This window comes from Mesorhizobium sp. M8A.F.Ca.ET.208.01.1.1 (assembly GCF_004791315.1).
Lineage (GTDB): Bacteria > Pseudomonadota > Alphaproteobacteria > Rhizobiales > Rhizobiaceae > Mesorhizobium.
Genome location: NZ_SRUT01000001.1, coordinates 460,165 through 516,990, shown reverse-complemented (window position 1 = coordinate 516,990; position 56,826 = coordinate 460,165). Strand labels below are relative to the sequence as shown.

53 protein-coding genes and 2 tRNA genes (2 of these 55 cut by a window edge) are annotated in these 56,826 nt (G+C 63.9%); 33 read left to right on the top strand and 22 right to left on the bottom strand.

What is annotated here, in order from left to right; genetic code table 11:
- Positions 1–1,221, top strand: the 3' portion of a protein-coding gene (locus EN851_RS02500) for a hybrid sensor histidine kinase/response regulator (RefSeq protein ID WP_135915751.1). It extends 120 nt beyond the left edge of the window; only the last 1,221 of its 1,341 coding nucleotides appear in the window; the start codon falls outside the window, past its left edge; the stop codon is at positions 1,219–1,221.
- A 15-nt stretch (positions 1,222–1,236) separates the two neighbouring features.
- On the opposite strand, the gene EN851_RS02495 is transcribed toward EN851_RS02500, so the two are convergent.
- The gene (locus EN851_RS02495) at positions 1,237–1,920 is read right to left on the bottom strand and encodes a response regulator transcription factor (protein WP_135928465.1); all 684 of its coding nucleotides are present in this window, start codon (positions 1,918–1,920) and stop codon (positions 1,237–1,239) included.
- Between the two features lie 221 nt (positions 1,921–2,141).
- Here EN851_RS02495 and EN851_RS02490 point away from each other — a divergent pair, with 221 nt between their 5' ends.
- Positions 2,142–2,840: a fumarylacetoacetate hydrolase family protein gene (locus tag EN851_RS02490; protein WP_135880557.1), complete on the top strand. Its 699-nt coding sequence runs from the start codon at positions 2,142–2,144 to the stop codon at positions 2,838–2,840.
- Between the two features lie 10 nt (positions 2,841–2,850).
- On the top strand, positions 2,851–3,501 hold the full coding sequence (gene maiA, locus EN851_RS02485; RefSeq protein ID WP_135928464.1) for a maleylacetoacetate isomerase: 651 nt from the start codon (positions 2,851–2,853) through the stop codon (positions 3,499–3,501).
- 2 nt (positions 3,502–3,503) lie between these two features.
- On the opposite strand, the gene EN851_RS02480 is transcribed toward maiA, so the two are convergent.
- Positions 3,504–4,748: an MFS transporter gene (locus EN851_RS02480; RefSeq protein WP_135928463.1), complete on the bottom strand. Its 1,245-nt coding sequence runs from the start codon at positions 4,746–4,748 to the stop codon at positions 3,504–3,506.
- Positions 4,749–4,847: 99 nt separating this feature from the next.
- Between EN851_RS02480 and EN851_RS02475 the strand changes: the two genes are divergently transcribed.
- Both EN851_RS02475 and EN851_RS02470 read left to right on the top strand, forming a co-directional pair.
- Complete coding sequence (locus tag EN851_RS02475; RefSeq protein ID WP_135928462.1) at positions 4,848–5,309, top strand: helix-turn-helix domain-containing protein; 462 nt, start codon at positions 4,848–4,850, stop codon at positions 5,307–5,309.
- A 116-nt stretch (positions 5,310–5,425) separates the two neighbouring features.
- Complete coding sequence (locus EN851_RS02470; RefSeq protein ID WP_135866787.1) at positions 5,426–6,466, top strand: zinc-dependent alcohol dehydrogenase family protein; 1,041 nt, start codon at positions 5,426–5,428, stop codon at positions 6,464–6,466.
- 18 nt (positions 6,467–6,484) lie between these two features.
- Here the strand turns inward: EN851_RS02470 and EN851_RS02465 are convergent, their stop codons facing one another.
- The gene (locus EN851_RS02465) at positions 6,485–7,375 is read right to left on the bottom strand and encodes a DMT family transporter (protein ID WP_135928461.1); all 891 of its coding nucleotides are present in this window, start codon (positions 7,373–7,375) and stop codon (positions 6,485–6,487) included.
- A 106-nt stretch (positions 7,376–7,481) separates the two neighbouring features.
- Here EN851_RS02465 and EN851_RS02460 point away from each other — a divergent pair, with 106 nt between their 5' ends.
- Positions 7,482–8,885 (top strand): PLP-dependent aminotransferase family protein, encoded by a 1,404-nt coding sequence (locus EN851_RS02460; protein WP_135928460.1) that lies wholly within the window; start codon positions 7,482–7,484, stop codon positions 8,883–8,885.
- 4 nt (positions 8,886–8,889) lie between these two features.
- Here the strand turns inward: EN851_RS02460 and EN851_RS02455 are convergent, their stop codons facing one another.
- The gene (locus EN851_RS02455) at positions 8,890–9,780 is read right to left on the bottom strand and encodes a LysR family transcriptional regulator (protein ID WP_135928459.1); all 891 of its coding nucleotides are present in this window, start codon (positions 9,778–9,780) and stop codon (positions 8,890–8,892) included.
- Between the two features lie 131 nt (positions 9,781–9,911).
- On the opposite strand from EN851_RS02455, the gene EN851_RS02450 reads away from it, so the two are divergent.
- Positions 9,912–11,369: an MFS transporter gene (locus EN851_RS02450; RefSeq protein WP_135928458.1), complete on the top strand. Its 1,458-nt coding sequence runs from the start codon at positions 9,912–9,914 to the stop codon at positions 11,367–11,369.
- Positions 11,370–11,510: 141 nt separating this feature from the next.
- Here the strand turns inward: EN851_RS02450 and EN851_RS02440 are convergent, their stop codons facing one another.
- From EN851_RS02440 to EN851_RS02430, 3 genes are all read right to left on the bottom strand, one after another.
- The gene (locus EN851_RS02440) at positions 11,511–12,008 is read right to left on the bottom strand and encodes a MaoC family dehydratase (protein ID WP_127280148.1); all 498 of its coding nucleotides are present in this window, start codon (positions 12,006–12,008) and stop codon (positions 11,511–11,513) included.
- A 257-nt stretch (positions 12,009–12,265) separates the two neighbouring features.
- Positions 12,266–12,694 (bottom strand): phasin family protein, encoded by a 429-nt coding sequence (locus EN851_RS02435; RefSeq protein WP_135866783.1) that lies wholly within the window; start codon positions 12,692–12,694, stop codon positions 12,266–12,268.
- A 104-nt stretch (positions 12,695–12,798) separates the two neighbouring features.
- Positions 12,799–14,094, bottom strand: a complete 1,296-nt coding sequence (locus EN851_RS02430; RefSeq protein ID WP_135928456.1) for a DUF445 domain-containing protein — start codon at positions 14,092–14,094, stop codon at positions 12,799–12,801.
- Between the two features lie 271 nt (positions 14,095–14,365).
- Between EN851_RS02430 and rirA the strand changes: the two genes are divergently transcribed.
- Positions 14,366–14,830 (top strand): iron-responsive transcriptional regulator RirA, encoded by a 465-nt coding sequence (gene rirA, locus EN851_RS02425; RefSeq protein WP_127278767.1) that lies wholly within the window; start codon positions 14,366–14,368, stop codon positions 14,828–14,830.
- Positions 14,831–14,861: 31 nt separating this feature from the next.
- Here the strand turns inward: rirA and EN851_RS02420 are convergent, their stop codons facing one another.
- Genes EN851_RS02420 through hemP form a run of 5 tightly spaced genes read right to left on the bottom strand, consistent with a single transcriptional unit; the run spans position 14,862 to position 18,993 of the window.
- Positions 14,862–15,650 (bottom strand): heme ABC transporter ATP-binding protein, encoded by a 789-nt coding sequence (locus EN851_RS02420; RefSeq protein ID WP_135928455.1) that lies wholly within the window; start codon positions 15,648–15,650, stop codon positions 14,862–14,864.
- A gap of 26 nt (positions 15,651–15,676) precedes the next feature.
- Positions 15,677–16,777, bottom strand: coding sequence for an iron ABC transporter permease (locus EN851_RS02415; RefSeq protein WP_135928454.1), 1,101 nt, complete (start codon positions 16,775–16,777; stop codon positions 15,677–15,679).
- Positions 16,778–16,782: 5 nt separating this feature from the next.
- Positions 16,783–17,691, bottom strand: coding sequence for a hemin ABC transporter substrate-binding protein (locus EN851_RS02410; RefSeq protein WP_135928453.1), 909 nt, complete (start codon positions 17,689–17,691; stop codon positions 16,783–16,785).
- 10 nt (positions 17,692–17,701) lie between these two features.
- Entirely contained in the window at positions 17,702–18,763 is a 1,062-nt protein-coding gene (locus EN851_RS02405) for a hemin-degrading factor (protein ID WP_135928452.1), read from the bottom strand.
- Positions 18,764–18,786: 23 nt separating this feature from the next.
- Entirely contained in the window at positions 18,787–18,993 is a 207-nt protein-coding gene (hemP, locus tag EN851_RS02400; protein WP_027051401.1) for a hemin uptake protein HemP, read from the bottom strand.
- Positions 18,994–19,193: 200 nt separating this feature from the next.
- On the opposite strand from hemP, the gene EN851_RS02395 reads away from it, so the two are divergent.
- From EN851_RS02395 to EN851_RS02380, 4 genes are all read left to right on the top strand, one after another.
- A complete protein-coding gene (locus tag EN851_RS02395; RefSeq protein WP_135928451.1) occupies positions 19,194–21,383 on the top strand; it encodes a TonB-dependent hemoglobin/transferrin/lactoferrin family receptor in 2,190 nt (729 codons plus the stop codon).
- A 6-nt stretch (positions 21,384–21,389) separates the two neighbouring features.
- On the top strand, positions 21,390–21,827 hold the full coding sequence (locus EN851_RS02390) for a hypothetical protein (protein ID WP_135928450.1): 438 nt from the start codon (positions 21,390–21,392) through the stop codon (positions 21,825–21,827).
- A 98-nt stretch (positions 21,828–21,925) separates the two neighbouring features.
- Positions 21,926–22,975, top strand: coding sequence for a TonB family protein (locus EN851_RS02385; protein ID WP_245520676.1), 1,050 nt, complete (start codon positions 21,926–21,928; stop codon positions 22,973–22,975).
- Between the two features lie 59 nt (positions 22,976–23,034).
- Positions 23,035–23,349 carry an antibiotic biosynthesis monooxygenase gene (locus tag EN851_RS02380; RefSeq protein ID WP_127872698.1) on the top strand — a complete coding sequence of 105 codons (315 nt, stop codon included), beginning with the start codon at positions 23,035–23,037 and terminating at the stop codon, positions 23,347–23,349.
- 12 nt (positions 23,350–23,361) lie between these two features.
- Here the strand turns inward: EN851_RS02380 and putA are convergent, their stop codons facing one another.
- Positions 23,362–26,970: a bifunctional proline dehydrogenase/L-glutamate gamma-semialdehyde dehydrogenase PutA gene (gene putA / locus EN851_RS02375; RefSeq protein WP_135929136.1), complete on the bottom strand. Its 3,609-nt coding sequence runs from the start codon at positions 26,968–26,970 to the stop codon at positions 23,362–23,364.
- 162 nt (positions 26,971–27,132) lie between these two features.
- Between putA and EN851_RS02370 the strand changes: the two genes are divergently transcribed.
- Positions 27,133–27,585 (top strand): Lrp/AsnC ligand binding domain-containing protein, encoded by a 453-nt coding sequence (locus tag EN851_RS02370; protein WP_135915734.1) that lies wholly within the window; start codon positions 27,133–27,135, stop codon positions 27,583–27,585.
- A 57-nt stretch (positions 27,586–27,642) separates the two neighbouring features.
- Here the strand turns inward: EN851_RS02370 and EN851_RS02365 are convergent, their stop codons facing one another.
- Both EN851_RS02365 and EN851_RS02360 read right to left on the bottom strand, forming a co-directional pair.
- Positions 27,643–28,842, bottom strand: coding sequence for a cytochrome c peroxidase (locus tag EN851_RS02365; RefSeq protein ID WP_135866760.1), 1,200 nt, complete (start codon positions 28,840–28,842; stop codon positions 27,643–27,645).
- A gap of 7 nt (positions 28,843–28,849) precedes the next feature.
- Positions 28,850–29,299: a FixH family protein gene (locus EN851_RS02360; protein WP_127280325.1), complete on the bottom strand. Its 450-nt coding sequence runs from the start codon at positions 29,297–29,299 to the stop codon at positions 28,850–28,852.
- A 151-nt stretch (positions 29,300–29,450) separates the two neighbouring features.
- On the opposite strand from EN851_RS02360, the gene EN851_RS02355 reads away from it, so the two are divergent.
- Positions 29,451–30,374 (top strand): sugar kinase, encoded by a 924-nt coding sequence (locus EN851_RS02355; protein ID WP_135928449.1) that lies wholly within the window; start codon positions 29,451–29,453, stop codon positions 30,372–30,374.
- A 5-nt stretch (positions 30,375–30,379) separates the two neighbouring features.
- Here the strand turns inward: EN851_RS02355 and EN851_RS02350 are convergent, their stop codons facing one another.
- The 3 genes from EN851_RS02350 to EN851_RS02340 all read right to left on the bottom strand — a co-directional run bounded on the left by EN851_RS02350 (position 30,380) and on the right by EN851_RS02340 (position 34,079).
- Complete coding sequence (locus EN851_RS02350) at positions 30,380–31,402, bottom strand: aldose epimerase family protein (RefSeq protein ID WP_127872702.1); 1,023 nt, start codon at positions 31,400–31,402, stop codon at positions 30,380–30,382.
- Positions 31,403–31,488: 86 nt separating this feature from the next.
- Positions 31,489–32,946: an NAD-dependent succinate-semialdehyde dehydrogenase gene (locus tag EN851_RS02345; RefSeq protein WP_127280496.1), complete on the bottom strand. Its 1,458-nt coding sequence runs from the start codon at positions 32,944–32,946 to the stop codon at positions 31,489–31,491.
- 182 nt (positions 32,947–33,128) lie between these two features.
- Entirely contained in the window at positions 33,129–34,079 is a 951-nt protein-coding gene (locus EN851_RS02340; protein ID WP_135928448.1) for an AEC family transporter, read from the bottom strand.
- Between the two features lie 106 nt (positions 34,080–34,185).
- Between EN851_RS02340 and EN851_RS02335 the strand changes: the two genes are divergently transcribed.
- From EN851_RS02335 to EN851_RS02290, 10 genes are all read left to right on the top strand, one after another.
- The gene (locus EN851_RS02335; protein ID WP_135928447.1) at positions 34,186–37,206 is read left to right on the top strand and encodes a caspase family protein; all 3,021 of its coding nucleotides are present in this window, start codon (positions 34,186–34,188) and stop codon (positions 37,204–37,206) included.
- Positions 37,207–37,306: 100 nt separating this feature from the next.
- Positions 37,307–37,855: a histidine phosphatase family protein gene (locus EN851_RS02330; RefSeq protein WP_127872704.1), complete on the top strand. Its 549-nt coding sequence runs from the start codon at positions 37,307–37,309 to the stop codon at positions 37,853–37,855.
- Positions 37,856–38,085: 230 nt separating this feature from the next.
- Positions 38,086–38,159: transfer RNA gene (locus tag EN851_RS02325), tRNA-OTHER, on the top strand.
- A 2-nt stretch (positions 38,160–38,161) separates the two neighbouring features.
- Positions 38,162–38,230: transfer RNA gene (locus EN851_RS02320), tRNA-Leu, on the top strand.
- A 358-nt stretch (positions 38,231–38,588) separates the two neighbouring features.
- Positions 38,589–39,731, top strand: coding sequence for a slipin family protein (locus EN851_RS02315; protein ID WP_189521749.1), 1,143 nt, complete (start codon positions 38,589–38,591; stop codon positions 39,729–39,731).
- A 230-nt stretch (positions 39,732–39,961) separates the two neighbouring features.
- Positions 39,962–40,255 carry an acyl carrier protein gene (locus EN851_RS02310; RefSeq protein ID WP_027029416.1) on the top strand — a complete coding sequence of 98 codons (294 nt, stop codon included), beginning with the start codon at positions 39,962–39,964 and terminating at the stop codon, positions 40,253–40,255.
- 55 nt (positions 40,256–40,310) lie between these two features.
- Positions 40,311–41,501, top strand: a complete 1,191-nt coding sequence (locus EN851_RS02305) for a beta-ketoacyl-ACP synthase (protein ID WP_135915729.1) — start codon at positions 40,311–40,313, stop codon at positions 41,499–41,501.
- 50 nt (positions 41,502–41,551) lie between these two features.
- Positions 41,552–42,829, top strand: a complete 1,278-nt coding sequence (locus EN851_RS02300) for a beta-ketoacyl-ACP synthase (protein WP_135928446.1) — start codon at positions 41,552–41,554, stop codon at positions 42,827–42,829.
- 36 nt (positions 42,830–42,865) lie between these two features.
- Complete coding sequence (locus EN851_RS02295; protein ID WP_135928445.1) at positions 42,866–43,894, top strand: zinc-binding dehydrogenase; 1,029 nt, start codon at positions 42,866–42,868, stop codon at positions 43,892–43,894.
- Positions 43,895–43,907: 13 nt separating this feature from the next.
- Positions 43,908–44,891, top strand: coding sequence for a lipid A biosynthesis lauroyl acyltransferase (locus EN851_RS02290; RefSeq protein ID WP_189521748.1), 984 nt, complete (start codon positions 43,908–43,910; stop codon positions 44,889–44,891).
- A 70-nt stretch (positions 44,892–44,961) separates the two neighbouring features.
- On the opposite strand, the gene EN851_RS02285 is transcribed toward EN851_RS02290, so the two are convergent.
- Positions 44,962–45,390, bottom strand: coding sequence for a L,D-transpeptidase (locus EN851_RS02285; protein ID WP_127278311.1), 429 nt, complete (start codon positions 45,388–45,390; stop codon positions 44,962–44,964).
- Positions 45,391–45,607: 217 nt separating this feature from the next.
- On the opposite strand from EN851_RS02285, the gene EN851_RS02280 reads away from it, so the two are divergent.
- From EN851_RS02280 to EN851_RS02260, 5 genes are all read left to right on the top strand, one after another.
- Positions 45,608–46,888 carry an acetylornithine deacetylase/succinyl-diaminopimelate desuccinylase family protein gene (locus EN851_RS02280; RefSeq protein ID WP_135928443.1) on the top strand — a complete coding sequence of 427 codons (1,281 nt, stop codon included), beginning with the start codon at positions 45,608–45,610 and terminating at the stop codon, positions 46,886–46,888.
- 161 nt (positions 46,889–47,049) lie between these two features.
- Positions 47,050–48,528, top strand: coding sequence for an ABC transporter substrate-binding protein (locus EN851_RS02275; RefSeq protein WP_135928442.1), 1,479 nt, complete (start codon positions 47,050–47,052; stop codon positions 48,526–48,528).
- Between the two features lie 34 nt (positions 48,529–48,562).
- Entirely contained in the window at positions 48,563–49,510 is a 948-nt protein-coding gene (locus EN851_RS02270; protein ID WP_135880582.1) for an ABC transporter permease, read from the top strand.
- Positions 49,507–50,376 carry an ABC transporter permease gene (locus EN851_RS02265; protein WP_135922144.1) on the top strand — a complete coding sequence of 290 codons (870 nt, stop codon included), beginning with the start codon at positions 49,507–49,509 and terminating at the stop codon, positions 50,374–50,376. Before EN851_RS02270 ends, EN851_RS02265 begins: the two co-directional genes overlap by 4 nt.
- A complete protein-coding gene (locus tag EN851_RS02260; RefSeq protein ID WP_135928441.1) occupies positions 50,373–51,995 on the top strand; it encodes a dipeptide ABC transporter ATP-binding protein in 1,623 nt (540 codons plus the stop codon). Before EN851_RS02265 ends, EN851_RS02260 begins: the two co-directional genes overlap by 4 nt.
- Before the next feature lie 104 nt (positions 51,996–52,099).
- On the opposite strand, the gene EN851_RS02255 is transcribed toward EN851_RS02260, so the two are convergent.
- Positions 52,100–52,531 (bottom strand): TerB family tellurite resistance protein, encoded by a 432-nt coding sequence (locus EN851_RS02255; protein ID WP_135880585.1) that lies wholly within the window; start codon positions 52,529–52,531, stop codon positions 52,100–52,102.
- 119 nt (positions 52,532–52,650) lie between these two features.
- Between EN851_RS02255 and EN851_RS02250 the strand changes: the two genes are divergently transcribed.
- The 4 genes from EN851_RS02250 to EN851_RS02235 all read left to right on the top strand — a co-directional run bounded on the left by EN851_RS02250 (position 52,651) and on the right by EN851_RS02235 (position 55,084).
- Positions 52,651–53,436, top strand: coding sequence for a TSUP family transporter (locus tag EN851_RS02250; RefSeq protein ID WP_135880586.1), 786 nt, complete (start codon positions 52,651–52,653; stop codon positions 53,434–53,436).
- A 51-nt stretch (positions 53,437–53,487) separates the two neighbouring features.
- On the top strand, positions 53,488–53,658 hold the full coding sequence (locus EN851_RS02245; RefSeq protein WP_135880587.1) for a hypothetical protein: 171 nt from the start codon (positions 53,488–53,490) through the stop codon (positions 53,656–53,658).
- 103 nt (positions 53,659–53,761) lie between these two features.
- A complete protein-coding gene (locus EN851_RS02240; protein ID WP_135928440.1) occupies positions 53,762–54,592 on the top strand; it encodes an AraC family transcriptional regulator in 831 nt (276 codons plus the stop codon).
- A gap of 72 nt (positions 54,593–54,664) precedes the next feature.
- Positions 54,665–55,084 carry a VOC family protein gene (locus tag EN851_RS02235; RefSeq protein ID WP_135915723.1) on the top strand — a complete coding sequence of 140 codons (420 nt, stop codon included), beginning with the start codon at positions 54,665–54,667 and terminating at the stop codon, positions 55,082–55,084.
- Between the two features lie 3 nt (positions 55,085–55,087).
- Here EN851_RS02235 and EN851_RS02230 read toward each other — a convergent pair whose 3' ends face one another.
- Both EN851_RS02230 and EN851_RS02225 read right to left on the bottom strand, forming a co-directional pair.
- Positions 55,088–56,563: a cobyric acid synthase gene (locus EN851_RS02230; RefSeq protein WP_135928439.1), complete on the bottom strand. Its 1,476-nt coding sequence runs from the start codon at positions 56,561–56,563 to the stop codon at positions 55,088–55,090.
- Positions 56,563–56,826: the 3' portion of a dimethylsulfonioproprionate lyase family protein gene (locus EN851_RS02225; protein WP_127872714.1), read on the bottom strand. Its footprint extends 351 nt past the window's final position; only the last 264 of its 615 coding nucleotides appear in the window; its start codon lies beyond the right edge, outside the window; the stop codon is at positions 56,563–56,565. The genes EN851_RS02230 and EN851_RS02225 overlap by 1 nt, the downstream gene beginning before the upstream one ends.

The following is a 56,826-nucleotide window of genomic DNA, read 5'->3' as shown; positions in this document are numbered from 1 at the left end:
ATCTCGCTGGAAAACCGGGTGCGTACGCGCACCGAGGAACTGCATTCGACCTTGCGCAGGCTGGAGCAATCGAACATCGACCTCAGCGCCGCCAAGGAAAACGCCGAACTGGCGAACCTGTCCAAGACAAGGTTCCTCGCCGCCGCCAGCCACGACGTGCTGCAGCCGCTGAACGCCGCCCACCTCTCCGTCTCGGCGCTTGCCGAGGTGCAGACCAGCGAGGAGGGAAAAAAGCTGGTGCGGCAGGTCGAGCGCTCGCTGGAAACCATGGAAGACCTGCTGCGCACCTTGCTCGACATTTCCAAGCTCGACGCGGGCGTAGTCCAGCCCGACATTGGCGACGTCAGCCTGGAGGCGTTGTTCTCGTCGCTGCGTTCGGATTTCGAGCCTGTGGCGCAGTTGAAGGGGCTGTCGCTGAAATTCCGGCCGGTCAATGCGGTTGTTCGCTCGGACAGGACGCTGCTGCGCCGTATCCTGCAGAACATTCTCTCCAACGCGCTGGGTTATACACGCTCGGGCGGCGTCCTTGTCGGCACACGCCATCGCGGCGACACCATCCGCATCGATGTCGCCGACACCGGCTGCGGCATTCCGGAGGATCAGCGCGAAGCGGTGTTCGAGGAATTCCATCGCGGCACCTCGCCGGCCAGTGCCGAGATCGACGGCGGTGGTCTTGGGCTCGGGCTGGCCATCGTTCGCCGCATGGCCGGCGCGCTCGGCCACCCCGTGACGTTTTCCTCCAGGGTCGGCCGCGGCACCATCTTCCACATCGATGTTCCCGTCGGCATCGGCGCGCCAGCCGACGCCATCGCCAGTGCCGCCAGCCTGGAGCGGCCGCGCGGCTACGGCCTGTTCGGCACCAAGGTGCTGCTGGTCGAAAACGATGCCGAGGTGCTGGAAGCCATGACCTTCCTGCTTGAGCGCTGGCAGTGCCTGGTACGCGCCGCGACCTCGACCGACGATGCGCTTGACCTGCTTGGCGACACCGATTGGGTGCCTGATATCGTCATCGCCGACCAGCATCTCGACGGCGGCGATCTCGGCACCGCGACAATATCGGAGGTCCGCGACTATCTTGGCCGCGCCGTGCCGGCGTTGATCGTCACCGCCGACAGTTCGGAAGCTGTCGCCAAGGCCGCCCGCGCCGGCGGCATCGAGTTGATGCGCAAGCCAGTGAAGCCCGCGCAACTGCGCGCGCTGCTGGCGCATTTGCTGGCTTAGGGGACAGTTAATGGCTCAAAATCCGGCCTGATCCCGAAACAGCTCCGCATTGTCCAGTTTCGACACCTCGATCACCGCTTGCGTGCGGCTATAGACGTTTAGCTTGCGCAATATCTCCGACACATGCGCCTTCACCGTCGTCTCGCCGACCTGCAGCTCGTAGGCGATCTGCTTGTTGAGCAGGCCCTGGCGCAGCATCTGCAGCACGCGCAATTGCTGCGGCGTCAGCTTGGAAAGCCGCTGCACCATGTCGGCGCGGTCGGTTCTGTCGGGATCCGGCGGCTGGCCTTCGTAATTCTCCGGTACATAGACGGCGCCGTCCATCACCGAGCGGATGGCGGCGGCGAGATCGCTCTTGCGCGCCGATTTCGGGATGAAGCCGGCGGCACCATAGGACAAGGCCTCTGAAATGATCCTCGGCTCCTCATGACCCGATACGATCACCACAGGCAGGCGCGGATAGCGGGTCCTGAGCTGCAGGAGCCCCTCGAAGCCGTGCACGTCGGGCATGCTGAGGTCGAGAAGCGCAAGGTCGAAAGGCTTGGCGTCGGCCAACAGATCCAGCGCCTCGGCAATCGACCGTGCCTCGACCGTATCGACCTCGGGATAAGCCATCTGCACGGCACTGTGCAGCGCCTCGCGAAACAGCGGATGGTCGTCGATGATGAGGAACCGGGCACGATCGGTAGGGGCTGTCATAGGGCTCGTTCCGGTTTACCGGGCACACCATAGTCTCCTGACTGTGGCCGGATTATTGGCAAATAGTCTATCGCCTGTTGACGGGATTCATCGCTGCAAAAAATGATGGGAAGCCTGAATTCTTTATCCAGCCGCGGCAAAGCCCGTGCTTTATGAAAAACGACGCCTTGCCCGACCCCCGAAATCGGCCGAATGTGCCGTCATCAAACGCAGAGATCGCCATGACCGCCTTTGTCCTTGCCGTGCCGCCAACGCCTTCCGTCGCCATTGCCGGCTCCAGCGAACGCTTTGCCGTGCGGCGTATTTTCTGCGTTGGCCGCAACTACGCGGCGCATGCGCGCGAATTCGGCAATGACGAGCGTGATCCGCCCTTCTTCTTCACCAAACCAGCCGACGCGGTGGTCGATTCCGGCACTGAAATCCCCTACCCGCCGCTGACGCAAAACCTCCACTTCGAGATCGAACTGGTGGTGGCGATCGGTACATCAGGCTTTCGCATATCCCGCGACGAGGCACTGGATCATGTCTGGGGTTATGCCGTCGGCATCGACCTCACCCGCCGCGACCTGCAGGACGTCGCCAAGAAGGCTGCGCGGCCCTGGGACTGGTCGAAGGCATTCGACCGTTCCGCGCCTTGCGGCCCGCTGGTCCCGGCACAAAAAGCCGGGCATCCGGCGAAGGGGCGTATCTGGCTCGCCGTCGACGGCGCGGTGAAACAGGATGCCGACCTCGCCGAACTGATCTGGCCTGTGGCGGACATCGTCTCGACCTGCAGCGAGGCTGTCGAATTGCAACCGGGCGACCTGATCTTCACCGGCACGCCCGCCGGGGTCGGCGCGGTCAGGCCGGGCGAGACGATATCAGGCGGGGTCGAGGGCATCGGCACGATCGAAGTGACCATCGGCCAGCCGCGGTCATGAGTGAAAAGTCATGAGCAATATCGTCCTGCACAACTACTATCGCTCTTCCACCTCCTATCGGGTGCGGATCGCGCTGGAGATGAAGGGGCTGAGCTATGACTATGTTCCGCATCACCTGCGCCATGGCGAACATCTGGAAGCGGCCTATCTCGCGGTCAACCCTCAAGGGTTGGTCCCGGCGCTGATCTGCAAAGATGGCACGCTGCTGACGCAATCGCTGGCGATCATCGAATTCCTCGACGAGACCACGCCGGAACCGGCGCTGCTGCCGAAAGACCCGCTTGGCAGGGCGCGGGTCAGGATGCTGGCGCAGATGATCGCCTGCGACATCCACCCGGTGAACAATCTGCGCGTGCTGACCTCGCTGCGCACCCTGTTCGGCGCCGGCGACCAGGACGTCGCCAACTGGTTCCGGCATTGGGTCAATGAAGGTTTTGGCCCACTCGAGACATTGCTGACGGCTTCGCCCGAAACCGGCACATTCTGTCACGGCGACACGCCCGGGCTGGCAGACATCTGCCTGGCGGCACAGGTCACCAGCAACGCCCGTTTCGGCGTCGATATGACGCCCTACCCGACAATTTCGCGCATCAACGCCGCCTGCATGGCGCTACCCGCATTCCAGAAAGCCGCGCCACAGAACCAGATCGATTCCGAGTAGGTTCACCGGCCGACTCGCAGCGTCAGCGCCCAGAACAGCAGCGCCAGCAAGCCGATGCCAACGCCGAGCAATGAGACGCCGCTCCAGCCGGCGGCGCCATAGGCCGTGGTCGAGGCGATCGAGCCCAGCGCGCTGCCGAGCGAATAGAAGATCATGTAGCCACCGACCAGCCGGCTGCGGGCATCCGGTCGACGCGCGAAGATCAGGCTCTGGTTGGTGACGTGTGTGGCCTGGATCGCCAGATCCAGCATGACGATGCCGGCGACCAGTAGCCACAGCGACATGCCCATGAAGGCGATCGGCAACCAAGCCGCTGTCATCAGCAGCAGGCTGAGCCCGGTGACCAGTTGCCCGCGTCCCCGATCCACCAGGCCACCGGTCCATCGCGCCCCCAGCGCGCCGGCGACGCCGGCGAGCCCGAAAAGTCCGATTGCGGTGTGCGACAGCGAGAACGGTGGCGCGCTGAGCGGCAGCACCAGCGGCGCCCACAGCACGTTGAAGCTGGCGAAGATCAGCAGGGCGAGAACCGCGCGCACACGCAGCAGTGGCTCCTTCACGAACAAGAGCACCACCGAGGCCAGCAGGCGCGGATAGGATGTGCTTGGCCTCTCCGCCTCATGGCGCGGCAGGATGAGGTAGAGAAGCACCGCCATGAATAGGGTGAGCGCGGCCGAGACGACATAGACCCAGCGCCAGCCGGCGAAATCGGCGACGACGCCGGCGACGAAGCGGGCAAGCAGGATCCCTGTTATGACGCCGCTGGTGACGGTGCCGACCGCCCGCCCCCGTTGCGATGGCGCGGCGAGATCGGCCGCGTAGGCCACCAGCACCTGCACCACCACGGCAAGCAGTCCGACAACGGCGAGACTCGCCAGCAGCATCGCCGCGTTCGGCGCGACCCCGACGGCTATCAGCGCCACCGCCGAAAGCACCGCCTGCCCCGCAATCAGCTTGCGGCGATCGAACAGGTCGCCAAGCGGCACGATGAACAACAGGCCGAGCGCATAGCCGATCTGGGTGACCATCACCACGATGCCGATCGAGGCCGGCGCAATGGCGAAATCATGGGCCATGGCGTCGAGCAGCGGATGGGCGAAATAGACATTAGCGACGCTCAGGCCGCAGGCAACGGCGAAAATCAGCGTGGTCATCCCGGACAATCCCGGCGATGACGCCGGCGTCACCTGCTCGCGCTCCTCGGTTCGCTCCGCCTTCGTCGCGGCGCCGTTCATCACCTCTATATTCATGTCGCTCTCCGCAAAAGGTTTCAAATTGAAACCGCTTGCTGGATAGACAGAACAGTTTTATGTTGCAACCAAAATGACCGATCTGGACCAACCATTGCCATGGTGAAACGAACGAGCCACCAGAGTGCGGACTGCCTGATCGCACGACCGCTCGACGCGATTGGCGACTGGTGGTCGCTGCTCATCGTGCGCGACGCGTTCGACGGGTTGCGGCGCTTCGGTGAGTTCCAGAAAAGTCTCGGCGTTGCCAAGAACATCCTGTCGGCGCGCCTGCGCAATCTGGTTACGCACGGCATCCTCGAAACCGTCCCAGCGCCCAACGGCGGCGCGCATCATGAATATGTGCTGACGCAAAAAGGACGCGGCCTGTTCTACGTGCTGGTCGCCTTGCGCCAATGGGGCGAGACCTATTTCTCCGGCCCCGGCGAGCCCTACACATTCATGGTGGATACCGAGAGCGGCAGGCCGATAAAGCGCCTTGAAGTGCATGCCGAAGACGGTCGTCTGCTAGCCCCCGGCGACACCAGGCTTGCCGATTTCCGCAACCGGGAAAACAGGTAAACGTCGTTCCTTGGTTCGGCGGAGCGGCCATCCTGGTGGAATCGATTTCCGCTTGACCGGACAAGGAATCGGCTATCTTTCCGGTGACACATGCCGTCTCAAGGGTGGAGTGACCGATGAAAGCCGTCGTCTTCGAAAAATTCGGCGAAGCGCCGACGATCCAGACTGTTCCCGATCCCAAGCCGGCTGCCGATGGCGTCGTCATCAAGGTCGAGGCGACCGGGCTGTGCCGCAGCGACTGGCATGGCTGGATGGGCCATGATGACGGCATCACCCTACCGCACGTGCCGGGACATGAACTGGCCGGCGTGGTTGTGGCGGCCGGCAAACAGGTCACCCGCTGGAAGGCGGGCGAGCGCGTCACCGTGCCGTTCGCCGTCGGCTGCGGCCGCTGCTTCGAATGCAACTCCGGCAATCACCAGGTCTGCGAGCATCAGACACAGCCTGGCTTCACCGGCTGGGGCTCGTTCGCCGAATATGTCGCTATCGAGCACGCCGACACCAATCTGGTGCGCCTTCCCGACGAAATGGAATTCGCCACCGCCGCCAGCCTCGGCTGTCGTTTCGTCACCTCGTTCCGCGCCATCGTCGACCAGGGCCGGGTGACGCCGGGCGAGTGGGTGGCGGTGCATGGCTGCGGCGGCGTTGGCCTGTCGGCGATCATGATTGCCAGCTCGATGGGCGCCAATGTCATCGCCATCGACCTCACCGACGAGAAACTGGACTTCGCCAAAAAGATCGGCGCCGTGGCGACCATCAACGCGTCCACGACGCCGAACGTCGTCAAGGCCGTCAAGCAGATCACCAATGGCGGCGCCCACATGTCGATGGACGCGCTCGGTCACCCCACGACGTCCTTCAACTCGATAGCCAACCTGCGCCGGCGTGGACGTCACGTGCAGGTCGGCCTGATGCTGGGCGAGCACGCCCGCCCCCAGGTGCCGATGGACAAGGTGATCGCCTTCGAGCTCGAAATCCTCGGCAGCCACGGCATGCAGGCCTATCGCTACCCCGCGATGATGGAGATGATCCGCCACGGCAAGCTGAAGCCCGAACTGCTGGTCGGCAAGAAGATCAGCCTCGACGAGGCGCCCGCGGCCTTGATGGCGATGGGCGGTTTCGAGGGCATCGGCATTGGCGTGGTGACGAAGTTCTAGCGAGGGTCGGCATCATCACTATGCAGCCGCACGCCGCGGCAAATCCTGCTTGGCGAATCTCTTCGCGCCGAACACGCAAAGCACCACGCCGAGTGTAGCGACGATCATCAGCGGACTGACCTGTTCATGCAGCAGCGTCGCCGCCAATGCGAGCCCGAAAAACGGCTGCAGCAGCTGCAACTGGCTGACCGCCGCAATGCCGCCCTGCGCCAGGCCGCGATACCAGAAGACGAAGCCGATTAGCATGCTGAACAGCGAGACATAGCCAAGACCGATCCAGGCATTGGAGCCGACGCTGGCGAAGGACGGCGGCAGGGTCGCGAACGTCAGCACCAGCATGACCGGTAGGGACAGCACCAGCGCCCAGCAGATCACTTGCCAGCCACCGAGCCTGCGCGACAGTGCGGCACCCTCGGCGTAGCCAAGCCCGCAGACGATGATGGCCGCAAGCATCAGCCCATCGCCGACCGGCGAAGCCGTCACGCCTTGCGCAAGCGCGAAGCCCGCCACCAGCGCACTGCCAAGGCATGAGAACAGCCAAAAGGCCGGCCTTGGCCGTTCACCGCCGCGCAACACGCCGAAGATCGCGGTCGCCAGCGGCAGCAAGCCGACAAAGATGATGGAATGGGCCGAAGTGACATGCTTCAGCGCGAGCGCCGTCAGCAAGGGGAAGCCGACGACCACGCCAAGCGCAACGATGATGAGCGACAGCAAGTCATGACGCGCGGGGCGCTTCTCGCGGAACACAAGCAGCAAGGCGAGACCGAGCAGGCCGGCTATGAGCGCGCGGGCCGATGTCAGGAATATCGGATCGAGATCCATCACCGCCACGCGCGTCGCCGGCAACGAGCCGCTAAAAATCAGCACGCCGATAAATCCGTTCACCCAGCCGCTCGCCGTCTTGTCCATTGCAGGCTCCATTGCTTTCGCCCTCTATCGTGCGAACGCCCGTGGTGCGGCCAGAGACAATGGGGTACAATTCGATGAAACTGTAATGGCGAATTGAGCAGTACGGATGACAGACCTTGCTTTGGAACCCGACGGCGCACGCACCCTTGTGGAGAGTGTGATGGCGACCATCCGTCAGCGGATCGCCGCGCGCAGCCTGACACCGGGAACCCGGTTACCGTCTATCCGTGCCTTCGCGAAGTCCATGCAGGTATCCAAATCCACCGTCGTCGAAGCCTATGAGCGGCTCGCCGCCGAAGGCGCGATCCGCTCCCGGCCGGGTTCCGGTTTTTATGCCGCCGGCTCGCTGGCGCCGCTGTCTTTGGCCGAGATCGGCCCCCGGCTCGATCGTGCCGTCGATCCGCTCTGGGTTTCGCGCCAGTCGCTGGAGGCTGGCGAGGAAGTCCTGAAACCCGGCTGCGGCTGGCTGCCGGCTTCATGGATGCCACAGGCCGGGCTCCGCAGGGCATTGCGCACGGTCGCGCGTGCCGACGATGTCGCGCTTGCCGACTACGGCACGCCGCTCGGGCTGCCGCCGCTGCGGCAATTGCTGGCGCGGCGCCTGGCCGGGCATGGCATCGAAGCTTCGCCCGAACAGATCATGCTGACGGAATCGGGCACCCAGGCCATCGACCTGCTCTGCCGGTTCCTGATCGAGCCCGGCGACACCGTGCTGGTCGACGATCCCTGCTATTTCAATTTCCACGCTTTGCTGCGTGCCCATCGCGCCAAGGTCGTCAGCGTCCCCTACACGCAATCGGGGCCTGATATCGAGCTATTCGCCCAGGCGCTCGCCGAACACCGGCCGCGCCTCTACATCACCAACTCCGCCATTCACAATCCGACGGGGGCGATCCTGTCTCCGGTGACGGCCCATCGTCTGCTCAAACTGGCCGACCAGTCGGGCCTGACCATCGTCGAGGACGACATCTTCGCCGATTTCGAACATGCCCCTGCCCCCAGGCTGGCGGCGTTCGACGGCCTTAGCCGCGTTGTCCAGATCGGCAGTTTCTCCAAGACGCTGTCGGCGTCGGTCCGCTGCGGCTTCATCGCCGCCCCCCGCGACTGGATCGAGGGCCTGGCCGACCTCAAGATCGCCACGACTTTCGGCGGCGGACGGCTGGCGGCCGAACTTGTGCTGACGTTGCTGAAGGACGGCAGCTACCGCAAGCACATGGATTTGCTGCGCGCGCGCCTCTCGCGTGCCATGGGCGAGACCAGCGCCCGGCTGAAGGCGATCGGCATCACGCCGTGGATCGACCAACCGGCCGGGCTGTTCCTGTGGTGCGGCCTGCCGGACGGGGTGGACGCGGCCGACGTCGCCCGCCGCGCGCTCGCCGACAACATCGTTCTGGCACCCGGCAATGCGTTCAGCCTGTCGCAGTCAGCCAGCCGCTTCCTGCGCTTCAACGTTGCCCAATGCGCGGACGAGCGGATTTTCAAAGTGCTCGAAACGGCGATGGCGCGCTGATCGGTCAGCGACCCGCACAGACTTCCCGCACGCAGTCCCGCAGCCAGCGTTGCGCCGGGTCGGCATCGAGACGCGGATGCCAGAGCATGGAGATAGTGACGTCCACGGTAGCGACCGGCAGCGCAAAACTATGCATGCCGGCGCGCGCTCCTGCCGTATGCCGCTCGGGCACGCTGGCAATCAGATCCGAGGCCCGGGCCATGGCAAGTGCCGCCGAAAAACCTGAGACCATGCACACGACCCTCCGCTGCAAGCCAATCATGCCCAGGGCCTCGTCGATCGGTCCCTTCTCGCGGCCGCGTCGCGAGACGCTGATGTGCCGGCCAGCCGCATAACGCTCGGGCGTCACCTTGCCCTCGGCCAGGGGATGGCCGGCCCGCACGGCACCGACAAAGCGGTCGCGAAACAGGGCCTGGATGCGCACCTCGGGTCCGGTCTCGCCGGCAACGCCGATTTCCAGGTCGATCGCCGCTTCGCGCAGCGACATCGCATCCTTGTCGGACTTCGGTGCGAAACGCAGCCGCACCCCTGGCGCATCGGCCTCGGTGCGGGCGACGAGGCGAGGCCCGAACTCCTCGACGAAGCTTTCGTTGGTGCGCAATGTGAAGATCCGGTCCAGGCTCCGGGGATCAAGCAACTCGGTCGGGCGCAGGAGCACCTCCGCGTCTTGGACGACACGGCCGACCTGTCGCCGCAATTCCTCCGCACGCGGCGTCGCCACCAGGCCGCGCCCGGCGCGCACCAGCAGAGGATCGCCCGTTGCCTCGCGCAGCCGCGCCAGCGTCCGGCTCATCGCCGAGGGGCTGAGCCGCAGCCGGCGCGCCGCGCGCGCCACGCTGCCTTCGGCCAGCAGGACGTCGAGGGCAAAGAGGAGATTGAGATCGGGCGATGTCATGGATCGATCGTAGCATATGATATGGCGTCCGATGCACGAATAAGATGCAAAAGCTGCGCCTTCCGCCGCATCGGACACAAGACTAGATCTCCGACAGCTCCGGTTCCGGAGCAGACAGAAAGGAGATCGCCTTGGCAGTCGTTGAGCAAAATCGGGAACTGATATCGGTGCCGCGACAGGCCCAGTCCGCTGGCCTGGCGCTGGTGAGCCTGTCGCTCGCCACGCTGCTATCGTCACTGGGAACCAGCATTGCCAGCGTCGGCCTGCCTTCGCTGATGCAAGCCTTCGATGCATCGTTCCAGGCCGTGCAATGGGTGGTTCTCGCCTATCTGCTCGCCATCACGACGCTGATCGTCGGCGCCGGACGGCTGGCCGACATGTTCGGGCGTCGGCCTTTGCTGCTTTGTGGCATCGCGCTGTTCACGCTGGCATCGGTGGTCTGCGGACTGGCACCGACACTCTCGCTGCTGATCGGGGCGCGCGCCCTTCAGGGACTTGGCGCCGCGCTGATGATGGCGCTGACGCTGGCCTTCGTCGCGGAAACCGTAAGCAAGGAGCGAACCGGCAGCGCCATGGGCCTGCTCGGCGCCATGTCCGCGATCGGCACGACCCTCGGGCCTTCGCTTGGCGGCTTGTTGATCGCCGGCCTCGGCTGGCGGGCGATCTTTCTCGTCAATGGGCCGCTGGGTCTTCTGACCTTCGCCCTCGCCTGGCGTGGCTTGCCGGCGCGCGGCGAAACAATGGAGGCCGGTCGAGGCACATTTGACGTCACGGGCACCGCCCTGCTGGCCCTTACCTTGGGCGCCTATGCCCTGGCGTTGACGCTTGGCCGAGGCAATTTCGGCGTGCTCAATCTGGGCCTGCTGGTCGCGGCCGGTATCGGCGTCATCGTGTTCGCCATCGCTCAGGCAAAAGCGAAGGCGCCCCTCGTCCAACTCGCCCGGTTCCGCGACCCGCGGCTGAGCGCCGGCCTCGCCATGAGCCTGATCGTCGCCACGGTGATGATGGCAACCCTGGTGGTTGCTCCGTTCTACCTGTCGCGCGGGCTCGGATTGAATGCCGCGATGGTTGGAATGGCGCTTTCGACCGGGCCGCTTGTCTCGACCCTGTCGGCGCTGCTGGCCGGCCGGCTGACCGATCGCTTCGGTGCCCACCGGATGATGGTCGCCGGTCTGCTCTGCCTCGTAACGGGAACGTGCCTCCTGTCGCTCGCTGTGACCAAGCTCGGCGTTGCCAGCTACGTCGCTCCAATCACCGTCACCTGCTTCGGCTACGCCCTGTTCCAGACCGCCAACAACGCGGCCGTCATGGGCGGTGTAAGCGCAAACGAACGTGGCGTCGTTTCCGGTCTGCTCAACCTGGCGCGCAATCTTGGTCTCATCACCGGCGCATCGCTGATGGGTGCCATATTCGCGATCGCATCGAGTGATGCACAGCAAGGGATCGGACAGCAGCTCTTGAGTTCCGCGGCGGCGACCCAAGGCATGCAGATCACCTTCCGGGTGGCCACGGCCCTGGCCCTGGCCGCGCTGGTCCTTGCCATGCTCTCCGTCCGCGCCGACCGCCGAGCGGAACCCAACCGGCGTTGAACCGCAATCGTTTGACCGCTCGCCTTCGCCGCCCCTCCTTCACGACCTTCATCCTGCCCATGTGGGTGATGGCCATGGGCATCGTCTTTGCCGGAACTGTTACGGCCGATGAAATGACGCGAGGGGCCTGGCGATCGCCGTTCAGGCCCCTGCCCGTTTGCGGCGCTCGTAAAGCATGACGAGCGTTTCAGCCATCAGCGCCGGCTTTTCCTCGCCTTCGATCTCGACCGTGTTGGCTGCCTTCATCAGATATTGGCCTGGACCCCGGTCTTCCATGGAAAGCAGCGTCGTGCGCAGGCGGATGCGCGCGCCGACCCTGACCGGCGCCAGGAAACGCACCTTGTCGAAACCATAGTTGAAGGCGGCCTGCGTATTCTCGGGCACGATCCCCATTTCGAGGGCCAGCGCGCCGATGATCGACAACGTCAGATAGCCATGCGCGATCGTGGTGCGGAACGGGCTTTGCCGCCGCGCCCGTTCGGGATCGACGTGGATCCATTGATGGTCGCCGGTGCATTCGGCGAACTGGTTGATGCGGTTCTGGTCGACCGTGGTCCATTCCGAGACGCCGAGTTCCTGTCCGGACATCGTTCTCAGCTGTTCGTAGGTTGGCGGCGTTTTAGGCCGTACTTCCGTCATTCCTGCTTTCCCGATCGCTTCCAGAGCTTCCGGACCACGAACCGGCGGCCTCTGTCAATTCGTTCCGCGCAAATCCGTTCCGCCGGATTCGAGCTCACTCGTGCCACGCCTTGCCACGCAATGGCAGGCCCGAACCGGACTTTTCGACCTTCCAGCTTGCCGGGAGCTTATGCCGTGGCGCTAATGCAACTATGTGCGATAGTGCGGAATCGCCAACCGGCGTGCCGGATAGAGGGCGAAACGACAGCCGATGGGATTCACTTCTGCCCGTAGCCGGCGCGGACCTCCTCCATCGCCTCCTTGATGCGCGCGCGCAGGATGTCGATCGATTCGGTGCCTGATTTCCTGGCCAGTTCAGCCACTTCACCAGCGTTCTTGAGCGCGGCCTCGAAGGATTTTCTGGCAAACTCCGTCTGCTTGGCCATCAGTTCCTGCGGATTGCCCGGTGCGCGGTAGCTCTGCGCCATGTCGGCGACCTCCCGCAACGTGTCCTGCAGCATTTCGCGCTGTCTCGACAACAGCGAGGTCGCTCCCGCCGCACTGGTCCGCGCCGCCTTCTCCAGCGCTTCGAGGTTCTTGCGATGATGGGCAAGGATCGCCTCGACATCGACGTTGGGCACCTTCAGGTCACGGCCGAATCTGCCGAACATCTCCATGAAGGAATCGGATTCTGCTTGTCTGGCCATGACTGTCTTCTCCCCTTTGCCGCGGTTGCGGACGCCCTCGACGGGAGAATAGCACTCGAACGCCGTGTGTCCATTTCGAACGCACGCCTGGCGATCGATACGGATCAATTGACCGGGAGCAGCAACTCGATCGTATAGAGCACGATGCCAGCCAGCCCGCCGATGATCATGCCGTTGAAGCGGATATATTGCAGGTCCCTGCCGATGTTCATCTCGATCAGGCGTGTCAGTTGCGCCAGGTCCCAGCGCTTGACCTGGTCGGCGATGAATTTCGACACGCCGCTCTTCTGGCTTTCCACGAAGGAGGCCAACGCCACCACGAATCCTTGGTTCATGTCGGCTCGAATCTGGGCATCGCCGGCGAGATGGCGGCCGACTTCGACGAACATGTTGGCGAGATGCTCCCGGACCAGCGAATTCGGCGCCTTGGCATCCTGCTCGATGAACAGGCTGAGGCTCTCCCACATGTCGCCGGCCAGCGCCCTGACTTCGGGTCTGGCGAGAAAATCGCGCTTCATTTTCTCCGCTCGCTTGGCATATTGCTTGGACGTGCGCAGCCGCTCGACGAAACTTTGCGCGAAACGGTCGAATTCGGCGCGCATCGGGTGGTCGGGATCGGCACGCACTTCGTCCAGCAGGGAGCCCGCCGAGGCGACGATCTTCTTCAGGAGGTAGGCATCGGCGCGAAACAGGTTGAACAGCGACGGCAGTTCCTCGCGGATCTTGTCGCGCATCGTCGCCAGCGCCTGTTCGTCGTTGAGGAACCGGCCGATGACCTTGATGAACTCGTCGAACAATTTCTGGTGGCGGCGATCGTCGGTGAGCGCCGACAAGAGTTCGGCGGCCAGCGGCGCCAGCGGCACCTTTTCGATCTGCTCCAGCATACGGCTGGTGACGAAACCGCGCAGGCCCGATTGTTCGACGGCCGCAAGCGTACGCGGCACCAGCCGCACGACGAAGCGCGACAGGCCGGCGGCGCGTTCGGCATCGGCGAGCCAATCGGCGACGAGCGCCGAAAAATCGACCTCGGCGAGTTTTTCACGCACAGGTTCCGGCGCCAGGAAATTAACCTCGATGAAACGGCCGAGATTGTCGGCTATCCGATCCTTGTTTTCCGGGATGATGGCGGTGTGCGGGATGGGTAGCCCGAGCGGCCGTTTGAACAGCGCCACCACCGCGTACCAGTCGGCAAGGCCGCCGATGGTTGCCGCCTCGGCAAAGGCGGCGACGAAGCCGAGCCACGGGTAGCTGGCCTGGAAGGACTTGGCCAAGACAAAGACCAGCACGCAGAGTGCCAGCGCCGCCGTGGCGACGAACTTTGTCCGCCGCAGCGCCGAAAGCTTGGCGCCCGCGTCGGTGTCGAAACGGACAGGCGCCAGCGACTGGGCCGATTGAGACATATGAGCCGCTCCTCGTCGATCCCAGGCTATTTAGTGCGTCGGTCGTCAAAATGCCCGCGACAGCCAATTTTCTCAGCGTTTCGCCTAGCCACGCACATAAAGTTGACGAGAATATTCAGCTATGATGCGAAGCCAGTCTGGAATTATTCCAAGGTATAGGCCATATTCGACCGAGGCCAGCGCGGCGACTCCGAAAATCCGGGTGAAGCCGCGCTGGCAAAGTTCCAGACTCTGGCATGGTTGCACCGCGCCAGCGCTTTGTGAGGATGAAATGCGGCTTACCCGCCAAACCAACTATGCCATGCGCATCCTGATGTATTGTGCCGCCAACAATGAACGGTTGAGCCGCATCCCGGAAATCGCGACCGCCTATTCGGTGTCGGAACTGTTCCTGTTCAAGATCCTGCAGCCTTTGGTCGAGAACGGGCTGGTCGAGACTGTCCGCGGCCGGAACGGAGGGGTACGGCTCGGCCGCGCCGCCGAAGCGATAAGCCTGTTCGATGTTGTGCGCGTGACCGAGGAAAGCTTTGCCATGGCGGAGTGCTTCGAGAATGACGCGGCCGAATGCCCGCTGGTCGACAGCTGCGCATTGAACTCGGCGCTGCGCGAAGCGCTCAACGCCTTCTTCGCCGTGCTTGCCCGCTACACGATCGCCGATCTGGTGGCGGCGCGGCCGAATGTGCGCAACCTGCTCGGTATCGACATGCTGATGGAGCGCCGCGCCCCGGCAGCTTGATCCTGCGCAGGCAGGGCCGAAGACCGCAGATCTAGGCTGCGGATTGCGGCAGCACGAATGGCATGTTGCCGGCCGGCAGCACGCCGACCTTGAGCCGGCAGTCGAACACATTCTCGATCAGATCGTCACTCAGCACGTCCCGCGGCGATCCGGCCGCGGCCAGCCGGCCACGATGCATCACGAAGATGCGGTCGGCGAACATCGCCGTCAGATTGAGGTCGTGCAGGATCGCGACCACGCCGCCGCCTCTTCTGGCGAAGTCGCGGGCGATGTTCATGATGATCAGCTGATGCTTGATGTCGAGGCTGGAAACCGGTTCGTCGAGGAAGAGATAGCGCGGGCCGCCGTCAAGCACCGGCGCCCAGACCTGGCACAGCACGCGGGCAAGCTGGACACGCTGCTGCTCACCACCGGAAAGCTCCTGGTAGAAACGACCGGCAAAACCGTCGAGATCGACCCGCGCCAGCGCCCGCTCCGGCAGGCGTTCGTCCTCGCCGGGCAGCACGCCCGAGCGTCCACCGACGAGGCCAAGCCTGACGATCTCGCGCACGGTGAAGGGAAAGGACAGGGTCGTTGCCTGAGGCAGCACCGCTCGCACTGTCGCCGCCTCGACCGGCTTCATCGTCGACAGCTCGCGACCGTTGATAAGGATCCGTCCGGTATGGACGAGATCCCCCGACATCGCCTTGAGAAAGGTCGTCTTGCCCGATCCGTTGGGGCCGACGATGGCCGAGATTTCACCTGGCCTGACTTCGAAATCGACGTTGGCGACAATGCGCTTCTTGCCGATCGCCACAGAAACGTCGCGGGCTTCGATCATGAAACACTCCTACAGGGTCTCAAATCTCACAAATCGATCACGCCACGCTTGCGCAGCAGGATCCACAGGAAGAACGGTGCGCCAGCGACGGCGGTGACGATGCCGATCGGCAACTCTGCCGGCGCCACGATGGTGCGGGCGACGGCATCGGCGAGCAGCAACAGCGAGGCGCCGAGCAGCGCCGAGGCCGGCAGCAGGTAACGATTGTCCGGGCCAATCAGCAGGCGCAGCAGGTGCGGCACGACGATGCCGACGAAACCGATGCCGCCGCTGACGGCGACGGACGCCCCGACCGCCGCCGAGACACCAATGATGGCTGTGTATTTCAGCCGCTGCACCGGAATGCCGAGATGGCCGGCGGCGGCCTCGCCGAGCGCCAGCGCGTTGAGACCCCGGGCAAGGAACGGCATCGCCGCGAGTGCCAAGACGATGATGGGCCCGACGGAAGCGATCTTGGCCCATGTCGCACCACCGAGCGATCCCAGTGACCAGAAGGTCAGATCGCGCAACTGGCGATCGTCGGCCATGAAGATGAGGATTCCGGTCAGCGCCATGGCAAGTGCCGCCAGGGCGATGCCCGCGAGCAGCATGGTGGCGACAGAGGTTTGCCCGCGTCGCGTCGCGACCTGATAAAGCACCAATGTGGTGGCGAGGCCGCCGAGGAACGCCGCAAGCGGCAGCGCAAGCGTTCCGAGCAATGCGGTCACCGGTGCCAGCATGGTCCCGCCCAGCACGATGATGGCCACCGCACCGAGGCTGGAGCCAGCTGAAACGCCGATCAGTCCGGGATCGGCGAGCGGATTGCGGAACAGTCCCTGCATGACGGCTCCAGAAACCGCGAGCGCCGCACCCACCAGCATGCCGAGGATGACGCGCGGCAGCCGGATGTCATGGACGATCAGGCTGTCACGAGCGTTTAGTGCCGCATCGCCGGGGACGGTGCCAAAGAGCCAATCCCTAATGACGTTCAAGGCGGATGCGTCCGACGCCCCGGATGTGAGCGAAAACAGGACTGCGACCGCCAGGCCCAGGCACAGCATGAGGATGACGGCACGGGCGCGGCCGGAACGATCCCCTTCGGATGCACCCATCGCCTTCACCGGACCGGCGATCGACTGGTCGGCCATGATGCTCAGTCCGTGACCTGTGCGCCATAGAGCGACACGGCGAGATCGTGGATCGCGTCGGCCGTGCGCGGTCCGAAGCCCAGAAGATAGGCGCCGTCGATGCGGATCAGCTTGCGCGCTGTTCCGGCCGGCGTCGAGGCGATGGATGGATTGCCGAACAATTCGTCGTCCGAGACCGGCGGCCCGGCATTGCTCATCATCAAGATTACGTCCGGCCTGGCGGTGATGATCGCTTCGTCGGACATCTGCCTGTAGCCGGAAAAGCCTTCCACCGCATTGACCCCGCCCGCCAGCCTGACCATGCCGTCGGCCGCGGTTTCACTGCCGGCCGCCAGGATCTTGCCACCCTGTATCGAGAGAACGAACAGGACGCGCTTGCGCTCCTTGATCGAGGCTGTCTGCTTTTCGGCGGCCGTGAGTTTGGCATCGAGCGCCTTGGCCAACACCTCGGCCTTGGCCTCGACCCCGAGCGCCTTGCCGACAATGCGGACCTTCTGGAGGATGCCTTCGCGGCTGTACAGTTCGGGCACTTCGATGAAGGGAATGCTCGTCTTCTTTAGCACGTCGACGGCTTCCTTGGGGCCGCTGCCGTACAATGCCAGTATGCCTGTCGGATTGACCGACAAGACGCCTTCCGGCGACAGCTGGCGCATGTAACCGACATCAGGCAGGTCGAGCGCGGCTTTTGGAAAATTGCTGGTGGAATCGCGAGCCACCAGATGCTTTTCCTCTCCAAGCGCATAGACGATCTCGGTGATGGACCCGCCGATGGCGGCGATCTTCGAAGGATCGGCGAAGACCGAAACGCCTTCGTTGGCGCCGGCCGGCTGCATTGCGGCGAAAGCCAGGGCAAGGCCGATCGCGGAACCGATCATCGATCCGCACAGGGCGGACAGTCTCGACACAAAACTCATTACACTGTCCTCAGGCTGCCGTCGGGCTTGGAATGCGCGGCAGGTGCTCGGCCAGGAAGCGCCAGTCGTCGCGTTCGCTTTCGCCTTCGTGGCGCTTGCCGAAGAACTGGAGGATCATGTCGCCATTGGCGGCATAGATCTCGAGTGAGGTGACATGGCCGTCCTTGGTCGGCTTTCGCACCGCCCATACCTCATGGATGTGGTCGGTTCGCAGATGCAGATGAAAGGTCTCGTCCAGCACGTTGATCCACGGTCCCATCGGCTTGATCGACTTGACCGGGCCGGAATGGATCTGGATGCAGCCGCGGTTGCCCACAAAGCACATGATCGGCATCTCGCTTTCGGCGGCGTGATGGAACATGGCGCGCACCGCGTCATTGTCGAGCAGCCAGGCGTAGTCCTGGCCGACCATGCGCACCGCCTGGCGGCGGCTGAGCTTCAACGTCTTCAGCATGCCGAAGAACTGGTGCACGTCCGTCAGCCGGCTCCAGCGGTCACGCAGATCGTCCAGGCTCGCAGTCGATGTCCCGGCCTCGCTTTCCTCGTCGAGAACGGGTCCTGAAATCTCGATCGTCGGCCCCTGGTTCGGTGATTCCAGCGAGGCGACCAGCTTCTGGTAGGCATAGAGGCTGGAGGCGGGGCGCAGATGCACCTTGTGCACCGCCTCGCCGGAAGCATCGAAGAATTGCAGGCTGCGGCGGATGTCGTCGCCGTCCCGCTTTTCCAGGGCGAAGCCATGCGCCCAGATTTTCGGGAAGATGCGCAGGTCGATGTTCTCGCCAAGCACCATCGCATTGTGATTGCCGGTGACGACCTTGTCGTAAACGCCGATCTTTTCGTGCACGGCGCTTTCGTTGCGGGTCAGCGCCATCACCTCGCCAACGGCCTCTAGACCGGTCAGAAGGTCATTGACGCGCGGCTCGATGCGAATGACGCCATCACCGCAATGCGCGGCCACCAGCTCGGCCTCCGAAATGCCGAGCTGGCCGGCCAGATCACGCTCGCGCGCTTTCGGATTCTCGGTCCGTGCCCGCCGGATTTCATGCGGAGCGGGTTTTACGCACTGGTCCATGTCCTTACCCCTGATGCCTTGCCTTACTTGTTGAGAATGAGCTTGCCCTGGCGGGTGATCTTCAGCCGGTAGAGCGCCCCATGATGTTCGATGCCGATCTCGTGCTCGCCCTGGAACAGCGTGTTGCTGGACAGCGTTCGCACCGCCAGCGGAATCCGATCGAAACGGGCGGAGGCATCGTCGGAACGGCGGACGCGATAGCGAAAATCGTTGGGATTATGCGTGTTCATCTGGGTCGATCCCTTTCCTGTGCCGGGCATCTGGCTAGGCGTTGCGAAATTGCCGATTCATTTCTTGACTCGAATAATCATGTTTACTAGTCAGTGCAATACCGGACTAAATGAGTCAACATTTAAGATGCCGGATACGATCAAAAATGCCAGCAAGCCCCAGGCCAGCCAGCATGGAACCTGGGATTTGGAGTTGGGGCATGGGGTCGATGAATTGGGAACGGCGCGGCCGGGCGACGGCGAACGGCGCGGCGGCTTTACTCGCAGGCGTGGCGGCGATCGCCTTGTCCGCGCTATCGGCGCACGCCCAGCAGGCAACGCAGCCGGCGGGCAAGCAACCGGATCAATCGAAGAAGACTGACCAGGAAAAAGCAACTCCCGCGGGCGCGACGCTGCTCGACAAGATCCTGGTGCTCAGCCGCACCGGCGAAACGGCGATCGAATCGCTGGCCTCGGCCAGCCATGTCGACCAGGAACAGCTCGACCGCCGCATGGCGACGACGCCAAACGAGATGTTTTTCGGTGTGCCCGGCGTCGCCGCACAGGCGGACGCCAGGCGCGTCAGCACCAGCATCAACATCCGAGGCCTGCAGGATTTCGGCCGCGTCGCTGTCATCGTCGATGGCGCGCGCCAGAATTTCCAGCGTTCCGACCACGGCACGCAGTCGACTTTCTACATCGATCCCGAGCTCGTCAAATCCGTCGACGTGATCCGCGGCCCGGTCGCCAACACCTATGGTTCGGGCGCCATTGGCGGTGTCGTCTTCTTCGACACCAAGGATGCACAGGATTTCCTCAAGCCTGACGAGACCTGGGCCGGTTCCGTCACCGGACGCTACGAGAGCAACGGCAAGGGCTGGACATCAAGCGCATCCGGCGCTTATCGCCTCAGTGAGAACTGGGATGTGCTGGGCAACATCGTCTACCGCGACTACGACAACTACAAGGACGGCGACGGCGACGGCGTCAACGGCACTGGTTTCGACGTGCTGAGCGGCCTGCTCAAGACCACCATCCGGCCGACTGAGAACAGTGAGCTGAAGCTTGGCTGGGTCGGATCGAGCGACGGCTGGGACGAGACCAGCGGCGGCGTGCCTGTGAATGACGTCGACCTGAAGTCGAACACGTTCACGGCGCGCTACAACATCACGGACGAAGACAAGAGCTGGCTCGATTTCCACATCAACACCTCCTACAACAAGACCAATCTCGACCTGACCAGTCTTGTCCCGCAGAATCGCTTCGATCCGGTCACCGGTCTTCCCGTGGTGTTGCCGGCAGGGTCACGGTCGACATTCGATGTCGGCACGACCGGCATCGATATCTGGAACACGTCGCGGTTCGAAACGAGCGGCATCGCGCATGAACTGACCTATGGCGGCGACTGGGTCGGCGACAATGTCAAGACGGGCGGCGCGGCCGGCGGCGACAGTTTCTACACCCCTTCGGGCAAGCGGAACGTGTCGGGCGCCTACGTCCAGGACAAACTCACCTGGGACTGGCTCGAGGTCATCGCCGGACTGCGCTACGACAGCTACAGCCTGAAGAACGACACGCACGATATTTCCGGCGACAGGCTATCGCCGCGCGTCACGGTCGGTGTCTCGCCTTTCGAGAGCGCCGGCCTTGCCGGCCTGCAATTCTACGGCACCTATGCGGAAGGCTATCGCTCGCCCTCGATCACGGAGACTCTGGTCAGCGGCAACCATCCGGCAGGCGTCAGCTTCCCGTTCCTGCCCAATCCAAATCTGCGGCCTGAAACCGGCAAGACGACCGAATTCGGCGTCAACTACAAGCAGAACGACATCTTCGAGGCTGGCGACGCCTTGCGCCTGAAGGCAGCCTATTTCAACAACGATGTCGACGACTATATCGACGGCGTGACGCTGTCCCCGTTCGCCCCAGGCAGCGGCTGCCCCTTCGGCCCCGGCATCCCGATCTGCTTCCAGTATCAGAATTTCGCCAAGGCCAGGATCAACGGTGTCGAGCTGGAAGGTGTCTACGACGCGGCGTGGGGCTATGCCGGCCTCTCGGCTTCGATCACAAATGGCCACACAGTTTCCTACAAGGGCGTGGAGGCCGACCTCGCCACCATTCCCTCCTCTCAGGTCACCGCTCAGCTCGGTTTGCGTTTCCTCGAGGACAAGCTGACCGTCGGGGGCGAAGTGCAGTACAACGGCAAGCCCAAGGGCAATGCGGTGGCCACCGACTATACGCTGGTCAACGCCTTTGCCAGCTATCAGGCGACCGACGATCTGGAGGTCGATTTCCGCGCCGACAACCTGTTCGACGTCAAATACGCCAACCCGCTGAATGGCGGCACGACGGTCGCCGTCTATGAACCCGGCATCACGCTGAAACTGGCGGCAACCATGCGATTTGGAGGCTGATCCATCATGACGAGCTTGACGACATCGCTTCGTCTGCTGACCTCGGCGCTGGCGATGTCGCTTGCGATGGTTCCGGCGTGGGCTAAGCAGTCCGCGCCGGTCCTGACCCTCGAACTCAATGCAGCGCAGCCTTCCGACAAGGGCTGCCGCCTGACCTTCCTGGTCAGCAACAATCTCGGCGCCGATCTTACCAAGGCGGCGTTCGAGATCGCCCTGTTCAATGAGGCCGGTATCGTCGACCGGCTGACCGTGCTCGACTTCAAGGACCTGCCGGCCGGCAAGACCAAGGTGACGCGCTTTGACCTGGCCGGCACTGACTGCACCAAGGTCAGCCGCGTGCTGATCAACAGCGCCACGGAATGCGCCGGCACGGGCGTCGAGCCGGCCGCCTGCATGCGCAAGCTGAAGACGGACACCAAGACCGGCATCACTTTCGGCGTCTGAGGGCGGCGGTGGGGCTGGAACCCGACTTGGCGCGACATATGGTGGCCCGGCCGCTGGCCGGCCTTCCGCTGTTTGAGCCAGTCCATCTTGATTTGACAATGACGCCTGGGCCGCTGCATTTTCCGCCGCGCGACATGCAGGAAATCAGTCCCCTCCTCGACGCCGGCGACGAGTTGGCCATCGTGCCGGCCGAGCCGCTTGCCCAGACACGGCCGCCGGCCGGCAACGGCAAGTGGGCAACGGCGATCGCCATCTCCGGCCTGCTCCATGCCGCGGTAGCGGCGGCTTTTCTGGTCTCACCTGCCGGCACGCTTGTTTCCAGGGAGACGGAGCAATCGGAAGGCGGCGATCACACAGGCGACAAGGTAGCCGGCAGTGCGCTGGACAAGGACCCGACGGCAATGAATGTCACGTTGGTGCCGAGCAAGCCGCCGGCCAACCCCCCTCAGGCAAAGGCAGCCAGGCCGGCGCCGCCGACGGAACCTTCGCGGCCCGCGCCGGAAGCTGTGACACAGGATCGCGAGCCCGCCCGGGACGCCGCGAAGCAGGCTTCGGAGCCCTCGCAGGAACCGGCCAAACAGCCAATGGTGACACCCGACATACTGGTGACGGCAAAACCCCGCCCGGACGACCAGAGCGTGGCCGCCAGGAACGAAACGCAGGCGCAGCCGAGCGTCCAGGCCGAAACCGTCGAGATGCCTGTCGCCGCTCCCGATCACCCGCCGACCCCCTATGCAAGGCCGACTCCGGCGGCCGCGCCTGCGACAGCTGCAGCGGCGGATGAACGGAGCGGTACGGCCGACGGCCAGGATCGGCCGGCGCAAGCGGCCAGCATGGGCAAGAGGCAGAAAGAGGCCGGCAGCGCCGCGGAAGACAGCTACCGCGGCGACGTCTTTCGAAAGCTCGGCAGCGTCAATCGAACTCTCCCGCCTTCGCTGCAACTGGCCGCGCGAAACAATGCGGTTGTGGCATTCGCCATAGGCAAGAAGGGCAACATAGATCAGTTGCGTATTCTGGAAAGCTCGGGATCGAAGACTTTCGATGAGGCCGCGCTTGGCATCGTGCGCAAGGCTGCTCCCTTCCCTCCAATTCCGCCACAGGCCGCGAATCCGGGTTTGGAATTCGAGGTCGGGATCGGCCCGTTTTAAGATGTGAGCAGCACAAACGTTGCGGCGCCAACCATCAACATCCGCACGAAAGGGACCCCATGTATATCGCCATGAACCGCTTCAAGGTGCAGACCGGCTCCGAGGCCGATTTCGAAGCCGTGTGGAAGAACCGCGATTCCAGCCTTGCCGAGATGAAAGGCTTCCGGGAATTCCATCTGTTGCGCGGCCCGGCCAACGAGACCGAAGGCTACACGCTGTTTGCCTCGCATACGGTCTGGGCGAGCCACGCCGACTTCGTCGCCTGGACCAAATCGGAGAACTTTCGCGCCGCCCACCGCAATGTCGGCACGACAAAGGTCCATTATCTCGGCCACCCGCAATTCGAGGGTTTTTCCGTCGTCGAAGGCGCATAAGTACCGACTAATCTATGCGGCGGCCAACAGGCTGGCATTGCCGCCGGCCGCCGTGGTGTCGACGCAGACGGCCCGCTCATGCGCATAGGCCGCGGGATTGAGCACCTCGCTGACCAGCGGCACGATCGGCCCGCTGCGCTCGGCGATGACCTTGCGCACGATGCGCGCCGCCTCGGGCGTGCCTGAAAAAGCAACGACATCGACGCGCAGCGAGCGCGCCTCGACCGGATCGGGGCGGCCATCGATGGCCGCCAGCGGCAGGCCTTTGCCGGTCAGCGCCGACAGTGCCGCCGGGGCACCTGGCGCCACGGCCAGCACTGCATTGCCGGCGGCGAGCGCCTGGATGGTCTGCGCCAGCAGCGTGTCGGCGTCCGGCCCCAGGCACAGCACCCGCCCGCGCGGCGACAGCGACAGCGTGTTGGCCTCGCCGGTCGGGCCGGGCAAATCGACCTGACCGAAATCGATTGCAGCGGCAGCACCGATCGCCGCCGCGCCCTTACCGCGCAGATGCTTCCTCAGGATGGCGATCCGATCCGGCCGCGTCGACCAGCCGCCCAGCGCCGGATCGGGCAGATTGTCGGCCAGTTCGGTGGCCGTCACCTTGTGCCCGTCGGCCAGGTGCGTGCAGGCCTCCGGCCCCTTGCGGAAGCGCCTGAGGTAATGCGGGCCGCCGGCCTTCGGCCCGGTGCCGGAGAGGCCCTCGCCGCCAAACGGCTGCGAACCGACGACGGCGCCGATCTGGTTGCGGTTGACGTAGATGTTGCCGGCATGAATGCCGTCGACGAAATGCTGGACGCGGCCCTCGATGCGGGTGTGCAGGCCGAAGGTTAGGCCATAGCCCTTGCGGTTGATGGCGGCGATGACGCTGTCGATCTGGTCGGCGTCGAAACTGGCAACATGCAGCACAGGCCCGAACACCTCGCGCTCCATGTCCTCGATACCCTTGACCCGCAAGACATGCGGCGCGACGAAACGCCCATCCTTGGGGGCCTCGAGCTTGGCGATCAGCCGGCCCTCAAGACCCTTCTTCGTGCAATAGTCGCGGATCGAGGCCTGCGCCTCGTCATCGATGACCGGGCCGACATCGGTCGAGATCAGCCAGGGATCGCCAATATTGAGCGCCTCCATGGCGCCCTTCAGCATCTCCAGCATCTTCTTCTCGACGTCCTTCTGCACATAGAGCACGCGCAGCGCCGAGCAGCGCTGGCCGGCACTCTGGAAGGCCGACGCCAGGATATCGCGCACCGCCTGTTCGGGCAGCGCTGTGGAATCGACGATCATGGCGTTGAGACCACCGGTCTCGGCGATCAGCATCGCGTCCGGCGCGGCGGTCTCGGCCAGCTGTTTTTCGATCAGCTTGGCGACCTCGGTCGAGCCGGTGAAGCAGACGCCGGCAATGCGCGGATCCGCCGTCAGCGGGCCGCCCACCGATGGGCCGTCACCGGGCAGGAGCTGGATGACGTCTTCCGGCACGCCAGCGGCGCGCAGCATCTCGACGGCGCGGAATGCGATCAGCGGCGTCTGCTCGGCCGGCTTGGCAATCACGGAATTGCCGGTGACGAGTGCTGCCGCGATCTGGCCGGTGAAGATGGCGAGCGGGAAATTCCATGGCGAGATGCAGACAATGGCGCCGCGCGCTTGCGTGCCCGCCTCGGCGTTCGCCGCCTCGGCGGCGTAGTAGCGAAGAAAGTCGACGGCCTCGCGCACCTCGGCGACGCCGTCGGCCAGCGATTTGCCGGCCTCGCGCGTGGCGAGAGCGAAGAACTCGACCGCATTGGCCTCGTAAAGGTCGGCCGCGCGGTTGAGGATCGCGGCACGCTCGGCAACCGGCCGTTTTGCCCAGGCCGGCTGCGCCTCGACAGCGATGCGCACCGCGGTCGCGACCTGCTTGGCGGCGGCCTCGTGAACCGTGCCGACGACCTCGGAAGGCTTTGCCGGATTGACGATCGGGCGCTGCTTGCCGTAGCCGGCGGCGCGCGTGATCGGCTTGGCGTGCCAGCGATCCGACCCGGCAAAGGCCGCTTTGGCCTTGTCGATATCAGCCAGCGTCACCGTGTCCGTAATGTCGAATCCTTTCGAGTTGCGGCGCCCGATCCCAAAGATCTGGGATGGCTTGGCGATCGCCGGATTGGCGGCCGGCCCCTGGCTTTCGACCGTTTCCAGCGGATCACGCGCGATGTCCTCCGGCTCGACGTCCTCGTCGGTCAATTGGTGCACGAAGGAGGAATTGGCGCCGTTCTCCAGCAGGCGACGGACCAGATAGGCAAGCAGGTCCGAATGCGCGCCGACCGGAGCGTAAATGCGGCAACGCGTGCCCTCTGACCGGCGCACGGTTTCGTGCAAGGCCTCGCCCATCCCATGCAGGCGCTGGAATTCGAAGGTATCGCGGTTGTCAGCCATCGACAGGATGGCGGCGACGGTGTGGGCATTGTGGGTGGCGAATTGCGGATAGATCCGGTCGGTCATGCCAAGCAGTTTTTTCGCGCACGCAATGTAGGAAACGTCGGTGTTGGCCTTGCGCGTGAACACGGGATAGCCGGAAAGGCCGAGCGTCTGCGCCCGCTTGATCTCGGTGTCCCAATAGGCGCCCTTGACCAGCCGCACCATGATGTTGCGATTGTACTTTTTCGCCAGTGCATAGAGCCAGTCGATGGTGAAAGCCGCGCGCGGACCGTAGGCCTGCACGACGACGCCGAACCCGTTCCAGCCGGCGAGTTCCGGCTCGGCCAGCACCCGTTCGATGACGTCGAGCGACAGGTCGAGACGATCGGCCTCCTCGGCATCTATGTTGAGGCCCATGCGCGAATGCCTGGCCGCGAGTGCCAGCGACAGCAGCCGCTCGGCCATCACAGGCAGCATTTCCTCCTTCTGCGCCACCTCGTAGCGCGGATGCAACGCTGAGAGCTTGACCGAGATTCCATGGTTGAAGCGGATATCAGGGCCGTTGGAGCCGGCATCGAGCGAGGAAATGGCGTCGGCATAGGCCTTGTGATAGCGCAGCGCATCCGCCTCGGTGCGGGCCGCCTCGCCCAGCATGTCGAAGGAATAGAGATAACCCTTCTGCGTCATCGGTCGGCCGCGCTTGACGGCCTCGGCGATGGTGCGACCCAGCACGAACTGTTCGCCCATCTCGCGCATGGCGGCGGCCACCGCCTTGCGGATGACCGGCTCGCCCAGCCTGCGCACCATCGAACGCAGCGTGCCTTCGATGCCGCCCTCGCCTTCGTCGAGCACGCGGCCGGTCAGCATCAGCGCCCAGGTCGAGGCGTTGACGAAGATGGAACTCGAACCGCCCGAATGCGCCGACCAGTCGTGCGGCGCGATCTTGTCGGCGATGAGGTCGTCCATCGTCTCGGTGTCGGGCACGCGCAGCAGCGCCTCGGCCAGGCACATCAGCGCCACGCCTTCCTTGGTGGACAGACCGTAGGCGGAGAGAAAGACTTCCATCAGCCGGGGATCGGTGGAGCCCCGCACCGCCCGCACTAGGTCGGCCGCGCGGGCCGAGATTGACTTGCGGTCGCCGGCCGAAAGTCCGGTCGCCTCGGCCAACCGCCTTACCGCCTCGTCTTCGTCGGGCAAATAATTGGCGCGGATCTGCTGGCGGATGGCGTCGAGCGGCATGGCGGTCCTATGAGCAAGCATAAGGGAACGGGCCGGCGGTCACCGGACCGAATGGCGCAAGCTAGCACAGGGTGCGGATTTCAGTCGGTCCAAAGAAATCGACACCGCAGGTCATTTGATCTATCATTACGGCACAAACTCAACAGATTGACCGCATTTTCCATGATAGAAGACCAATTGGACCGCATCGACAGGAACATCCTGTCGGCGCTGGCAGGCAATGGCCGGCTTTCCATGTCGGAACTGGCGGCCAAGGTCGGTCTGTCGAAGACACCGGTGCAGGCGCGGGTGAAGCGGCTGGAGAGGGATGGTTACATCAGGGGCTACCAGGCGATCATCGACCGCGAGCGCATGGGTGAAGGCCATGTCGCCTTCGTCCAGGTGAAACTGTCGGACACTCGATCCGCGGCGCTCGATGCCTTCAACCGGTCCGTACAGGCCGTGCCGGAGATCGAGCAGTGCCACATGATGGCGTCGAGCTTCGATTATCTCCTGAAGGTCCGCACCCGCGACATCGCTGCCTACCGGCGCGTGCTCGGCGAGCGCATCTCGGCCCTGCCCCACGTCGCCCAGACCTCGACCTTCGTGGCGATGGAGACGGTGAAGGACCGATGACCATGATCCGAAAAGTGGAAGCCGGTTTTCGGACAAGATCACGGTCAACCAGAAGGGCTATTCCGACAGCGTCTTCAAAAACGCCACGAGTGCGGCGCGCTCGCGGTCCGATAGCTCCAGGGGGTGGACCTCGGATACCCCTTCGACGCTTGGTGCGGCCTTGGCATAGTGAGCCACCACCTCGTCGAGCGATGAAAACTGCCCGGCATGCATGTAGGGCGGCCGTGTCGTAGCACCGCGCAGCGACGGCGTCTTGTAGGCGCGCACCAGTTCCGGCGCATCCTTGACCATGAAGCGCAGCTCGCCGCAGGCACTGGCCTCGCCATCGCGATAAGCGCCGAAGCAGTTGAAGGGGTCGGCCTCGACCTGCGCTACCGCGTCGACGCGCCCGCGATCCGCCGGCAAGCCGGCAACAGGCGGCACACCCGTATTGTGAAAACCGTTGTCGGTGAAACGCGGGCCATTGTGGCAGGTCACGCAATTGGCCTTGCCGATGAACAGTTTCAGCCCAAGGATTTCTTCCCGCGAAAAGGCCGCATCGCCTTTCGGCTCGGCGCCTGTGGCAAGGTCCAGCGCAAAGCGGTCGAATCGCGTCGGCGTCGGCTCGATCGAGCGTTCGAAAGCGGCAATCGCCTTGCCTATATTGGCATAGACGCTGTTGATGGCGTCACGCTGCGCATCGCTCATCGCGTTCCAGGCAGCTTTTTCGGTATCGCTTCCAAGCGGGCTGGCATTCAGCGGAATGCCGGAAAAATCGGGCAATGGCCCGAAAATGCGCTCATAGCGTTCGCCGAAGCGCGCCTTCATGTAATGCGCGTAGGCGGTGCGGTTTCCCGCCTGTTCCAACGGATTTTCGAGGGGTGTCAGCGCCTGCGCCCACAGGCTGTCGCGGCGGCCATCCCAGAAGAACCAGGGGTCGCGCGCCACACCGGCCAGCGGCATGGTGCGCCGGTTGGTCCGGCCGACACCCACCGCCTGCGGCAGGTCGTCCTGGAATTGGCGGTCGATCTTGTGGCAGGTCGAGCAGGACACGGTGCCGTCGCGGCTCATCCCAACATCGAAGAACAGCGTCGAGCCGAGCGCTGCGGCGGCCGGCACATCGGCGAAGCGGTTGGTGGTGTCAGGCTTCAGCGCCGGCAGCGTATTCAGCGCGAGCGAAGCGATCGTCTTCTTCTCGGCATCGGAAAAATCCGGCTTGCCGCAACCGCCAAGGAGCACGGCCACCGTCAGCGCCAAAAAGCAGAAAAGGCGCCTCATCGACCGCTCACAGCACCACGTTGAACAGCACAGTGTCGGAGCCCGCGCCGGACGATATGGCGAAACGCAGTTGCCACCAGCCGCTCATGGTGAATTTGAGCCCCTCGATGCGGTAGCGTCCCTCGCCGAGATAGTCGGTCGCCTGCGGACTGGTCGGCAGACCGTGATTGTGCTGCGGCATGCCGCCGGAGATGGCGATCGCGGCTCGCTCCACCGAAGCCCCTGTCTTTGTCTTCAGCGTCAGCACCCAGGATTCCAGCTCGCCCTGCCGCACCACGCCGCGTTCCGGCACGAAACTCGCTACATACAATCCGTTGTCGGTTTTCTTCGTCCTCGAGACATCCGGACCGACAGGCTGTGCCGAATGCGGCGCGGTCAAATAGACGACCGCGAGAACGCCGACCAGCAAAGCAGCCAGACCAAGACCTGCCAGGAGATAACGCCATAACGATGCCAAACCGGTTCCTCTTCTGCGGATAACGTTCTGCCGGACGGATCGCATCCCGCCAGCCTGTGGGAAAACGCTGTGGCGGAAAAAAGCCTGCTTGCCAAGCATGGCGCTGCGTCCGGCAAAAAGCTACAGCACCGACATCACTGGAGGATTGCAGATGATGGGAAACGGCGTCGCCTCGATTGGCGAATGCATGCTGGAACTGTCGGGCCAGACGGGCCCGAACTGGCGCATGGGTTTTGCCGGCGACACGTTCAACACGCTGTGGGCGTTGCATGCGCTGAGCGCTGAACTGCCGGCAACCTATGTCTCGGCCTTCGGCGACGACCCCTTCTCCCAAGGCCAGATCGCTTTCTTCGCTGAAAACGGCATCGGCATCGGCTCCAGTCCGGTCATACCGGGCGCGCGCCCCGGCCTCTATGCGATCACGCTGACCGGTGCCGAGCGCTCCTTCACCTACTGGCGTGGCGACGCCGCCGCGCGGCAGCTAGCTTCGGATCCGGCGGCACTATCGAAAAGCATGCAAAATCAATCGCTTGTGTACTTTTCCGGAATCACTTTGGCAATTCTCGACGATGCCTCGCGCAAGACGCTGCTGGCGGCCGTGGGCAAGGCGCGCGCGGCGGGCTCGACGATCGCCTTCGATCCCAACTACCGGCCACGACTGTGGCGCGGCCGCGACCAAGCGCAGGCAGCGATCGTCGAAGCGCTTGCCGTCACCGACATCGCGCTGCCGACCTTCCCTGACGAGCAGATGCTGTTCGGCGATGACACCCCGCGGGCGACCGCCGAGCGGCTCAGGCAATGGGTTGGCGAAGTTGTCGTCAAGAATGGCGAGCAGCCGGCACTGATTGCCGAAAACGGATCATTGCAGGACGTGCCTGCAATCCATGTCGCGGCCCCCGCCGACACCACCGGCGCCGGCGATTCCTTCAATGGCGGCTATCTCGCCGCCCGTCTTGCCGGCCACAACCCGCAGGAGGCCGCCCGCAGAGCCCATCGCGTTGCCGCTGCCGTCGTGCAGGTGCGCGGCGCGCTGGCACCGTTCGAGACGCTGAGGGCGGCGTTCGGCAAGCCCTGAAAAAGCTAACCTTGCCGGAACCGGTATTCGGTCACGTGGTGATAGATCGCGCCAGGCCATAGCGTCGCCTGCGGGAAATAGGGCCGGTTCGGCGCGTCAGGCCATATTTGCGGCTCCAGGCAGAAGCCGCTGAAGGCCTTGTAATTCCGCCCTTCCAGGCCGGTGCGTGGCGTCACATATTGCCCGGTGTAGAGCTGGACACCGGGCTCCGTTGTCCAGACTTCCATCTCGACGCCGGAATTCGCCCCTTGCACCCACGCGGCCTGCTTGAGCGGCCCGCGCGCCGCGGCCAGGCAGAAATTCTGGTCGTAGGGCAGTTGTTCGCCCTCGGTCTCCATGCGCAATGGCCGCGCCTGGCGAAAATCGAAAGGCGTGCCGTCGACCGGCTTCACCACGCCGGTCGGGATCATGTCGCCGTCGACAGGCAGATAGGCACCGGCGTTCAGCATCATCCTGTGGTCGAGAATGTCGCCCGTGCCGCCATCATCGAGGTTGAAATAGGAATGCTGGGTGAGATTGCACGGCGTCGGCTCCTCGCAGGTCGCCGTCAGTTCGACGCTCAGCGTGCCGGGAATTTTCAGCCGGTAGGTGCAAGTAACGTCGAGCGCGCCGGGAAAGCCCATCGCACCGTCGGGATCATGCAGCGTCAGAGTGACGAAATCCCTGCCGTGCAGCGAAACCGTCCATGGTCGGTGGGAGTAGCCTTGCGAGCCGCCATGCAGCGTATGCTTGTCGAGGAAGTTGCGCTCGGTCTGGTAGCGGTTGCCGCCAATTGTGAAGCGGCCTTCGCCGATGCGGTTGGCGTAGCGCCCGACCACGGCCCCGAAGAAGCCAGTGTCGGTCTCATAGGCCTCCAGATTGTTGTAGCCGAGGACCAGCGGCGCGTCGTGCCCAGTCAGGCGCAGGTCCTGGACGATGGCGCCAAGCCCGATGATGTTGGCGGTGAGGCCGCCGCCCCTGATCGTAAAGCGGCGGATCGGTTCGCCTGCCTGTGTCGTGCCGAAAACCTCGCCGTCCTTCATCGTCATGCCCGCAAATGCCAGTGGATCCAAAGGACTTCGGCTGGTTGTTCAGCCTGGGGCAGGCTTACCAGCCTGCCCCACGCACTAGCCTATCAGAGCCCGAGGCCGCCGATGCACACATATTTGGTATCGAGGTAATCCTCGATGCCCTGATGTCCGCCTTCTTTGCCGAGGCCCGATTCCTTGACGCCGCCAAACGGTGCTTCAGGTGTGGTGATCAGCCCTTCATTGACGCCGACCATGCCGTATTTCAGGCCTTCCATGACCCGGAAGGCGCGGCCGAGATCGCCGGTGTAGAAATAGCAGGCAAGGCCGAATTCGGTGTCGTTGGCGAGCGCGATGGCTTCTTCCTCGGTTTCGAACTTGAACACCGGTGCGACGGGGCCAAAGATCTCTTCCTTCATGAAGCGCATTTTCGGCGTCGCGTTGGCGATGACCGTCGGCTGGAAGAACGAACCGCCCAGTGCATGGCGATGACCGCCGGCGACGACCTTGCCGCCCTTTGAGGTGGCATCGGCGATCAGTTCCTCGACCTTCTCGACCGCCTTCTCGTCGATCAGCGGCCCTTGCTGGACCCCCTCTTCGAGGCCGGAACCGACCTTCAGTCCGTTGCTGGCCGCGGCGAGCTTTTCGACGAACTTGTCGTACACACCAGCCTGGACGAGGAATCGGTTGGTGCAGACGCAGGTCTGGCCTGAATTGCGATATTTGGCGGTGATCGCGCCGGCAACGGCACGCTCGATATCGGCGTCGTCGAAGACGATGAACGGCGCGTTGCCGCCGAGTTCCATCGACACCTTCTTGACCGTGACCGACGACTTCTGGATGAGAAGCTTGCCGACCTCTGTCGAGCCGGTGAAGGTAATCTTCGACACCAGCGGATTGGCGCAGATCTCGTCACCGATCTCGCTCGCCGAACCGGTCAGGATGTTGACGACGCCCTTGGGGAAGCCGACTTCCTCGGCCAGCGCACCCCAGGCAAGGCCGGAATACGGCGTCTGCGAGGCCGGCTTGACGACGGCGGTGCAGCCGGCGGCAAGTGCGGGACCAAGTTTGCGGGCCAGCATCGAGGACGGGAAATTCCACGGCGTGATGGCGGCAATGACACCGACCGGTTCCTTGGTCACCAGGATGCGGCGGTCCGCCCATGGCGACGGCACGACGTCGCCATAGGTGCGGCGACCTTCTTCGGCGAACCACAGGATGTAGGCGGCAGCCGAACCGATCTCGCCCTTGGACTCGAACAGCGACTTGCCCTGCTCGATGGTGAGCAGTTCGGCCAGCACGTCCTGATTGTCCATCATCGCGTCATGCAGCTTGCGCAGCAGCTTGGAGCGCTCGAGCGCGGTGGTCTTGCGCCATGACTTGAAGGCGGCGTCGGCAGCCTCGATGGCACGGCGTGTCTCGGCCTTGCCCGACTTCGGCACGGTGCCGATCTTGAGGCCGGTAGCTGGATTGTTCACATCGACCGTCTGGCCGCTGTCGGCCTGGACCCATTCGCCGTTGATGAGATTGGCCTGGCGCATGAAATGGCTGGTTTTCTGAAGCATGGTCTAGCCTCCGTTCGGCGCTCACGGGCCGCTATCTGGATGTCTTCGGTAAAGCGCAGGCAGGGCCGCACGCTGGAGCCATTGCTCTTAACCTAGGGAAAGCCCCGCAAGCAATCGCAAGATGGCATATAGGGGTTGGACCAGCGCAAGACGAGAGCGGGTTGGCGCAGCTGTGGCCAACCTCACCCGAAAACATGCAGGACAACCGTCAGCCAGAAAGCAGTAGTGATGACCGCGCAAGCAGTGGCGATGGTCATCTGGTTCGATGCTAGCGCCTGGCCGGTGTTGAACTGGACGGCGATGAGATAGGAATTGATGCCCGACGGCAGCGCCGCCACCACGACCGCCACCTTGGCCGTCAACGGCGGCAGGCCGAGCAGCCAGACGAAGGCAAGAACCAGCGCCGGCATCAGGAACAGCTTCAGCACCGAAAGCGCCAGCGCCGGCCGGACATTGCCTGATATGCCGAAGCGGCGCAGGCTGAGCCCCATGGCAAACAGCGCCACCGGCCCGGCCGTGTTGGCCAGCGCATCGACCAGCCGCATGACGAGACCGGGCAGCGGCACGCCGCTGATGCGCCACGCCAGCCCCAGCAGAATGCCGATGATCAGCGGGTTGATGAACAGCCGCCTCAGGAAGCTGCGCAGGACACGCAACGGATGCACATGTTCGCCGCCGCCTCGGCCGAACATCTCGAACAGCACGATCGAAGCCATCATCATGATCGGCAGATGCACCGAGACCAACAGCGACAGCACTTCGAAGCCGCTCGGACCGAATATGCCAAGGATGAAAGGAGCGCCGAGCAGCACGACATTGGAGTAGGCGGACGATACGCCGCCGACGACCCCGGCGCGCGCGTCGCGTCCGAATATCCGCGTGGTGACGAGATGGCCCGCGGCCCAGGTGATCGCCGCGGCGGTGAAATAGGCGCCCCATAGTGGCCATGGCGCGACGCCATGGAAATCAGCCTTGACCATGGTCTGGAACAGGAGCAACGGCATGGCCACCGAGACCGCGAAGTCGGATATCCCCTCGCCGCTCGCCGGTCTCAAATAGCCTGTGAACCCAGCAAGATAGCCGAGCGCGACAAGACTGAAGACGAACAGGACGGTTTCGGTGAGTGGAGACATTTTTCAGGGATAGTCGAGCCACCGCCGCGGCGCAATCGCGCCCGAATTTGATCATTGTCGGCTGGCAGGGTTATAGAGGGCTTGGATCATCAGGGCGGAACGACAAATGACCTTTGTCGACACCTCGAAACTGCGTCTTTTCCGGCGTGCGTGGGTGACGTTGTTTGTCGCCATGCTTGTCTCCGTTGCCGCGTCGATGCTTCAGACTGCCGAGGCAAAAGACCTCAAGGGCGTGGCGCTAGTCGTCGGCCAGTCCAAATACGAACACATCGCTACCCTCCCCAACCCGGCCAATGATGCCCGCGACATGGCCAAGATGTTGACCGATCTCGGCTTCGACGCCCGCAACGTCACCGATCGCGATGCGAGCAAGCTGAAGCGCGACCTCGAACGCTTCGTCGAGGACGCCGAGGGCGCCGACGTCGCCCTCATCTATTACTCCGGTCACGGCATCGAGGCCGGTGGCGAGAATTATCTGGTTCCTGTCGACGCCGACGTCTCGTCGCTCAAGGATGCCGATCAGGCACTGGTGCCGATTTCCGCCGTCATGGACGAACTGAAGAAGACCGTGCCGGTGACGATCATGCTGCTCGACGCCTGCCGCACAAATCCGTTTCCATTGGACGCCGTGGTGCGGCGCGCACCGACCGCCTCCGCCGAGCTTATCGGCGCCGGGGGACTGGAGCCGGTGCGCGGCGCCAAGGCCCTCGGCAATGCGCCGGCGGCCGACGCGAGCCTCGGCACGGTGATCGGCTTAGCAGCGGAACCCGGCCGTCCGGCGCTCGATGGCGCCGCTGGCGAAAACAGCCCCTATGCGGCGGCCCTGCTGCGCCATCTCGCGGCGATGAAAGGCACCGAGTTCGGCTCGGTCATGCGCATGGTGACGGAAGAGGTCTATCTCGACACCAAGGCGAAGCAGCGCCCCTGGGTCAACGAAAGCCTGCGCCGGCTGCTCTATTTCGGTGTCGCACCGCCCGAACCGACCGGCGACGACGGGCTGATCACCGGCGAGCGGCGGCAGTTGCTGCTGACCATTTCCGACCTGCCCGACCCCAAGCGGGCACAGGTGGAGCTGGCATCGCTGCAGGAAGGCGTCCCGCTCGACGCGCTTTACGGCGTGCTGAGGGCGCTCGGCACGGAGAAGATCCCGGAAGATCCGGCCGACCTGCGGAAAGTGCTCGACGCCCAGGCTGAGCGTCTGAGGAAGATGATGTCCGAGCGCGCCGCATTGCGCACCGACGATCCGGAGATCAAACGCCTGGTCGCTTCCGCCGACAAGGCCATCGGCCAGGGCGCGATCGCCACGGCGCGAAAATTCCTCGATGATGCCGTGGGCCGGGTCGAATCGACCAACGACACGGTCGACCAGGCTGAGGAATTGATCAAGCAGAAGCGCATCGCCGATGCCGCGATCTACGCCAAACGGGCCGACGCCTCGGCGCTGGTCTTCGACTACAAGTCGGCTGCCAACGACTATGCCAAGGCGTTCTCGCTGGCCGAGAAATGGGATGACAAGCTGCGCTGGAACTACAAGAACCAGGAGGCGGAAGCACTTAATTCCTATGGCTACGCCACCGGCGACCTGGATGCGCTGCGGCACGCGATCGAAGCTTATCGCGCCATCTTGAACTTCATTCCCAATGGCGAACAGAATCGCGACTGGGCCATCACCCGCAACAACATGGCGGTGGTGCTGCAGAACATCGGCGAGCGCGAGACCGAGACCGCGCATCTCGAAGAGGCCGCGCAGATCTTTCGCGATTCGCTTGCCGTGTTCGAACATGTGAAGGACGACCTCAACTGGGCCGCCGCCCAGAACAATCTCGGCAATGTGTTGTTGAAGATCGGCGAACGCGAGAGCGACCCGAAGCGCTTGAACGAGGCGGTGGCGGCGATGCGCGCCACGTTGGAGAAGCGCCCGCGCGACAAGGTTCCGCTCGACTGGGCGTCCTCGCAGAACAATCTTGGCCTCGCGCTCTATGCGCTCTCCGAACGCGAACCCGGCGGCGAGCATCTGGCCCAGGCGGAAGCGGCCTATCGGCTGGCGCTCGAGGAATATACGCGCCAGAAAACGCCGGTCGAATGGGCGATGGTCGAGAACAATCTCGGCAACACGCTTGTGACCCTCGGCATCCAGCTCAACGACAAGGCCAGGATCAACGAGGCCGCCGACGCCTTTCGCGCCGCGCTCGAAGTGCGAACCCGCGACACATTCCCCGTCTCATGGGCCACCAGCCGGCTCAACCTCGGCAATGCGCTGAGTGGTGTCGCCCGTTTCGACATGGGCACCGGCACGCTCGAAGAGGCGGCGGCAGCCTATGACGATGCGCTGACTGTGTTCACCAGGCAACGCTTCCCGATGGATTGGGCGTCGGCGCAGAACAATCTCGGCTCGATCTACCAGACGCTTGGCCAGCGCACCCGCGACGCATCCAGGCTGGAGCAGTCGGTTGCGGCATTCCAGGCGGCCCGCCAGGTCTATGTCAGGCGGAAATTCCCGCTTGACTGGGCGATGAGCTACTACAATCTCGGCAACACGCTGCAGCTTCTCGGCGGCGTGACGGACAAGCCCGAACACTATGGCGAGGCGGTCGACGCCTACCGCAACGCCTTGCGCGAATACAAGCGCGAGACCAACCCGCGGCAATGGGCGCTGACCCAGGCCGGCCTCGGCTCGACGCTGCACTGGTTGAGCATGAGCAATGCCGGCCCCGCGACCTTGCGGGATTCGATCGCCGCGCGGCGTGCGGCGCTCGAAGTGCTGACCATCGAGACCGCGCCGGTCGACTGGGCGAACGCGCAGAACGGCATCGGCATGAGCCTGCTCAACCTCGGCAACATCGAACGGACCGGCAAATATCTCGACGAGGCCGAGGCGGCCTTCACGGCGACGCTGAAAGTGTTCACCAGGGAAAGTCAGCCCATGCAGTGGGCCTTCGAACAGAACAACCTTGGCGACATCCATTGGAACCGCGCCAGCTATGGCGGCGGCAAGCCGGAATATCTCAAGGCGATCGCGTTCTTCGAGAACGCCAAACAGGGCTTTACCGAAGCCGGCTACACAATCCCGATCCCGCTGACCGACCAGAAGATCGATCTGGTGAAGCAGCAGCTCGCCAAAAAGTGAGGCTTGAGACGCGACCGGCGCCCGGCTTGTCTTTGTGCCCGCTTTCCAATCCCTATATGCGAATGGTTGGAGCCCGATACGGACTCATGGAAGGGTGGCGATGATCCGGTTAGCCTTGGCGTTGTTCCTGCTTGTCGTCCCCGCCGCCGCGCACGCGACCGACGCCGGCTGGGCGCTGCTGCGCGATGGCGGCCATGTCGTGCTGCTGCGCCACGCCATGGTCACCGGCACCACCGACCCGGCCAATTTCGACATCGGCAATTGCGCCACCCAGGTCAATCTGTCGGCGCGCGGCAAGCAGCAGGCAAGCAAGATCGGCGCCCTGTTTGCCGCCCGCGCGGCTCCCATCGAGCGCATTCTGTCCAGCCGCTACTGTCGCTGCCTCGACACGGCGCGCACCGCCTTCGAGGCCGAGCCGGAACTGTTCGCACCGCTCGACCTCCTGAAGGGCGACGATGCACAGAAAGCAGCGCAGATCGCCGCCATCATGAAGGAAATCCGCGCTTATTCCGGCTCCGACAATCTGATCATGGTCACCCATCTGGAAGACATCGTGGCGCTGACCGGCATCTCGCCGCGCGAAGGCGAAGCCGTGGTGGTCGAACCGCAGGGCGACGGCCTTCGCGTCCTTGGCCGCGTCACCTTCTGAGGTCGCTGCGCCCGATCGCGGGGCGCGGCGACCAGTGTTGCCGAAATGCCACCGCTGAAAGAAGCCGCAAATCCGCCGCCACAATGTCGCTTGCGACAACCCGTCGCAGGGGCTATAGGCGCGCTCCCGGTCACGAGAACCGAAGTGAGCACAGCGGTTGGAGCTTTCGTCTCCGCCCGTGCAGGCGGCTTTGCCGCCCTGTATACGGCGCCGCTTTGGGGATTGGGATCGCGGATGTAGCTCAGAGGTAGAGCACCGGATTTGGGTCCGGAGGTCGCAGGTTCGAATCCTGCTGTCTGCACCACGGATAGCTCAGTTTGGTAGAGCATCAGATTTAGGTTCTGATTGTAGAAGGTTCGAATCCTTCTCCATTGGCCTGATAAGCCAGCACCTTGCCACGGTGTTATCTGAAAAACGGTCCGGGGACTGGAATGCTGAAGACTTGACGGACGGCCGAAGCCTTCGGGCCAAGGCCGGATCGAAAGGTCCGATGCCATCGGCTCGCGGCCAGGCTCGCGGTGATGGTCAAGGCGCAGCGTCGCCGGCAAAGGAGGCCAAGGTCTCCGGCGCCCGCTTCGCTGCCTCGCGATCCGCTCCCGAGGGCCCGCCACGGATTGATGCCACCAGTCCCCGGATCATTCGTGCCGGAATTGGAAGTGAAACGAGAAACGAAGGGAAGATCGACGCATGACGTGACGCCTCGAATGGGGCCATGCCCGACAGGAGTAAGACAATGACTATTCTCGATACAGTTCTTGGGCGCGAGCGCGTCCTCGTAAAGGAAAATGAGCGTGCCCTCTCCCTGTACAAGGGAGAGATCAAGGCCGTCCTGCTGCCGGGTGAGCACTGGCTCGCCAACCGGCGCGGCAGCCTTGAAGTCTCGCGGCACGATCTGAGGAACCCGGAATTCGTTTCGGCGTACGAGAAGGCGTTGTTCGACAAGCTCCCGGACGTGGCCGCGCGTCATTTCACCGTCGTCCGCACCGGGCGCACGGAGGTCGCCGTCATCGAGCGCGACGGCAATTTGCACAGCGTGCTGGCGCCGGACCGCAAGCTGGTGCTGTGGACCGATGCCGGACCGTGGAAGGTGACGATGGTCGACACCTCGGCCGATCTTGCCATCGATTCGGCGGTCATGCGCCGGCTCGGCCAGGCTCGGAAGGCGGAATTGATGTCCGTCCATCCGGTTCTGGATGGTCAGGCCGGGCTGCTGTTCGTCGACGGTGTCCTCATTCGGACGCTTGCCGCCGGCGTGCACGGCTTCTGGAACGTCGGACGGATGGTGCAGATCAAGGTCGTCGACCTCAAGCGCCAGTCGCTCGACGTCGCCGGGCAGGAAGTGCTGACCAGGGATCGCGTCACGATCCGCGTCAACATCGCGGTCGAATACCGGGTCGTCGATCCGGTCAAGGCGGTGAGCGCGGTGAAGGACTTCTCCGAGGCCCTCTACCGAGCCCTGCAGTACGCCTTCCGCAAGACGCTGGGCGCACTGACGCTTGACCAGATCCTTGAAAAGAAGGTGACGGTCGATGAGGAAGCCGCGGCCAAGGTCCGGGCCGACATGGCCGAGATCGGGGTCGAGGTCAGCGATATCGCGCTCAAGGATGTCATCCTGCCGGGCGAGATGCGCGAAATCCTCAACCAGGTGGTTTCGGCCGAAAAGCAGGCCGAGGCCAACGTCATCCGCCGCCGTGAGGAGACGAACGCCACGCGTTCCCTGCTCAACACGGCCAAGGTGATGGCAGAGAACCCGGTGATGCTGCGGCTGAAGGAGCTCGAGGCCCTGGAAGCCATCGCCGGCAAGGTCGAGCGGCTGACCGTCCACAACGGGACGGGCGGGCTGTTGAACGACCTGGTCAAGCTTCGCGAGAGCTGATGCATGTCCCCAAGTGGTTCCGGTTTTGGGATGACGACATGCATCGAACCAAGCATTGACCTTACGTCAACGGGAAGGGCCGCCGGGTTGACCGGCGGCCCTTCTTGCCTTTTCAACGCGCCCTCCCCATCTGCGCCCGGCTTATCAGGCCTTTTCCTGCCGGGAAAAACCGATTAGACAGCGCCCAAACAAGCTGCGGACAGATTCCGCCCGCAAAGAAGGAAAAGCCCTTGTCCACCACGAACTCCACCACGTTCGACAAAGTCGCCAAGATCATTGCCGACACCAGCGAGATCGATATCGACACCATCACGCCCGAGAGCCACACGATCGACGATCTCGGCATCGACAGCCTCGACTTCCTCGATATCGTCTTCGCCATCGACAAGGAATTCGGCATCAAGGTGCCGCTGGAAAAGTGGACCCAGGAAGTCAATGACGGCAAGGCCTCGACCGATGACTACTTCGTCATGAAGAACCTGTGCGCCAAGATCGACGCGCTGGTTGCCGCCAAGACTGCCTGACATCGGCCGGCGCGTGGCCTTGACGGGCCGCGCCGCCTGACCCACAAAGCCGCTCATGAGCAGCCCCCACGACGTCGTCATCACTGGTATCGGCATTGTCTCCTCCTTGGGAGAAGGCCCTGACGCACACTGGCAGAAGCTCGCGCAGCCGGGCTTGCAGCCGGTGCTCGAAGCCGCGCGGTTCGCGCCCTATACCGTCCATCCGCTGCCGGAGATCGACTGGAACCTGCAGATCGCCAAGCGCGGCGATCAGCGGCAGATGGAAACATGGCAGCGGCTCGGCACCTATGCCGCAGGCCTGGCGTTGGACGATGCCGGCATCAAGGGCAATGACGAGCTCTGCACGACCATGGACATGGTTGTGGCTGCCGGCGGCGGCGAGCGCGACGAGGCGGTCGATGCCGCCATCCTCGCCGCTTCGGAAAGCCGCAACGACCGCGACGTGCTTCTCAACGAGAAGCTGACCACCGAGTTGCGGCCGACCTTGTTTCTGGCCCAGCTCTCCAACCTGCTCGCCGGCAACATCTCCATTGTCCACAAGGTGACCGGCTCGTCGCGCACCTTCATGGGCGAGGAAGGCGCCGGCGTCGCCGCCGTCGAAACGGCCGCCGCGCGAATCCGCTCCGGCCAGTCGACGCACATCCTGGTCGGCGGCGCCTTCCAGACCGAACATTCCGACATGCTGCTAGGTTACGAGCTTGCCGGCTATTTGCATCGCGGCCCCTGGAAACCTGTGTGGCAAAGACAGGGTGCCGAGGGCGGCGGCATCGTCACTGGATCCGGCGGTGCCTTCCTGGTGCTGGAGCAGCGCGAACACGCCGTGAGCCGCGGGCGCAAGATCTATGCGGAGCTCGGACCGGTGGTTTCCGGCCGCGCCAGGCGCTCACGCGGTGAGCTCGGCGCCGAGATCGCAGCACTCCTCAGCCAGGCTGCGCTGCCGGACGGCAAGCTGCTTGCCCTGTCGGGTGCCTCGGGCGCGCATGCCGCAACCACCGCCGAGAAAACGGCGCTCGATGCCAATCCTGCGATTGCCTCGCGCGGCTTCTCGACGCTGACCGGGCATATGAAGGAAGCGCAGTTTCCGTTCGCCGTGGCGCTGGCGGCACTCGCCGTCGACCGCAAGGCCGCCTACCCTGTTTTCGATGCCGCAGCCGAGAAGCCGTTCGAAGGCGTTCCCGCGACCGTCCTTGCAACGGCGATCGGCTATCACCAATTCGAGGGCATGGCGCTGGTCAACGCCGCGTAACGCGGCGCTGCGCGATCCATGCTGCAACGATAAACGCTCGAGGGCTCCAGATGGCCAATCTGAACGATCACATGGGCAGGCCAATTGTCGCCGTCACCGGCATCGGCGTGGTCACCTCGCTTGGTGTCGGCAAATCAGACAATTGGGCGGCGTTGACATCAGGCAAGTCGGGTATTCACCCGATCACCCGCTTTCCCATCGATCAACTGAACACCCGCATCTCCGGCATGGTCGATTTCCTGCCGTCGAGTTCGAAAGGTGCCAGCCCGCTCACCTATGAGCTAGCCGAGCTTGCCGGCCTCGAAGCGGTGACTGAAGCCGGTCTTAATTCCAGCGATTTCGGCGGACCGCTCTTCCTCGCATCGCCGCCAGTCGAACTCGACTGGGCCGAGCGCTTCTCGCTCTACAATTCCGACAAGGACAAGGACGACACCGCCGCCGAAAGACTGCTTCGGGTGGCGCGTAGCTTGAAAGAGCTGGATATTTTCGAGACCACCCAGTTCGGCTCGATCGCCGACCGCCTTGCCGACCGCCTTGGCACACGCGGTCTGCCGATCACCCTGTCGACGGCTTGCGCTTCGGGAGCGACCGCGATCCAGCTCGGTGTCGAGGCGATCCGGCGCGGCGAATGCGACCGTGCGCTATCGATCGGCGCTGACGGTTCTGCCACCGCCGAGGCTTTGATCCGTTTCTCATTGCTCTCGGCGCTCTCCACGCACAACGACATTCCCGAAAAGGCATCGAAGCCCTTCTCCAGGGATCGCGACGGCTTCGTGTTGGCCGAGGGATCCGGGGCGCTGGTGTTGGAATCGCTTGAAGCGGCATTGGCTCGCGGCGCGACTATTCTCGGAGTCCTGGGCGGTTGCGGCGAGAAGGCCGACGACTTTCACCGCACCCGCTCGAAGCCGGACGCTTCGCCGGCCATTGCCGCGGTTCGCGCCGCCCTCGCCGATGCGGGCCTGAGTGAAGACGAGATCGACTATGTCAACGCTCACGGCACGTCGACCCCCGAGAACGACAAGATGGAGCATCTGGCGCTGTCGACCGTGTTCGGAGAGCGCATCGGCTCGATGCCCATCTCGTCCAACAAGTCGATGATCGGTCACACGCTGTCGGCTGCGGGCGCGGTCGAAGCGGCGTTTTCGCTGATGACGATGCGCGAAAGCGTCATCCCGCCGACCATCAACTATGACAATCCCGACCCTGCGATCGCGCTCGACGTCGTGCCGAACAAGAAGCGCGATGCGCAGGTTCGCACCGTTCTGTCGAACTCCTTCGGCTTCGGCGGCCAGAACACTTGCCTTGTCATGGCGCGGGAACCGGTCTAAGCGAGCCCTTTCCGCTTAACAGAACCGACAGGCTCCATGCGCGCACTGCAACTTATCGAGGACCGCCGCCTTGAAACGGTGGACCTGCCGCCACCACCGCCACCCGCACTCGGCGAAGTGACGCTGCGCATCAGGGCAGTGGCGCTGAACCACATCGACGTCTGGGGCTGGCGCGGCATGGCCTTCGCCAAGCGCAAGCTGCCGCTGGTCGTCGGCGCCGAGGCTTCCGGCGAGGTCGAGGCGGTCGGCCCCGGCGTTTCCAGCCTGCTGCCCGGGCAATTGGTATCGATCTACGGCGCACGCACCTGCGGCCTGTGCCGGGCCTGCCGCGAAGGCCGCGACAATCTTTGCGAGCATGTTTCGGGCGTTCACGGCTTCCATCTCGACGGCTTCGCGCAGGAGAAGATCAACCTGCCGGCGCGCCTGCTGGTCGCCGCCCCGCCCGGCGTGACCGACATTGGCGCGGCGGTAGCGCCCGTCACCTTTGGTACGGTCGAGCACATGCTGTTCGACAACGCCAGGCTGCAGCCCGGCGAGACGATCCTTGTCCATGCCGGCGGATCCGGCATCGGCTCGGCGGCGATCCAGTTGGCCAAGCGGATGGGCTGCACGATCATCACCACGGTCGGTTCGAATGACAAGATCGACAGGGCCAAGGCGCTCGGCGCCGACCATGTCATCAACTACCGCGACGACCGCTTCGAGGGCGTCGTGCGGAAGCTGACCAGGAAGAAAGGCGTCGATGTCGTGTTCGAACATGTCGGCGCCGACACCTTTGCCGGCTCGATGCTGTGCCTGAAACGCGGCGGCCGCCTGGTGACCTGCGGCTCGACCTCGGGCGTGTCGACGCAGATCAACCTGATGCAGCTTTTCCAGCAGCAGTTGAAACTGCTCGGATCCTTCGGTTGCCGCATGGAGAACATGGCCAACGCCATGCAGAAGATGGCGGCGGGACAGGTCGCGCCGGTCATCGACACCGAGGTCGGCTTCGACGATATCGATGCCGCGCTGAAGCGCATGGAAGGCCGCGACGTCTTCGGCAAGATCATCCTGCGCGTCGCCTAGAGCCTCGATTTCCGTGCTCAAGAAGCTTCGCCGGGATCTGAAATTTCGCTATGGCAGGCAACTGCGCCAGGTGAATTACTGGCTTGTCGCGCGGGCCGCGATGATCATGATGTCGCTGCTGCGCCTGCTGCCGGTGGACAGCGCGCTGAATTTTGCCGACCGCGTCGCTCGCCTCATCGGTCCGAGGGTCGGACGCCACCAGGTCGCCCTCGACAATCTGCGCAAGGCCTATCCGGAAAAGAGTGATGGCGAAATCCAGGCCATCGCCTCCGACATGTGGGGCAACATGGCCCGCCTTGCCGCCGAATACATCTTCCTCGACGCCCTGTTCGACTATGATCCCGCCGCCGGCAAGCCCGGCCGCGTCGAGGTCAAGGGAACGGAGCATTTCGTCGAGATCGCGGCCGAGAAGCAGCCGCACATCGTCTTCACCGGCCATCTCGGCAATTTCGAGCTGCTGCCGGTGGCGGCCGCGACCTTCGGCATGAACATCACGGCGCTGTTTCGCCCGCCCAACAACCCCTACCTCGCCGACTACATCCTTTCGACAAGGCGCTCGACCATGGGCGGCTTGCTGCCGTCGATGGCCGGAGCCTCGTTCGCGCTGGCCGGGGTGTTGGAGAATGGCGGCAATATCGGCGTTCTCGTCGACCAGAAATTCTCCAACGGCCTGGACACGACCTTCTTCGGCCGTCCCTGCCAGAGCAACCGCGTGCTCGGCACCCTTGCCCGTCACTATGACTGCGATGTCTACCCGGCGCGCTGCGTCAGGTTGCCGGGCAACCGCTTCCGGCTCGAGATCGAGGACAAGCTGGTCTTGCCGCGCACCGCCGACGGCAGCGTCGACGTCCACGCCACCACCCAGATGTTGAACGACGTCGTCGAGCGCTGGGTCCGCGAGGACCCCGGCCAGTGGATGTGGTTCCACAAAAGGTGGGAGATCAGCAACTGGCGGCGAAAAAAGCGCACCAAGGTGGCTCCCGTCGCAAACGCCTGAGCGAGCCGCCGGCGGGAACGTGAGTTCCTCCGCCGACAGACAAAGCCAATATCAGCGAATCGCCAACCGCCTAGTTCGTGACGACAATGCGCGTATTGCCGAATCCGACTTCGCGCACCATCGAATAGAAGGCCGCGGCATTGGCCGTATGCAGCCTTACGCAGCCATGCGAAGCTGGGCGGCCGAGTTGCCTGACGGCGCCTGTTCCATGGATGGCATAACCACCATGGAAGAACACGGAATAAGGCATCGGCGACATTTCGTACTTGCGCGAATACCACATCCGCGCCGTGCGCTGCGGCCGGTAGGTGCCGCGTGGCGTGAAATAACCCGGACGGGCGGTCGACACGGCCCACCGATAGACCGAATCACCATAGCGGACCGTCATTGTCTGCGACGACACGTCGATATTCGCCACCAACGTGGCCGCCTCACTCGCGACCGATGCGCCAAACAGCGCGACGGCCAGCACCGTTGCCTTAAGGAACGACATTTTCATGCGATCAAACCCCTTTGATTGCCCCTTGCCTGCCCGCCATCACGTTATTTTTCACCTTTTTAATGGCGGTGAACAGATAGCACACACTCCTTGACCAATTCGCCAATCCAATGCAGCGAATTTGAACGATTTCCCGCGATAGTTGCCACCAGGACACGTTGCACCGATTTGGTCGACGGGCTTGCAAAACCGTGGGGTTCGCTGCTCAACTCGTGGCATGAACGAGAGACTCCTCAAGGCAATCGACAGCAAGCGCGACGAGTTGGTGGCGCTGACCGCCGACCTGATCCGCTTTCCGACCATCAATCCACCCGGCGAAGCCTACAGGCCATGCGCCGACTATATTGGTGCGCGGCTAAGGAAACGCGGCTTCGAAACCGAGTTCATCCGCGCCGAAGGCACGCCCGGCGACACCGATCGCTATCCGCGCGTCAATGTCGTTGCTCGTTTCGATGGCCGGTCACCGGGCGCCTGCGTCCACTTCAATTCGCATATCGACGTGGTCGAGGCCGGCGAAGGCTGGACGGTGGATCCCTTTGCCGGCGTCATCAAGGACGGCAAGGTCTATGGCCGAGGCGCCTGCGACATGAAGGGCGGCCTCGCCGCCTCCATCATCGCCGTCGAAGCCTTCATGGAAGTCTTTCCCGACTTTCCCGGCGCCATCGAGATCTCGGGCACGGTCGACGAGGAGTCCGGCGGCTTTGGTGGCGTCGCCCATCTGGCCGGGCTTGGCTATTTCTCGAAGCCCAGGGTCGACCACGTCATCATCCCCGAGCCCTTGAACAAGGACCGCATCTGCCTTGGCCATCGCGGCGTCTGGTGGGCGGAGATCGAGACCAAGGGCGAGATCGCGCACGGCTCGATGCCGTTTCTCGGCGACAATGCGGTGCGCCATATGGGCGCCGTCCTCAGGGCATTCGAGGACGAATTGTTCCCCGCACTCGACCGCAAGATCACGCGCATGCCGGTCGTACCGGAGGGCGCCAGGCGCTCGACCATGAACATCAACTCCATCCATGGCGGCCAGACCGAGGATTTCCGGCCCGGCCTGCCCTCGCCCAACGTGCCCGATTCCTGTCGTTTGACCATCGACCGCCGCTTCCTGCTCGAGGAGGATCTGGCCACGGTCAAAAGCGAAGTGACCGGCATTCTCGACCGGCTGAAACGGGAGCGCAAAAAATTCGACTACGAGATACGCGACCTGATGGAAGTGCTGCCGCTGATGACCGAACGCGACGCGCCCGTGGTCAAGGCGGTGGCGCAAGGCATTCATGCCATCTTCGACCGCGAGCCCGACTATGTCATATCCCCCGGCACCTACGATCAGAAGCATATTGCCCGCATCGGCCACATCTATGACTGCATCGCCTACGGACCCGGCATTCTCGACCTCGCCCACCGGCCGGACGAATGGGTCGGCATATCGGACATGGTGGAATCGGCCAAGGTGATGGCGATCGGGCTCGACGTGCTGCTGCGTGGCACCGCCACGGGATAACCCGCCATCGCGACAAGCTTCGACCTTCCTACACGGCTGGCACGGCAAAAACATTCCCAGCCATCCTGCCTGACAGCACGAAACGCAATTTACTCCCGCGCGAAATCACGCTTCTATCGCCCGGTTTGAGCACGTGTCCTGAACGCATGGGGAGTTGCACGATGAGACTGTGGAAAACCATTCTGGCCGCGGCGGTCCTTGCGCTAGCCGCTGGAAGCCAGGCCTTTGCGGCCCGGACCGACCTGGTCATCGGCATTCCGCTCGAACCTCCGCATCTCGATCCGACCGCGGGCGCCGCGGCGGCGATCAAGGAAGTGCTCTACGCCAATGTCTTCGAGGGCCTGACCCGGATTGGCCCCAATGGCGAGGTGCTGCCGGATCTGGCCGAGAGCTGGACCATTTCCGATGACGGCAAGGTCTACACCTTCAAGCTGCACACCGGAGTCAAATTCCATGACGGCGCCGATTTCAGCGCCGACGACGTGAAATTCTCGCTCGACCGGGCCCGCGCCGACAATTCGGTGAATGCGCAAAAAGGCCTGTTCGCGGCCATCGACAAGGTCGAAATCGTCGATCCGGCAACGGTCAAGGTCACGCTGAAGAACCCGCAAGGATCTTTCCTCTACAATATGGGCTGGGGCGACGCGGTGATGGTGTCGCCAAAGTCAGCCGACACCAACAAGGAGAACCCTGTTGGTACCGGCCCGTTCAAGTTCCGGAACTGGGCCAAGGGATCGTCGATCACCCTGGTAAAAGCCGACCATTACTGGGGCGCTCCGGTGTTCCTCGACAAGGTCGAGTTCCGCATCGTGCCGGATGCCGCGGCCTATGTGCCGGCCCTGCTGTCCGGCGACATCCAGGCCTTCCCCTTCTTCGATCCCGACAGTCTGGCACAGGTCAAGGACGATCCGCGTTTCAAGGTGGTGATCGGCTCGACCGAAGGCGAGACCATCCTGTCGATCAACAACAAGAAGCCGCCTTTCGACAAGCTGCAGGTCAGGCAGGCGATCTCCTGCGCGCTCGACCGCAAGGCGATCATCGACGGCGCCTCGGCCGGTCTTGGACTGCCGATCGGCTCGCACATGTCGCCGGCCAACAAGGACTATGTCGACCTCACCGGCCTCTATCCGCACAATGTCGACAAGGCCAAGGAACTGTTGAAGGAGGCCGGGCTGGAGAACGGCTTCAAGGCGACGCTGAAACTGCCGCCGCCCAGCTATGCCAGGCTCGGCGGCGAGATCATCGCCTCGCAACTTCGCGACGTCGGCATCAATCTCGAGATCATCCCGGTCGAATGGGCGCAGTGGCTGGACCAGGTGTTCACCAAGAAGGACTACGACCTAACCATCGTCTCCCACACCGAGCCCAACGACATCGATATCTATTCGCGCAAGGACTACTATTTCAACTACGACAATCCGACCTTCGACAAGGTGATCGCAGATCTCAACCTCACCTCCGACGAGGCCAAGCGCAAGGAGCTGCTCGGCGAGGCGCAGAAGATCCTGGCCGACGACGCCGTGGTCGGTTTCCTCTATGAATTGCCCAAGGTCGGCGTCTGGGACGCCAAGTTGCAGGGCCTGTGGGAAAACGCGCCGATCCAGGCCAATGATCTCACCAAGGTGAAGTGGAGCGAATGAGGTCTGTGGTGCGAGCGCCGCTCCTTCGCCTCCCATGACCGCCTACCTCCTCAAGCGCCTTGCCATCGCCCTTGCCACGCTGGTGCTTGCCTCGATGGTGGTCTTCGCCGTGCTGGAAATCCTCCCCGGCGACCCTGCGCGGCTGATGCTGGGCATGAACGCCAGCGCCGACCAGGTGGAACTGCTGCGCAACCAGATGGGCCTCAACGCGCCGCTCGTCCTGCGCTATTTGCACTGGGCCGGCGGCCTGCTCAGCCTCGATTTCGGCCGCTCCTATACCTATTCGGTGCCGGTCATCGATCTTGTGCGTGAGCGGCTCGCCGTCTCGTTGCCGCTGGCGCTGATCGCGCTTGCGCTCTCCACCATCATCGCCGTTCCGGTCGGGCTTTATTCCGCCAGCCGGCGCGGACGGGCCGGCGACACGATTTCAATGGGCGTGGCGCAGCTTGGCGTCGCCGTGCCCAATTTCTGGTTCGCGCTGATGCTGATCTATGTCTTTGCCGTCTGGCTGCGGCTGGTCCCGGCCGGTGGTTTTCCGGGCTGGTCTGCCGGCGCCTGGCCGGCGCTGAAATCGCTGCTGTTGCCGGCGGTGGCGCTTGCCCTACCACAAGCGGCGATCCTCGCGCGCGTCACCCGCTCGGCGCTGATCGAGGTGCTGAACGAGGACTATATCCGCACCGCTCGCGCCAAGGGTCTCCCCTATCGTGCCGTGCTGTGGCGGCACGCACTGCGCAACGCCATGATCCCGGTGCTGACCATCCTTGGCTTGCAATTCGCCTTCCTGCTCGCCGGCACCATCATCATCGAGAATGTCTTCTACTTGCCCGGGCTCGGCCGGCTGGTGTTCCAGGCGATCACCCAGCGCGACCTGATCGTCGTCGAAAGCGTCGTCATGCTGCTGGTCGCAGCCGTCATTGCCGTCAACCTCGTCGTCGACCTTTCCTATGCGGTGGTAGACCCGCGCCTGAGAAGCCGGCAATGACGCTGCGCATCGACATCCCCGAGGAGACGTTCCGCAGCATCCTGGCCAAGGCGTTTGGAAATACCGCCTTCGTCACCGGCTTCGCCATCACCGTGCTGATCCTAGCGATGGCTTTGATCTCTTACGTCTGGACACCCTACGATGTGACCAAGCTGGTCATAGCCGACAAGACGCAAGGCCCCTCGCTGACCCATTGGTTCGGCACCGACCATTTCGGCCGCGACATCCTGTCGATGATCATGGTCGGCGCCCGCAACTCGATTGCCGTGGCGCTGGTCGCGGTCGGCATCGGCATGGGTGTCGGCGTGCCGCTCGGCACCTTTGCCGCCGCGCGCGGCGGCCTCGTCGACGAGGCGCTGATGCGCGTCAACGACCTCGTCTTCGCCTTCCCGGCGCTGCTCTCGGCGATCATGATCACCGCCATTTTCGGGCCCGGCGCCGTCAACGCCATCATCGCCATCGGCATCTTCAACATCCCGGTCTTTGCCCGCGTCGCCCGCGCCGGCGCGCTTGCCGTCTGGCCGCGCGAATTCATCCTGGCCGCGCGCGCCGCCGGCAAGAGCAGCACGCAGATATCGATCGAACATGTGCTGCCCAACATTGCCACGCTGCTGCTGGTGCAAGGCACCATCCAGTTCGCGCTGGGCATCCTGGCCGAAGCGGGGCTTTCCTATCTCGGCCTCGGCGCGCAGCCGCCAATGCCGAGCTGGGGCCGCATGCTGTTCGACGCCCAGACGCGCATGGTGGTGGCACCGTGGATGGCGATCTTCCCCGGCATGGCGATCGTCGTCACCGTGCTCGGCCTGAACCTTTTGGGCGACGGCATCGCCGATATTCTCGACCCGAAATCGCGGCGGCAGCGATGAGCCTGCTGGAGATCGAAAACCTATCGTTGACCATCGGCGACACGCCGATCCTGAAGGAGATCGAGCTCTCCGTCGCGCCCGGCGAGATCATGGGATTGGTCGGCGAATCCGGCTCCGGCAAATCGATGACCGCGCTGACGGTGATGCGGCTCCTGCCCCATGCCGCTCGCGCCACCGGGCGCGTCACATTCGACGGCATCGATATCCTCGCGGCAACCGAGGACCAGATGTGCGCCCTGCGCGGCGACGACATCGGCATGGTGTTCCAGGAGCCGATGACGGCGCTCAATCCTGTCAAGACGATCGGCGAACAGGTCGCCGAAGGCATACGCTGGCACACCAGGGCAAGCCGAGCCGACGCAGAGGAGCGGGCGCGAAAAATGCTCGACCGCGTCGGGCTGCCTTCGGCAAAGTTCCCGCTGTCGCGCTATCCGCACGAATTGTCCGGCGGCCAGCGCCAGCGCGTCGTCATCGCCATTGCCTGCGCGCTGAAGCCGAAGCTCTTGATCGCCGACGAGCCGACGACGGCGCTCGACGTGGTGCTGCAGGCGCAGATCCTCGACCTCCTGCGCGACCTCGTCGCGGAAAACCGCATGGGCCTGCTGCTGATCTCGCATGATCTCGCCGTCGTGACCGAGATGGCCGACCGGATCACCATCCTACGCCATGGCGAGGTGATGGAGGCCGGCGACACGGCGCGCACGCTCTCCGGTCAGCTGCATCCCTATACGCGCCAACTGGCGCAGGCCTCGATGCATGTTCCGGCGCGCGCCAAACCTCATCTCGTCGGGACGGACCAACCCCTGCTGCAGGTCGAAGGCATCACCCGCGACTATCCCGGCCGCCGGACTTCGCTGTTCAGGCGCGCGCCTGCCATCCGCGCGGTCGACGACGTCTCCCTGTCGATGGCGTCGGGCCAGTCGGTGGCGCTGGTCGGCCGCTCCGGCTGCGGCAAGTCGACCCTTGCCCGCATGATCCTGGCGCTGGACCGGCCGAGTTCGGGCGCGATCCGCTTTCGCGGCGAAGCCATCACCGGCAAGAGCGAAGCCGAGTTGAAGCCCGCCAGGCGCGATATGCAGGTCGTCTTCCAGGACCCCTACGGCTCCTTCGATCCGCGCCAGAAGGTCGAAAAACTGGTCGCCGAGCCCCTGCATGTCCTGGAGAAAAAACCGACGCGCGCCGAAAGCCGGGAGATGGTGGCGCATGCGCTGCACGAGGTCGGCCTCGACCAGCGTGACATGGACAAATACCCGCACGAATTTTCGGGCGGCCAACGCCAGCGCCTGTCGATCGCCCGCGCCATCATCACCCGCCCAAAACTGGTGGTCGCCGACGAGCCGGTCTCGGCACTCGATGTCTCGATCCGCGCGCAGATCCTGGACCTTTTCGCCGGACTCAACCAGAAACTCGGCGTCGCCTATCTCTTCATCACCCATGATTTGACCGTCGCCCGCGCCATCACGGACGAAGTGCTGGTCATGCATGAGGGCAAGATCGTCGAGCGCGGCAAGACGAACGACGTGCTCGACCATCCGCAATCCGAGGCCGCCAGGGCGCTGGTAGCGGCGGCGCCGGATCTGCGCCGCGCAATCGCCAAGCGGATGCAGGAACAGGGGTGAGCGACCGGTTCTCGATGCAAATCCATCGTGCCAGTGGCCCGATGGAAGGCCGCGAACGCTGGGGAGATGCCGCAGGCAGCAGGCCCGGCCGGGACCTCCGCCCCCTACTCTTCCGGCTTCACCACGTCGACCGGGCTGATGTCGAGCAAATCGAGCGTGCGGCGCAGCAGCCGCACCTCGCTCTCGGCCAGTTGCGAATCCGCCTTGGCGATCTCCGCCATGTGCTGCGCCAATTGCTTGCGGCGTTCGACGTCGAGGTCGCGGAACAGCGCGATCGCCTGCGAGCCGTTGGTCTCGTAGCCGAATTCGTTGAGATATTCGATGACGCTGTCGATGCTGGTTTCCGGAATGCCGAAAGCCTCCTTGCAGATGCGCCGGAAGGCAACCATCTCGCTCTCGCTCACCGTGCCGTCGGCCAGGATCATGCGGAACAGCATCAGCAGTTCCGCCGACAGGACGGGATCGTCCGCGACCTTGCGCACGCCCGGGTCGCCGTCGAAGATCGAGCGTATCTGGTCCAGCAATGCGAATGCCATGAACGGCCCCCTTTCCGATTCCTCTTTGATAGAATTAGCGCGGAATCGGCCTTGCGCAAACGGGGTGGTCGTGGTCGAACGCGCGCTATCTCAGCCGACCGGACATCTCGACACATCAGATGATCGACCTCACCGCCCAGTCCATCGCCATCCTCGCCTTCGCGGCTTTCGCCGCGGGTTTTGTCGATTCGATTGCCGGCGGCGGCGGATTGATCACCATCCCCGCACTGCTGCTTGCCGGTTTTTCACCGGTCGAGGCACTTGGAACCAACAAGCTGCAAGGCATGTTCGGCTCGGGGTCGGCGACCATCCACTATGCCTCGAAAGGTCATGTCGACCTGCGCCGGCAATTGCCATCGGCGCTGCTGGCACTTGCCGGCGGCGCCATCGGCGCATTACTGGCCACGATCGTGCCCGGAGACCTGTTGCGCGCGGCCTTGCCGCTGGTGCTGATTGCCATCGCGCTATACTTCGCCCTCAAGCCCAACATGAACGATGTCGACCGGGCCGAGCGCCTGTCGCCCTTCCTGTTCGGCGTGACCCTGGTGCCGGCCATCGGCTTCTATGACGGCGTGTTCGGGCCGGGCGCCGGTTCCTTCTACATGCTGGCCTTCGTCGCCCTTGCCGGCTACGGCGTGCTCAAGGCGACAGCGCACACCAAACTGCTCAATTTCGCTTCCAACATTGGCGGCTTCATCGTCTTTGCCGCTGTCGGCGTCATCTCCTGGAAGATCGGCCTGATGATGGGCGTTGCCCAGTTCCTCGGCGCCCGGCTTGGTGCCAGCCTTGCCATGCGCATCGGCGCCAGGTTGATCAAGCCGCTGCTGGTGGTCGTCTGCGTGGCTCTGGCGGTGAAGCTGCTGGCCGATCCGGCCAACCCGCTGCGTGTCATGATTGGTGCGTGATCACGCGCCTGTTACAATATCGCTGTTCGAATCATGTTGCAGGAGCCAGACATGAATCTCAGCGCGCCTACCCAGATTGTTTTCATCATTTCCCTGGTCATCGCCATCATCGGCATTCTCGCCGCGCTTGGCGTTCTTGCGTTCATTCCTCTTGCATCGGTGTGGATCGTGCTTGTCGCCTACATCGTGCTCGCTGCCGGCTGCCTGATGCGCGGCGCCTGACAAGTTTCCCTCGACAAGTGGGGACCGAGAGCGCCCGGCCAAAGCCGGGCGTTTTTGATTCTGATGCGGCCTCTGCTAAATTCGCTTGGCGGAAGGATGGCCGATGCCAATCGAGATGCAGCGCCCGAAAGAACAGGATCGCTCCATATCGGGGCTGTTCGAAATGCGCCGGCGGCTTCCCAACGCCGCGCTTGACGGCGTTGTCACCGACATCTGCGGCTATCGCGAAACAGCTACCGGGCATTTCCGCAATGTCGAATACGCGTCGCTGACGGTGCCGCTGGTGATCAGCTTCGCCGAGCCGTTCGCCATCGGCCTCGGCAAGGCGCCTGATGACAATGACCGCTTCGCCAGTTTCGCCGCCGGCCTTTTCGCTGGTCCGGTGATGATCGAATCCTTCGGCGGCGCCTGCTGCATCCAGGTCAATTTCACCCCTCTTGGCGCACGCCGCTTCTTCCGCCTGCCGATGAGCGAATTGACTGACAGCATGGTCGTACTCGACGACGTGCTTGGCGCGGAGGGCGCGGCGCTGCGCGAACGGCTGGGCAACACGCCTGACTGGACGGCACGTTTCGATCTTGCCGAGGCCTTCGTCGCCGCACGTCTCGAGAGCGCCGCCGAAACACCGCTCGAAATCGCCTGGGCCTATGACCGCATCATCACATCAGGCGGCCGGACCCGGATCGCATCGCTTGCCGAACAATTGGGCTGGAGCCGCAAACATCTCGCCGACAAATTCTCCGACGCGACCGGCATCGGCCCCAAGACGCTGTCGCGCATCGTCCGCTTCAACCGGGCGCTCCGCCTGTCGAGGGAGCCGACCGCCGACTGGGCGGATGTCGCCGCCGATTGCGGCTATGCCGACCAGGCGCATCTGGTGCGCGAATTCCGCGAGCTCGCCGGTGAGACACCAACGGCACTTTCGGTCAGGTAACATTTCTTCAAGACGCAGGAACGGCCCTTGGCCAGAGTGAGGCATAGACCGATCCAGATGAAGGAGGTTCCGATGCCCACCACCACTGAAGCACCCCGGCTCTACCCTGCCCTGCGCTACAAGAATGCGGCGGGGATGATCGACTGGCTGGGCGAAGCCTTCGGTTTCAGTGTCCGTGCCCGCTATGGCGAAGGCGATGTCGTGCACCATGCCGAACTGGTCTTCGGCTCCTCGATGATCATGCTGGGCACGGTGCGCGACGACGACTACGGCAAGATGGTCGGCGAACCCGGTTCAGGCGGCGGCAAGTCGATCTATATCGCCGTCGACGATGCCGACGCCGCCTACGCCAAAGCCAGGAAGGCCGGCGCGACGATCATCCAGGAACTGACGAACCGCGATTATGGCAGCCGCGAATTCATCTGCCGCGACCCTGAAGGCAATGTCTGGTCGTTCGGCACCTACTGGCCGAAGGCCGGTGAGAAGGCCTGACCTTCAACGTGCCAATGAAAAAATCGCATCACAGTCGAGATGGGTTTCCAGCTCGGCGGCGACCTCGTCCAGCGCGCGCTCGACCTCGGCTCGGTAATCTATGCCACCGCTCCTGACACCCAGGCTTTCGAGGAATTTCCCGCGAAAGCCGTCGGCGCCGAACAGGCCATGCATATACGTGCCGATCACCTTGCCATCGGCCGAGATCGCGCCGTCCTCGGCGCCATTGATGATCGCCGACGGCCGCCTGGTGTCCGGACCCGTCGTGCGGCCGAGATGGATTTCGTAACCCTCGAGCGGCAGGTCGAACGGCACCGAGCGGGCGCTGACATTGCGCACCGTCTTTTCCGGCTCCATCACCGTCTCGACATCGAGCAGCCCGAGGCCCACGGCCTCGGTGACGCCGCCTTCGATGCCGTCGGGATCGCGCACCATGCGGCCGAGCATCTGGAAACCGCCGCAAATGCCGACGACATGGCCGCCGCGCTTGCGGTGCGCCGCGAGATCCCGGTCCCAGCCGTTCTCGCGAAATTTCAGGAGGTCGCCGATCGTCGACTTGGAGCCGGGAATGACCACCAGCCCGGCATCGACCGGCAGCTTCTTTCCCGGCGGCACGAACACCACTTCGACCTGCGGTTCGGCCTTGAGCGGGTCGAGATCGTCGAAATTGGCGATGCGGCCAAGCATTGGCACCGCCACTTTCAACGCGCGCGCCTCGCCGGACGCCAGCCGCTCCAGCACCACGGAATCCTCCGAGGGCAGCCGCGCCGCCGCCTTGAGCCACGGCACGACGCCAAAACAGCGCCATCCGGTGAATTTCCCGATCGCCTTCAAGCCATCATCGAACAGCGAGACGTCTCCCCGGAACTTGTTGATGAGATAACCGGCGATCATGCGCCGGTCCTCTTCCGGCAGGATCAGATGCGTGCCGGCGATCGAGGCGATGACGCCGCCGCGATCAATGTCCCCGACCAGCACCACCGGTACATCGGCCCGTGTGGCAAAACCCATATTGGCGATGTCGCGGCTTCTGAGGTTGATTTCGGCTGGCGAACCGGCACCCTCGACAATGACCAGATCGGCGCCCGCGCCGACCTTTCCCCAGGACTCCAGCACGGCATCCATCAGCCGGCCCTTCAGCGCCTGATAGTCGCGAGCCCTCGCCTCGCCGAACACCTTGCCCTGGACGATGACCTGGGCGCCGACATCGGTCTGCGGCTTGAGCAGCACCGGGTTCATATGGACCGACGGCGCAACCCCGCAAGCGATCGCCTGCAGCCATTGCGCGCGGCCGATCTCGCCGCCGCCATGGTTGTTGTCGCCGGGAATATCGGCGACGGCGGCGTTGTTCGACATGTTCTGCGGCTTGAACGGCCGCACTTTCAGGCCGCGATTCCTGGCGGCACGGCATAGCCCTGCGACAAGCACCGTCTTGCCGACATCCGAGCCCGTGCCTTGCAGCATGATTGCCCTGGCCATCAGCTCCTGTCCTGCATCGAGGTTCCGGTGATCGTGGATTTCTGCGCCAGCGGCCCGCCGCGCCAGATATAAAGCGCCAGCAGCGGCTCCTTGCCGGTACGCATGGCGTGGTTGACGTTGGAAACATGGTGGACGACCTCGCCGGCCTCCCGCTTGCGAAAGCCGCCCTCGCCCATGCGCCACTCGGTGCCGCCGGTCAGCGGAATATAGATCTCCTCGGCGACGTGATGATGGTCGGGATAGACGATCCCGGGTCCGAGCAT

Coding starts and splice junctions, on each gene's coding strand:
- hemP (WP_027051401.1), bottom strand. CDS start 18,993: ATGAACACGCATAATCCCAACGATTTTCGCTATCGCGTCCGCCGTTCC.
- EN851_RS02370 (WP_135915734.1), top strand. CDS start 27,133: ATGATAGAAGACCAATTGGACCGCATCGACAGGAACATCCTGTCGGCG.
- EN851_RS02395 (WP_135928451.1), top strand. CDS start 19,194: ATGGGGTCGATGAATTGGGAACGGCGCGGCCGGGCGACGGCGAACGGC.
- EN851_RS02410 (WP_135928453.1), bottom strand. CDS start 17,691: ATGAGTTTTGTGTCGAGACTGTCCGCCCTGTGCGGATCGATGATCGGT.
- EN851_RS02430 (WP_135928456.1), bottom strand. CDS start 14,094: ATGTCTCAATCGGCCCAGTCGCTGGCGCCTGTCCGTTTCGACACCGAC.
- EN851_RS02250 (WP_135880586.1), top strand. CDS start 52,651: ATGATCGACCTCACCGCCCAGTCCATCGCCATCCTCGCCTTCGCGGCT.
- EN851_RS02295 (WP_135928445.1), top strand. CDS start 42,866: ATGCGCGCACTGCAACTTATCGAGGACCGCCGCCTTGAAACGGTGGAC.
- EN851_RS02440 (WP_127280148.1), bottom strand. CDS start 12,008: ATGACGGAAGTACGGCCTAAAACGCCGCCAACCTACGAACAGCTGAGA.
- rirA (WP_127278767.1), top strand. CDS start 14,366: ATGCGGCTTACCCGCCAAACCAACTATGCCATGCGCATCCTGATGTAT.
- EN851_RS02475 (WP_135928462.1), top strand. CDS start 4,848: ATGGTGAAACGAACGAGCCACCAGAGTGCGGACTGCCTGATCGCACGA.
- EN851_RS02315 (WP_189521749.1), top strand. CDS start 38,589: ATGACTATTCTCGATACAGTTCTTGGGCGCGAGCGCGTCCTCGTAAAG.
- EN851_RS02275 (WP_135928442.1), top strand. CDS start 47,050: ATGAGACTGTGGAAAACCATTCTGGCCGCGGCGGTCCTTGCGCTAGCC.
- EN851_RS02235 (WP_135915723.1), top strand. CDS start 54,665: ATGCCCACCACCACTGAAGCACCCCGGCTCTACCCTGCCCTGCGCTAC.
- EN851_RS02415 (WP_135928454.1), bottom strand. CDS start 16,777: ATGGCCGACCAGTCGATCGCCGGTCCGGTGAAGGCGATGGGTGCATCC.
- EN851_RS02405 (WP_135928452.1), bottom strand. CDS start 18,763: ATGGACCAGTGCGTAAAACCCGCTCCGCATGAAATCCGGCGGGCACGG.
- EN851_RS02490 (WP_135880557.1), top strand. CDS start 2,142: ATGACCGCCTTTGTCCTTGCCGTGCCGCCAACGCCTTCCGTCGCCATT.
- EN851_RS02350 (WP_127872702.1), bottom strand. CDS start 31,402: ATGACGATGAAGGACGGCGAGGTTTTCGGCACGACACAGGCAGGCGAA.
- EN851_RS02420 (WP_135928455.1), bottom strand. CDS start 15,650: ATGATCGAAGCCCGCGACGTTTCTGTGGCGATCGGCAAGAAGCGCATT.
- EN851_RS02435 (WP_135866783.1), bottom strand. CDS start 12,694: ATGGCCAGACAAGCAGAATCCGATTCCTTCATGGAGATGTTCGGCAGA.
- EN851_RS02455 (WP_135928459.1), bottom strand. CDS start 9,780: ATGACATCGCCCGATCTCAATCTCCTCTTTGCCCTCGACGTCCTGCTG.
- EN851_RS02470 (WP_135866787.1), top strand. CDS start 5,426: ATGAAAGCCGTCGTCTTCGAAAAATTCGGCGAAGCGCCGACGATCCAG.
- EN851_RS02365 (WP_135866760.1), bottom strand. CDS start 28,842: ATGAGGCGCCTTTTCTGCTTTTTGGCGCTGACGGTGGCCGTGCTCCTT.
- EN851_RS02495 (WP_135928465.1), bottom strand. CDS start 1,920: ATGACAGCCCCTACCGATCGTGCCCGGTTCCTCATCATCGACGACCAT.
- EN851_RS02305 (WP_135915729.1), top strand. CDS start 40,311: ATGAGCAGCCCCCACGACGTCGTCATCACTGGTATCGGCATTGTCTCC.
- EN851_RS02460 (WP_135928460.1), top strand. CDS start 7,482: ATGACAGACCTTGCTTTGGAACCCGACGGCGCACGCACCCTTGTGGAG.
- EN851_RS02390 (WP_135928450.1), top strand. CDS start 21,390: ATGACGAGCTTGACGACATCGCTTCGTCTGCTGACCTCGGCGCTGGCG.
- EN851_RS02240 (WP_135928440.1), top strand. CDS start 53,762: ATGCCAATCGAGATGCAGCGCCCGAAAGAACAGGATCGCTCCATATCG.
- EN851_RS02340 (WP_135928448.1), bottom strand. CDS start 34,079: ATGTCTCCACTCACCGAAACCGTCCTGTTCGTCTTCAGTCTTGTCGCG.
- putA (WP_135929136.1), bottom strand. CDS start 26,970: ATGCCGCTCGACGCCATCCGCCAGCAGATCCGCGCCAATTATTTGCCC.
- EN851_RS02480 (WP_135928463.1), bottom strand. CDS start 4,748: ATGAATATAGAGGTGATGAACGGCGCCGCGACGAAGGCGGAGCGAACC.
- EN851_RS02465 (WP_135928461.1), bottom strand. CDS start 7,375: ATGGACAAGACGGCGAGCGGCTGGGTGAACGGATTTATCGGCGTGCTG.
- EN851_RS02285 (WP_127278311.1), bottom strand. CDS start 45,390: ATGAAAATGTCGTTCCTTAAGGCAACGGTGCTGGCCGTCGCGCTGTTT.
- EN851_RS02345 (WP_127280496.1), bottom strand. CDS start 32,946: ATGCTTCAGAAAACCAGCCATTTCATGCGCCAGGCCAATCTCATCAAC.
- EN851_RS02255 (WP_135880585.1), bottom strand. CDS start 52,531: ATGGCATTCGCATTGCTGGACCAGATACGCTCGATCTTCGACGGCGAC.
- EN851_RS02270 (WP_135880582.1), top strand. CDS start 48,563: ATGACCGCCTACCTCCTCAAGCGCCTTGCCATCGCCCTTGCCACGCTG.
- EN851_RS02355 (WP_135928449.1), top strand. CDS start 29,451: ATGATGGGAAACGGCGTCGCCTCGATTGGCGAATGCATGCTGGAACTG.
- EN851_RS02265 (WP_135922144.1), top strand. CDS start 49,507: ATGACGCTGCGCATCGACATCCCCGAGGAGACGTTCCGCAGCATCCTG.
- EN851_RS02385 (WP_245520676.1), top strand. CDS start 21,926: ATGACGCCTGGGCCGCTGCATTTTCCGCCGCGCGACATGCAGGAAATC.
- EN851_RS02230 (WP_135928439.1), bottom strand. CDS start 56,563: ATGGCCAGGGCAATCATGCTGCAAGGCACGGGCTCGGATGTCGGCAAG.
- EN851_RS02280 (WP_135928443.1), top strand. CDS start 45,608: ATGAACGAGAGACTCCTCAAGGCAATCGACAGCAAGCGCGACGAGTTG.
- EN851_RS02245 (WP_135880587.1), top strand. CDS start 53,488: ATGAATCTCAGCGCGCCTACCCAGATTGTTTTCATCATTTCCCTGGTC.
- maiA (WP_135928464.1), top strand. CDS start 2,851: ATGAGCAATATCGTCCTGCACAACTACTATCGCTCTTCCACCTCCTAT.
- EN851_RS02335 (WP_135928447.1), top strand. CDS start 34,186: ATGACCTTTGTCGACACCTCGAAACTGCGTCTTTTCCGGCGTGCGTGG.
- EN851_RS02260 (WP_135928441.1), top strand. CDS start 50,373: ATGAGCCTGCTGGAGATCGAAAACCTATCGTTGACCATCGGCGACACG.
- EN851_RS02300 (WP_135928446.1), top strand. CDS start 41,552: ATGGCCAATCTGAACGATCACATGGGCAGGCCAATTGTCGCCGTCACC.
- EN851_RS02330 (WP_127872704.1), top strand. CDS start 37,307: ATGATCCGGTTAGCCTTGGCGTTGTTCCTGCTTGTCGTCCCCGCCGCC.
- EN851_RS02380 (WP_127872698.1), top strand. CDS start 23,035: ATGTATATCGCCATGAACCGCTTCAAGGTGCAGACCGGCTCCGAGGCC.